The organism is Catenulispora sp. MAP12-49 (assembly GCF_041262705.1).
Lineage (GTDB): Bacteria > Actinomycetota > Actinomycetes > Streptomycetales > Catenulisporaceae > Catenulispora.
This window is the reverse complement of sequence record NZ_JBGCCP010000017.1, coordinates 1-57671: the sequence shown is the minus strand read 5'-3', so window position 1 is coordinate 57671 and position 57671 is coordinate 1. Positions and strand designations below refer to the sequence as shown.

Here is a 57671-nt window from a genome sequence, read left to right as displayed (position 1 = left end):
GGCCGACTGGTTCGCCGTCACCGCGCTGTTCAAGCACCCGCTGGGCCTGCCGATCCCGCACACCGCGATCATCCCCAAGCGCAAGGACCAGTTCGGCGAGGGCCTCGGGGAGTTCGTCGGCGAGAACTTCCTGTCCGAGGAGGTCATCCGCGGCCGGCTGTCCGCGCTGGGCATCTCCCGCCGGACCGGCCAGTGGCTCTCGCAGCCGGAGAACGCCGCGCGCGTCACCAAGGAGCTGGCCACCGCGGTCCGCGGCGTGCTGACCGTCCTGCGCGACGAGGACATCCAGAAGATCCTCGGCGAGGCCGTCACCACCCGGCTGGCCAAGGCCGACGTCGCCACCCCGCTCGGCGGCCTGCTCCAGCGCCTCACCGAGTCCGGCAGCCACCACCAGCTGGTCGACATCCTCGCCGCGCGCGCCCACGACTGGCTGGAGGAGCACCCTGAGGCCATCGAGAACGCGGTGTCGAACGAGGCCCCGCTGTGGTCCCCGCGCTTCCTGGACGACGCCGTCGCCCGGCGCCTCCAGCGCGAGCTGGTGAAGCTGGCCGGCAGCGTCCGCGACGACCAGCACCACCCGGTGCGCGGCGCGCTGGACCGCTTCCTGGCCGACTACGCCGAGGAACTGAAGTCCGATTCCGAGACTCGCGGCCGCGTCGAAAAGGTAAAGGCCAACCTGCTCCAGCACCCCGAGCTCCAGGGCCTGGTCGCCTCCGGCTGGACCGCGATGCGCTCGGCGGTGATAAACGCCGCCGAGGACCCGGACAGCGACCTGCAGGCGCGGGCCCGGCAGGGGCTGCAGAGCCTGGGCCACCGCCTGGAGACCGACACGGCCATGCAGGAGAAGGCCGACGGCTGGGTCCGCGAGGTCGCGGTGCACCTGGTGACCACCTACCGCCAGGAGATCACGTCCCTGATCACCGACACCGTCGCGGCCTGGGACGGCCCGGCCACCTCCCGCAAGATCGAGCTCCAGGTCGGCCGCGACCTGCAGTTCATCCGGATCAACGGCACCGTGGTCGGCGCGCTGGCCGGGTTGCTGATCTACACCATCACGCAGCTCACGCTCTGAGGCACCCCGCGTGCTCCGGGCCGGTCCGTCCGCCCTCAGCAGAATGATCTGGCCTTCGCACTCCGCGTCCTGCGAGGGTGGGGCAATGCGACTTCTCATACTCGGCGGCAGCGCGTTCCTCGGCCGGGCCGTCGCGGCCGGGGCCCTGGCGGCCGGCCACGAGGTGACCGTGTTCAACCGCGGCCGTACCGCCCCGGACGTCCCCGGCGTCCGGGCCGTGCGCGGCGACCGCGAGTCCCAGGAGGACCTGGCGCGCCTGGCCGGCCACGGTCCCTGGGACGCGATCGTCGACACCTCCGGCTACGTCCCGCGGGTCGTCGGCGACGCGGTCCGCGCGCTGGCGGACAGCGCTGCGACGTACGTGTTCATGTCGACCATCAACGTCTTCCCCGACTGGCCGGCGCAGCCCGTCACCGACGACTCCCCGCTCCACGACTGCTTCCCGGACGCCGGCCCCGACGACGGCGACTACGGCACCCTCAAGGCCGGCTGCGAGCGCGTCGTGGCCCGCGACTTCCCCGGCCGCGCCCTGTCCCTGCGGCTGGGCCTGCTGCTCGGCCCGCACGAGGACATCGGCCGCCTCCCGGCTCTGCTGCTCCGCATGGCCGACGCCGGCACCACCCGCACCCTGCGCACCCTGGCTCCCGGCGACCCCTCGTCCCCGGTGAACCCGATCGACGTCCGCGACATCGCAGACTTCGTCCTCACCGCTGTCGACCAGGGCCTGACCGGCGGCTACATGGTCGCCGGCACCCCCGCCAACGCCTCCACCTACGGCGAACTCCTCGAAGCCTGCATCGAGGCCACCGGCTCGGCGGCCGAGCTGGACTGGGTCGCGAGCGACTTCCTCCAGACGCAGGACGTCGAAGTCTGGAGCGAGCTGACCATCTGGATCCCGCCGGGCGAGGTGCCCTGGGAGACGGACACCTCCCGCGCCGAAGCGGCCGGGCTCCGCTGCCGCCCGCTGCGCGAGACCGTCCGGGACACCTGGGCCTGGCTGGCCGCCGACGACGGTGCCGTCCGGCGCTCCTACCAGCCGCGCAGGCCGCACGGGCTCACCGCCGAGAAGGAGCGCGCGCTACTGGCGGCCTGGGACGCGCGAGCTTAGCGCTAGTGACCGCGCGACCCTAGCGCTAGTGACCGCGGGGTAGGCGGGGAAAAAGGCCGTCATCGGTGTCGTCGCAGACTTCGTACGCTCGCGGCGTGGCGGAAAAGATCGAGCGAACCATCCGGTTGCTGCGCGACCTCGGGCGCACCGCCGACGCCGAGCCGGGGAAGGTCATCCGCTGGGTGCGTGCCGAGTCGGAGCGGCGTTGCGCCGACGGCGACAGCGCGTACCTCGGGGATCTCGGCGTCGAATTGCTCCAGTGCCATCGGGCCGAACCCCGGGCCTGGCAGTACCTGCATACCTTCGACCACTTGTTCAAACTGCTCGCCGGGGTCTGCGGCAACGGCGACCTGTCCCAGGCGCTCCGGCTGATCGCGGCCGGCCGGGACGCCGGGCACGACATCGACCGGCTCGCCGCGGCCCTGCTGGTCGCCGAGGGCCCGCGCACCGGCCTGGCGGCGGCGGTCGAGGGCTCCGGGGACGACGGCGACACCTTCCGCGCCTGCCTGGTGCACGAGCTCGTCCTGCGGGAGGGCACGCTCGCGCGGCGGCCGCGGATCGCCGAGTGGGCGTCCTCGGCGGCGATGCGGCGCCATCCGCTCGGCTGGCTGCCGCTGGAGCTGGCCGGGTTCGAAGCCGGCTGGGACCAGGGGCCGCCCGCCATCGGCGAGGCGGACCGCGAGATCAGGGTCGCGCCGGGCGAGCGGCCGGCGTGGCCGGCGACCGACGTGAGCACCCAGGCGGTGGCGGACGCGGTGTCGGCGGCCGTCCTGAACTGGGCCGAGGACTCCAACGGCGAGATCGAGGCGAGGGTGTTCGACCTCGGCGAAGCCGTGACGCCGGAGAACATCCTCGAAGCCCTGGCCGGGCTCGGCCTGCAGTGCCTGGAGGCCGGGAGCGTCCCGTTCCGGCTGGCCGTGTTCGGCGTGGAGGCGTACGTGGCGTGGTGGATCCTGTTCCACGCCGCCTTGGACGGCAGCGCCTACGGCCGGGGCCGCCACGGCGCCCACAGCCGGCTGTTCGCCTGGCGCTCGCTGGCCGCGCTCGCCGGGGCGGCGGAGGGCGCCAGTCCTCAGGAAGTGTGGGAGCGGGCTCAGCAGTGCACCTGGTTCGGCTTCGACGCGGAATCTCCCTGGTACACCCACGTCTTCTGGGACATCGGTCTGGTCGCGGTCCGTCCCGGCGGGGAGAGCCTGGCCGTGCTCGCCGCGACCGACACCGATTGAGAGCCGTTCTCCGGAAGATATCGACCACACGATCGAGTTAGAGCCTGCGGAGGGGAGAACCGCGGTGGTGATGGAACGCCCACCGCCGCGGTTCCCCTGCTCTAGATCGGCAGCAGCGACGCCGGGGTCGTGACCGCGTAAGGCGTCCCGACCGGCGTCAGCCGCCCGCTCTCGGCGTCGACCCGGAACACCGTGATCGAATCCGAGTGCTGGTTCGCGCAGAACAGCAGCGTGCCGTCCGGGGACAGCACGATGTCGCGCGGCCACGAGCCGCCGGCCGGCACGACCTCGATCTGCTCCAGGCGGGCGCCGTCGTCGACCACCGCGAAGACCGCGATCGTGTCGTCGATGCGGTTGGAGGCGTACACGAAGCGGTCGTCGGCCGACACCCGGATCGCCGCGCACCAGGCGCGGTCGGACGCCGCACGGTCGACCGCGGCCCGGCTCGGGACCTCCGGACCGGCCTCGCCGACGCCGGTGGACTCGTCCCACGAGCACACCGCCACGGTCCAGGAGATCTCGTTCAGCAGGTAGAAGTAGTTCCCCGAGCCGTGGAAGGCCAGGTGGCGCGGGCCCGAGCCGCCGGGCAGCTGCACGTGGCTCTGTGCCGACAGCCGGCCGGACTCGGATTCGTAGGAGTACACGTACACCGCGTCCGTCCCGAGGTCCACGGCCAGCACCCAGCGTCCCGAGGGGGAGACCACCACCTGGTGCGCGTGCGGGCCCTCCTGCCGGTCGGTCCGCGGACCCGAGCCGGAGTGCTGGATCACCTGCGCGGGCTCGCTGCCGGCGACCCGGCCCTCGGCGTCCAGGGCGAAGACCGCGACCGTCCCCGACACGTAGTTGGCGACGAACAAGGTGGTGCCGTCGGGGTGCAGCGCCAGGTGGCAGGGGGCCGCGCCGCCGCTGTCGGTCTGGTCGCGGACGGCGCCGCCCCCGTCGGCGACGGTGAAGCGCGCGGAGGCCACGCGGCCGGCCGGCTCCTGCTCGACCACCGCTGTCAGGACGCCGCGCGTGCTGTCATAGGCGACGTAGGAGGGGTCGGCGATGTCCACCGACGACACCGGGGACAGGGCGCCGTCGGCGTCGTAGCGCAGGCAGTGCACGCCCGTGCCGTAGCCGCCGACGAGGAGATACGAGTTCGCAGAGTCGACCATGGTCGGTATTCTCGCCCAAACGCCGGTGACGTGCTTCTAGTGTCCGCTGTGTTCCATGGATTCATGATCCGTGGGCCCGCCGCCCATCATCCGCAGCATCGCCCGGCCGCCAGTGCGCAGGAACCGCACCACGAGCACGAGCGCCAGCACCAGGAACACGATGTTCAGCCAGGTGGTGTAGTTCCACGTCACGCCCTCGGTCATCACCGTCGTCCCGCCGCGCTCCGGGACCCACCCGAAGGCGTTGAACAGCAGCTCCACGACGTATCCCGCGCCGGCCATCGCGATGAAGAACGTCCACAGCATGAACCAGGCCATCCGCTTGCCGTAGTACTTCTTGTAGATGTTCAGGATCGGCAGGATCAGCAGGTCCGCGAAGATGAACGCGGTCACGCCGCCGAAGCTGATCCCGCCCTTCCACAGCACCAGGGCCAGCGGCACGTTCCCGATCGAGCACACGAAGCTGATCACCGCCACCACCGGGCCGATCAGCGGCCCCCACAGCCCGCTCAACACCGGGTGCCCGGACAAGAAGAAGTGCTCCCAGAACGAGTCCGGAACCCAGGCCGCGATCGCCCCGGCGATGAACAGCCCGATCACCAGGTCCCGCAGGATCGCGGCCCACTCCATCACGAACACGTGCGACACCGAGGTGAACCCGGCGCGCGAGAGCAGCCGCCGCCAGAACGAGCCGTCCCCGGCCACCGCCATGTCCATCGCCGCGTGCCCCTCCATGGAGCCCGCGACCCCGCGGTCGGCCTGCTCCCGCGCCTCGCGCAGCAGGGCCGGCTTCATGAAGCGCCGGAACAGCAGCGCCAGCACCACGATCATCACCGGGCCGCCGACGAACTCCGCCGCCGTGAACTGCCAGCCCATCAGCAGCCACAGGATCACGCCGAGTTCCAGCACCAGGTTGGTGGAACCGAAGGCGAACGCGGTCGCGGCGGTGAAGTTCGCGCCCTTGCGGAACAACGAGCGCGCCAGCGCCACCGCGGCGTAGGAGCACGAGGACGACGCCGCCCCCAGCAACGAGGCGACCGCCAGCGTCCGCGGCCGGTCGTCGCCGAGCAGCCGCCCGATCGTCGACTTGTGCACCACCGCCTGGATGATCGCCGAGAGGGTGAAGCCCAGGATCAGCGCCCAGGTGATCTGCCAAGTCATGGATCCCGTGATTCTCAACGCATGTGTGATCGCACCCATCGCTTCCGCCTCCCGGCCGCTACCCTATACCGGTAAGTGGTATTCAGCGCGGGAGGGATCATGGCCCAGGGGCCCGGACGGCGGCGCGTTGCTGCTGCTGTTCGCGGTGCTCGCCGGCCTGTTCCTGATGCACGGCCTCAGCGCTCCGTCGATGCACTGCATGCCGATGCCGATGTCCTCGCACGCGGAGTCCGCGATGCCGGCGGCCATGCCGTCGCAAGCCGATATGCCGGCGCAGGCCGATATGGCGACCACCGTCGGCGACCAGCAGCCGACAGCCGACCACATGCAGTCCGGTGAGACCTGCGTCCCGCTGCGCCCGGAAGGCCTGACCGGCCTGTTTCTGGCGCTGTTCCTCGTCGTCATTGCGCTGTGGCGGCCAGGGCAGCCGTATGTGCCGCATCTGATTCACCCGCGCTGGCCGCACGGCCCACCCCGGACCGGTGTCGACCTCCTGCGAACGCTGAGCATCTCCCGGACGTGACAGACGGCCTCATCCGCCGTCAGTTCACGTATTCCACCGGAAGGTTCTCATTCTCATGCGTTCGATCAACCGTGTCCGCTTCCTGCTGCTCGTCCCCACCCTCGTCGGGGTGATGGCGCTCGCGGCGTGCGGCAGCTCCAGTTCCTCGCACTCCCACTCCTCGATGACCGGCATCTCCGGCATGACCGGCATGACCGGCACAGACGACGGCGGCGAGCCCATGTACATGGGCGACGGCCTGGCCGCCAATGCCCAGGGCTACACCTTCGCGCCGACCGGGGACTCGGTCGCGGCGGCCGGATTCGCGTTCCGGATCCTCGGCCCCGACGGCAAGCCGGTCACCGCCTTCGAGCCCGAGCAGACCAAGCTGATGCACTTCTACCTGGTCCGGTCGGACCTGTCGGGCTTCCAGCACGTGCACCCGACGATGGCCGCGGACGGCACGTGGACCGCGCCGACCCGGGCCGCCGGGCCCGGCGCGTACCGGGTCTACGCGCAGTTCATCGCCAAGGGCGCGGACGGCAAGGCGGTGCCGCTGGTGCTGTCCGAGCAGGTGACCTCCGCGGGCTCGGCCCCGGACCAGCCGCTGCCGGCCGTGTCCTCGACGGCCACCGTCGACGGCTACACCCTCACGGTCGACTCCATGCACCTGATGGCCGGGATGGAGATGCCGCTGAAGGTCTCGATCGCCAAGGACGGCAAGCCGGTGACGGACCTGGAGCCGTACCTGGCGACCTACGCCCACCTGTCCGGCTTCCACGCCGGGGACCTGGCGATGGCCCACCTGCACCCGCGGGGCGGCATCGCGACCACCCCGACCGGCGGTCCGGACCTGACCTTCGACGCGACGCTGCCGAAGGCCGGGCAGTGGCGGATGTACCTCCAGTTCCAGACGGCCGGCGTGCTGCACACGGCGGCCGTGACACTGGATGTCCGCTGAGGGGGATTCACCCGCGAATGATCAGGTTCGGAAGGATCTTGTGATTTGAGGTAGCCGGCCTGTGATCGAGATCACAGGCCGGCCCTCCGGGGTAGATACCCTAGGGGGGTATAGTAGCCGGCATGACCGAGCTGACCGTGATCCAGGACGAGGCGCCCGCCGCCTCGGGCTGTTCCTGTTGCGCCGCCCCTGTTTCCGAAGCCGTTGCGACCACGCCGAAGGAGAGCCTCGTGTCCGAGACCCTGACCACCGCCGTCTACACCGTATCGGGCATGACCTGCGGTCACTGCGTCAAGTCCGTGACGGAGGAGGTGGGCGCGATCGACGGCGTGCAGAAGGTGGACGTGGTGCTGGAGACCGGCCAGGTCACCGTCACCAGCGCCGCCCCGCTGCCGGCCGAGGCCGTCCAGGCCGCCGTCGACGAGGCCGGCTACACGCTGGTCCACTGACCCCCCGATCACCCTCCGGGGTGTCCGAGAGACCCCTGACACGCGCCTCGCGTGTCAGGGGTCTTCTCCATTGGTCATCAGGCCTCTACACTCCCGCAGCAGTTGCGAGGTGTGGGATGAAGATCGTCGTTTTGACCAAGCACGTCCCGCAAGCGATGGCGGAGGTGACGTTCGGGCGGGATCTGACCGTGGACCGGTCGGCGGTGCGCTGCCGGCTGCAGGACGCCGACGAATACGCGGTCGAGCAGGCCGCGCGCATCGCCTGCCGTCGTCTCGACGTGCAGGTCACCGCCCTGACCATGGGCCCGTCCGGAGCTTCCGGCGCGCTGCGCTCCGCGCTGGCCCGCGGCGCCGACGAGGGCGTGCACGTCCTGGACGACGCCCTGCACGGCAGCGACGCCCCGGCCACCTCCCTGGTCCTGGCCGCCGCCTGCCGCCGCCTGGGCTTCGACCTGGTCCTGTGCGGCACCGCCTCCACGGACTCCGCGATGTCGGTGATCCCGGCGATGCTCGCCGAACGCCTCGGCGTGCCGGCCCTGTGCTGCTGCGACTCCGTGCGCACCGACGAGGACATGCTCTTCGCCACCCGCGAGGACGGCGCCGGCACTGAGGACCTGGCCGCCGCGATGCCCGCCGTGGTCTCGGTCACCGACCGCAGCGGCGAACCCCGCTACCCCCGCTTCGAGGCCGTCGCCGACGCCCGCCAGAAGCTGGTCCGCACCTGGTCCCTGGCGGATCTGGGCATCGGGGCCGACGAGGTCGGCCTGGCCGCCGCCGCGACGAAGGTCACCGGCGTCACCCGCGCCGAGGAGCGCACCACGACCGTGACCGGGGACCCCGCCACGGCGGCCGCCCGGATCGCCGACTTCCTGACCCTCCGACAGTTCCTCTGACCCGCACGACCGACCGCACAACCGACCGCACGACCGACATCACGGCAAGGAGGCCGGATGGCGAAAGTGGTGGCGCTCGTCGACCGCGACGCGCGCGCGGGCACGGTGGCGCGCTCGGCGTGCGCGCTGCTGACGCTGGCCCGGCGGCTGGGGGAGCCGGTCGCGGTGTGCGCGGACGCGCCCGATGAGGAGGAGATCAGGGTTCTGGGGCGCTATGGCGCTACGGAGATCTGGTGCCCGGACAGTTCTGCGCTGCCTGAGCAGCGGGGCATGAGCGAATCCAAACGAGGCACCGACACCGACCTCCTGGCAGCAGTGGCGCAGCATCTCCATCCCGCCGCGATCCTCATAGCCGCGACCCGCCGAGGCCAGGAAACCGCCGCCCGCCTGGCGATCCGCCTCGACTCCGGCATCATCACCGACGCCGTCGACGTCCGCTCCGGCCCGGTCGCCGTCCAGCGCTGCCTCGCGGATTCGCACCTCGTCGAGTCGACCGTCGTCCGCGGCACCCCGATCATCACCGTCCGTCCCGAGGCCGCCGTTCCCGAGCCGAGTCCCGCGGCCCCGATTCTCCACACCATCGCCGTCGAGCCCTCCAAAGTCCGCGCTCCGCGCATAGCCGCGACCCCCAAGCCCCGCGCCGCATGCCCCGCCCTGGACCACGCCGACATCGTCGTCGCCGGCGGCCGCGGCATCGGCTCGCAGTCCACCTTTGCCGTCCTCGCCGACGTCGCCGAAGCGCTCGGCGGCGCCTTGGCCGGCTCGCACACCGCCGCCGAGCTCGGCTGGATCCCGGCCGAGGCGCGCGTCGGCATCACCGGCAAGGTCGTCAACCCTCGCCTCTACCTGGCCTGCGGTGTCTCCGGCTCGGTCCGGCACCGCGCCGGGATGCAGGGCGCGAAGACCGTCGTCGCGATCGGCGACGATCCCGCGGCGCCGATCTTCAAGCTCGCCGCACTCGGTGTCGTCGGCGACGCCCGCGAAATCCTGCCCGCGCTGCTCGCAGAAATCGAAAGGCGTTCCACCTTCCCCTCGCAATGAACGGAGGCCCCTGTGGCTGTACGACTCATCATCGGCGCGGCGATCACGCTCACGGCGTTCGCATTGGCCGGACGCCGTGTGCTGATGCTCTATCGCTTGGGCCGCACGATGCAGCCGGCAGAGCCGGGGCGCATAGACCAGCCGGGACGGCGGCTGTGGGCCGTCGTGACCGAGGTCTTCGGGCAGCGCAAGCTGCTGAAGTGGTCCGGTCCCGGCGCCGCGCACTTCGCGGTGTTCTGGGGCTTCGTCATCCTCGGCGCGACCATCGTGGAGGGCTTCGGCGCGCTGTTCGACCGGGACTTCCACATCCCGCTCATCGGCACCGACGCCTGGCTGGGCTTCCTGGAGGACTTCTTCATCGTCGCGGTCCTGGCCGGGTTGCTGGCCTTCGCCGTGATCCGGCTGCGGCAGAACCCCGACAAGGCCGGCCGCGGGTCCCGCTTCTTCGGCTCGCACACCACCGCCGCGTGGGTCGTGCTCTTCATGATCTTCAACGTCATGTGGACCCTGCTGCTCTACCGGGGCGCGCAGATCAACACCGGGAACTTCCCCTTCCCGCACGGCGCGTTCGCCAGCCAGGCCGCCGGCCACCTGCTGCACGGCGCCGGCAAGACCGGCAACGACGTCCTCGAGACCGCCGGCCTGCTGCTCTCGCTCGGCGTGGTCCTGAGCTTCCTGGTGCTGGTCGTGCACTCCAAGCACCTGCACATCTTCCTGGCCCCGTTCAACATCGCCTTCTCCCGCCGCCCCCGCGCCCTGGGCCCGCTGCTGCCGGTCTACTCGGCCGGCAAGGCCGTGGACTTCGAGGACCCGGGCGAGGACGACAAGATCGGCCGCGGCGCGATCGAGGACTTCACCTGGAAGGGCCTGCTGGACCTGGCCACCTGCACCGAGTGCGGCCGCTGCCAGTCGCAGTGCCCGGCCTGGAACACCGAGAAGCCGCTGAGTCCGAAGCTGCTCATCATGAGCCTGCGCGACCACGCGCTGGCCAAGGCTCCGTACCTGCTGGCCGAGGGCGAGGAGGCCAAGGCCGCCCTGGAGACGACCGCCGTCGACGTCTTCGCCGAGGCCCAGCGCCCGCTGGTCGGCGGCGCGGACGTCAACGGCGTCATCGACCCGGACATCCTGTGGTCCTGCGTCACCTGCGGGGCCTGTGTCGAGCAGTGCCCCGTGGACATCGAGCACGTCGACCACATCGTCGACATGCGCCGCTACCAGGTCCTCATCGAGGCGGAGTTCCCGCGCGAGGCCGGCACGATGCTGCGCAACCTGGAGAAGAACGGCGACCCGTGGGGCCGCGGCGCCAAGGCCCGCCTGGAGTGGACGGCCGGCCTGCCCTTCGAGGTCCGGGTCCTGGGCGCGGGAGGCGAGGAGCGCATCCCCGACGACGTCGAGTACCTCTTCTGGGTCGGCTGCGCCGGCTCCCTGGACGACAACGCGAAAAAGACCTCCCGCAACGTCGCCGAGCTCCTGCACGAGGCCGGCGTCGAGTTCATGATCCTGGGCTCGGGGGAGACCTGCACCGGCGACGCGGCTCGCCGCCTGGGCCAGGAGTTCCTGTTCCACGAACTGGCCTCGCAGAACGTGGAGACGCTCAACGCCGCCGGCGCCAAGAAGGTCGTCGTCACCTGCGCGCACTGCTTCAACACCCTGGCCAACGAGTATCCGCAGCTCGGCGGCCACTACGAGGTCGTGCACCACACCGAGCTGCTGGCCAAGCTCATCAAGGAGGGCGCGATCATGCCGGCCGGCGAGGTGGACGTCGCGGTCACCTACCACGACCCCTGCTACCTGGGCCGCCACAACCGCGTTTTCGACGCCCCGCGCGACATCCTGGGCACCATCCCCGGCGTGAAGCTGACCGAGATGCCGCGCAACCGCGAGAAGTCGTTCTGCTGCGGGGCCGGCGGCGCGCGGATGTGGATGGAGGAGACGATCGGCTCGCGGATCAACGAGACCCGGACCGACGAGGCCCTGGGCACCTCGCCGGACCTGGTGACCGCCGCCTGCCCCTACTGCATCGTGATGCTCACCGACGGCGTGGCCACCCGCAAGCAGCAGGGCAAGGCCGACGAGGCGGTGCGGGTCGCGGACGTCTCCGAGGTGCTGCTGCGCTCGGTGCGCAAGCCCGGCGAGGCTTCAGCGGGCACTGGCACGAGCACGGGCACGGCCGGCCAGGAACCGGCTACGAAGCCGTGACCTCTCGCAGCACGTTGATCAACGAGTCCGGCCGCTGCTCGACCGGCACCAGATCGACGAAGTAGGTGCGCACGCCGAGCGTGGACCCGCCGTCGTCGGCCGCGTTGTCGCCGACCATGACGGCCGACGCCGGGTCCACGCCCAGTGTGTCGCAGGCCAGCTGGAAGATCTTCGGGTCCGGCTTCACCATGCCGACCTCGTAGCTCAGCACGACCGCGTCCAGCAGGTCCAGCAGCCCGGCGTGCTTCAGGTGCGGCCGGATGTCGAAGGAGATGTTGCTGATCAGCGCGGTCGCCAGGCCCCGGTCCTTGGCCTCGCTCACGGCCTCCAGCGCGTCCGGATACGGCACCCACGCTTCGGGAGAGTTGCTGCGCTCGTACAGCGCCTCGACCAACTCCTCCCACGGCCAACCGGACTCGCGGATCAGGCCGATGTAGCAGGCGCGGTGGTGCGGCGCGTCCAGGTCGCGGGTCTCATACAGCGCCGCGAGATGGTCCGGGACATACGTCGGATAGGCGCCGTACCAGGCTCCGGACTCCTTCAGGCGCGTGGCCCAGTGCTCCACCTCGCCCTCGTCCAGGGCGAGCCCGGCCTGGTCGGTGACGGCGCGGACCCAGTTCTCCGCCGATTCGAAGTGCATCAGGGTGCCGGAGAAATCGAAGAGCATCGCGCGGGGCTGGTCCATACCCAAGACTCTAGAGGACTCCTTACCGCAGCAGCGTTTCGATCCACTCCGTGACCGCGGCCACCACCGCGTCCAGCACCGGCGGGTCGGTCTTCTTCACCTTGAACGCGTGGTCGCCGGCCGGCAGCCCGACGAGCCGGTGCGTCGGCGGGAGCTCGGGGAACTCCGCCGGGGTCCCGAAGGTGTCGGCGCCGGCCTGGACGATCAGCGTCGGCAGCCCGGAGCCGAGCAGTTCCTCGGCGCGCGACTTCTCCGGCTTGCCCGGCGGGTGCAGCGGAAAGGAGAGGGCGACCACACCGGCGGCGCCGGTCTCGAGCCCGGTCCGGCACGCCACCCGCGCCCCGGCACTGCGCCCGCCGACCAGGAACGGCGTCGTGCGAGCGCGCTTGCGCAGGGTCTCGGCCACCGGCACCCACCCCAGGTCGAGCGTCTTCGGCGCCGCCGCGATCTTCTTGCCCGCGACCCGCCAGGGCTGCTCGACGAGCACCACCTCGATGCCGGACGCCGGGAGCGCCGCCGCCAGCGCCTGCAGGTCGGCGGCCTCGACCCCGCCGCCCGCGCCGTGCCCGAGCGCCAGGACCGCGCGGCGCTTGGTGCGCGCCGGTGTCGGGAAGCGGGTGAGCCGGGCGTCGCCGGCCGGGGTGGTGATCAGTTCTGACACGGTGCCCAAGGTATCCGCCCCGGGCAGGGCGGGGATGGCAGACACTCACTGGTCGGCAGACACCTCACTGGTCGGCCCAAGGCCGCAGCTTCTCCGGGTTCAGCACTGCCCACACCTGCGAGATCCGGCCGTCGTCGACCGCGAATGCCAGCACTGACACCGTCACTCCGTCGACCTGCGCCGCCAGGCCGGGCTGTCCGTTGACCGCGACCTCGGTCAGCGCCAGGCCCGGAGTCCCGGAGCGTTCGGCGAAGAACCGCGCCACCGCCTCGCAGCCGACCACCGGCTCCGGCGCAGCGTGCACGACACCGACGCCGTCGCCGGTCGCGACCGCGTCGGGGGCCAGCACGGCCAGGAGCGCTTCGATGTCCCCGGCGGACCAGGCGCGCTTGAACGCTCGCACCACGTTCGCATCCGATGCCGTCGTCAATGCCCTGCTTGCCGTGCTTGCCGCGCTTGGCGCGCTCGCCGCCTCCACCCGCCGCCGCGCCGACGTCGCCAGCTGTCGGCAGGCCGCCGCCGACCGCCCGACGATCTCCGCGACCTCGGCGAACGGGTAGCGGAACACGTCGTGCAGCACGAAGGCCACCCGCTCGGCCGGCGTCATGGCCTCCAGCACCACCAGGAACGCCATCGTCACCGACTCGTCCAGGGTGATCCGGTCCGCCGGGTCGACGGCGGCCGCGCCCACGCTCACCCACTCCGACCGGCCCGGCAGCGGCTCCGGGAGCCACTGCCCGACGTACCGCTCGCGCCGGGCGCGCGCCGAGCCGAGCTGGTCCAGACAGATCCGGCCGGCGACCGTGGTCAGCCAGGCACCGGGCGCGGCGATCTCCTCCTGCTGCGCACGCGAGAGCGCGTACCAGCGGACGTACGTCTCCTGCACCACGTCCTCGGCGTCGGCCAGCGAACCGAGCAGCCGGTAGGCGAGGTTGAGCAGGTGCCGCCGTTCGCTGACGACCGCGCCCAGCGGGGCTTGCGATGACATCGATGGCTCCTTCCGCCACTGCTCCGACGACGCAGCCCACCGGAATGTGAGGCCGGACCCGCCGCCTCACATTCTCGGCCGCCGCTTCGTCGAACGGGCATGGAACCCATCAACGTCGCGATCGTCTACTACAGCGCCACCGGCACCATCCGCACCCTGGCCGAGGCCGCCGCCGAGGGGGCCGAGAAGGCCGGTGCCACGGTCCGGCTGGCCAAGGTCGCCGAGACCGCGCCGCGGGCCGCGATCGACGCCAGACCGGACTGGGCCGGGCACCTGGCGGCCACCGCGTCCACCCCGCACGTCACCCACGAGGACCTGACCTGGGCCGACGTCCTCCTGTTCGGCGCCCCGACGCGCTTCGGCAACCCCGCCAGCCAGCTGCGGGCCTTCCTGGAGACCACCGGGCCGCTGTGGTTCCAGGGCCTGCTCGCGGACAAGGTCTACTCGGCCTTCACGGCCTCCAACACCGCCCACGGCGGCCAGGAATCGACCCTGCTGGCCCTGGCGAACACCTTCTACCACTGGGGCGGCATCCTGGTGCCGCCCGGCTACACCGACCCGATCCAGTTCAAGTCCGGCAACCCCTACGGCACCTCCCACGTCGCCGGCGAAGGCGCACCCGGCGAGGTGGCGCTGGAGGCCGCGCGGTACCAGGCCCGGCGGTGCGTCACGGTCGCGGCCGCGTTGAAGGCCGGACGGGCGTCGGTCAGCCCAGCCGCCTGACCGGCGCCGCGACCGCTGACAACTCCTGGACCAGCGGGTTTTCAATTCCGTAAGTCCCACAGCTCCACCGGCCACCGGGCGTGCCATACGTCCCGGCGGTTAGAGTCGGAGCCATGAGCACGCATTTCGATGTCGTCGTCCTGGGCGCGGGGCCCGGCGGGTACACAGCGGCGGTCCGAGCGACCCAGCTGGGCAAGAAAGTCGCCGTTGTGGAGGAGCGCTACTGGGGCGGGGTGTGCCTCAACGTCGGGTGCATCCCCTCCAAGGCGCTGTTGCGCAACGCTGAGCTGGCGCACATCGTCCAGCACGAGGCGAAGACCTTCGGGATCTCCTCGAACGGCCCGATCACCTTCGACTACGGCGCCGCCTTCGAGCGCAGCCGGCAGGTCGCCGACGGCCGGGTCAAGGGCGTCCACTACCTGATGCGCAAGAACAAGATCGAGGAGTACGACGGCCGCGGCACGTTCCTGGACCAGCACACGCTCAGCGTCGCCAAGTCCGACGGGACCACCGAGACCCTCACCTTCGACCACTGCATCATCGCCACCGGCGCGCGCACCCGGCTGCTGCCGGGGACGCAGCTCTCCGAGCGCGTGGTGACCTACGAAGAGCAGATCCTGTCCGCCACGCTGCCGGAGAGCATCGTGATCGCCGGCGCCGGGGCGATCGGCGTGGAGTTCGGCTACGTGCTGAACAGCTACGGCGTGAAGGTCACGATCGTGGAGTTCCTGGAGCGGATGGTCCCGCTGGAGGACATCGAGGTCTCCAAGGAGCTCGCCCGGCAGTACCGCAAGCTGGGCATCGACGTCCTCACCGGCACCCGGGTCGACGCCATCGACGACTCCGGCCCGAAGGTGCGCGTCACCGTCACCGGCAAGGACGGCGCCCAGCAGGTGCTGGAGGCCGACAAGGTGCTGCAGGCGATCGGCTTCGCGCCGAACGTCGACGGCTACGGCCTGGACAAGACCGGCGTGGCGCTCACCGAGCGCGGCGCGATCGCGGTCGACGGCCGCGGCCGCACCAACGTCCCGCACATCTTCGCCATCGGCGACGTCACGGCCAAGGTGATGCTCGCGCACGTGGCCGAGACGCAGGCCATGGTGGCCGCCGAGACCATCGCCGGGGCCGAGACGATGGAGATCGACTTCGTCATGGTGCCGCGCGCCACCTACTGCCAGCCGCAGATCGCCAGCTTCGGCTGGACCGAGGAGCAGGCGCGGCTGGAGGGTTTCGAGGTCAAGGTCGCCAAGTTCCCGTTCAGCGCCAACGGCAAGGCCGCGGGCCTGGGCGACGCGGTCGGCTTCGTCAAGGTGATCAGCGACGCCAAGTACGGCGAGCTGCTCGGCGCGCACCTCATCGGCCCTGAGGTGACCGAGCTCCTGCCCGAGCTCACGCTGGCCCAGCAGTGGGACCTGACGGTCCACGAAGTGGGCCGCAACATCCACGCCCACCCGACGCTCGGCGAGGCGGTGAAGGAAGCTGTCCACGGGCTTGCCGGACATATGATTAACATGTAGATCAGCGTCTTGACGTGGTGCCCGGCCGAGCGGCCCGGCCCGGCCGCGACCGTCCGGGCACCACCGAGAGCACCCGCCCCCACCCGCGGGACCCCCACCCCCCGGAAGGTTCCAGACATGAGCGACAGCAGACCGGAATGGGCGCCGGCCTCCATCAACCTGGACCAGCCCAGCTCGGCCCGGGTCTGGGACTACTTCCTGGGCGGATCGCACAACTTCGAGGTGGACCGCCGGGTGGCCGAGCAGGCCATCTCCTTCAAGCCGGACATGCCCGACCTGGCCCGCCAGGTGCGCATGTTCCTGCAGGGCGCCGTCCGCACCGCCGCGGCGGCCGGCATCGACCAGTACCTGGACATCGGCGCCGGCGTGCCCACGATGGGCCCGGTCCACGAGACCGCCCGCGAGACGGTCCCCGGCGCGCGCGTGGTCTACGTCGACCACGACCCGGTCGCCGTCGCCCACGGCCGGGCCCTGCTGGCCGCCGACCCGGACGCGGCCTTCATCCAGGCCGACGCCCGCTCCCCGCGCGCCATCCTGGACCACCCCGAGGTCCGCGCCCTGATCGACTTCGACCGCCCGGTCGCGGTCCTGCTGTGCTCCCTGCTGCACTTCGTCTCCGACGCCGACGACCCCGCCGCCCTGGTCGCGACCCTGCGCGACGCCGTCGCCCCGGGCAGCTTCCTGGTCGTCCAGCACGCCTCCCACGACGGCCAGGCCGGCGAGATCATCGAGATGCTCCAGATGTGGAACACCAAGTCCCCCGAGCCCATGTACTGGCGCACCCGCGAGGAGATCGAGAACCTCTTCGCCGGCTTCACGATCCTGGAGCCGGGTGTCGTGCAGGTGCAGCAGTGGCGCCCGGACCCCGAGGAGAGCCGCCGCACCGACCTGGACCACGTCCGCTACGCCTCCTACGCCGCCGTGGGCACCAAGCCCGCGGCCGGCTGACGGCCCGCGGCGAGAGGCGGGAAGGCCGTGGCACGGTACGCGGAGTCCGGGGTCGGAGGGTCCGACCCGGGATCCGGCCTGGCCGGGACGCATGACGCCGAGGTGTGGGAGCGCGGGAGCGCCGGCTCGGGCGGGGCACAGGGGGCGGCCGCGCCGCGCGCCTCAGCCTCTTCAGCGGATGATGATCCCGTGGAAACCGGCCCGGCCGCAGCAACTCCGGACATGGCCGCCGACGACCCCGACTCCCACCCGGACCGCCCCCTCATCGCCGGCCTGGTGGACGTCCGCTTCGCCACCACGACCGACCCGGCCGCCCGCGAGACCGCCGACTTGTCCAGCTTGGCGCCCCCGTCGCCGGCCGCCGTGCCCTCGGCCGCCGACTCCGACATCGGCCCCACCGAGACCTTCGCCCGCGCCTGGGCCGTGGCCCTGTCCGCCGCCGCGGCCACGCCTCTGGGCTTCGAGCACTCCCTGCGCGTGGTCACTCCGCTGGCCGAGCAGGTCGTCGCCGTGCCCGACGATCCCGAGCTGGCCCGCAAGATCGGCGTGCAGGCCGCCGGCGCCCTCATCGACGCGCACTGCTTCCAGGGCGCCTGCGTCGCCACCTCCATCGAGGTGATCGACCGCCACCTGCCGCCCTATCTGCGTCCGGAGACGCGTTCGGCGCTGCGGGCCGGCCTGGCCTCGGCCTTCGCCGAGGGCCTGCGCGAGCGTACCCGGGCCGAGCAGGCCTCCATCCACGAGGCGGTGCTCACCGCCTACCGGGCCGGCGAGGCGCGGTTCCGCACCGTGTTCCGCAACGCGGCGCTGGGCATCGTCATCACCGACAAGCACGGCCAGGTGCTGGAGGTGAACCCGGCGCTGGCCGAGATGCTCGGCGTCGACGCCTACGCCGCGCGCGGCCGCACCATCAGGAACCTGATCGACCCGACCGAGCCGGGGGAGTACTGGCGCGGCTACAACGCCCTGCTGGCCGGGGAGCAGACCGAGGCCGAGGCCGACACCCGCATCCGGCGGCTGGACGGGGGCGTGGTGTGGACCCACGTGCGCACCACCGCCGTGCGCGACGACAGCGGCGACGTGGCGCTGGTGATCGCGCTGCACGAGGACGTCACCGAGCGCCGGCGCGCCACCGACCAGCTCCGGCACCAGGCCACCCACGACGCCCTGACCGGTCTGCCGAACCGGGTCCGGCTGCTGGACGCGGTCGAGGAGCTGCTGTGCAGCGCCGGCCCCGAGGACCGCCTGGGCCTGTGCTTCCTGGACCTGGACGGCTTCAAGGGCGTCAACGACACCCTCGGCCACCAGGCGGGCGACGAGCTCCTGACCGAGATAGCGCACCGCCTGTCGGCCGCCACCGACCCCCGCCGCCACGTCGTGGCCCGCATGGGGGGCGACGAGTTCGTGATCCTCTTCCGGCGCACCCAGGGCCCGCAGTCGGTGTTCCCGGTCATCGAGAACGTCCTGGAAGCGGTCCGCCAGCCGGTCCTGCTCGACGGCCACACCGTCACCGTCACCGCCAGCGCCGGCCTGGTCGAGCGGCCCGCCGCCGGGGCCGAGGCCACCGAGCTGCTGCGCGCCGCCGACATCACGCTGTACTGGGCCAAGTCCGCCGGCAAGGCCGATTTCGCCCTGTTCGACGAGGACCGCAACGCCCGCGAGGTCCACCGCTACGCCCTGGCCCAGGCGCTGCCGGCGGCCCTGGAATCCGGCGAGATGTTCCTGGACTACCAGCCGATCGTGGCCCTGGCCGGCGGCCGCCCGCCGGCCGTCGAGGCCCTGGTCCGCTGGCGCCACCCGGAACGCGGCCTGCTCAAGCCGGAGGAGTTCATCCCGGTCGCCGAGGAGACCGGCGCCATCGTCGAGCTCGGCCGCTGGGTCCTGGACCGCGCGGTCCACGACGCCGCGTCCTGGCCGGACGGCCCGGCGGTCGCGGTGAACGTCGCGGTCCGCCAGGTGCACGACTACAGCCTGGTCCACGAGGTCGCCGCCGCCCTGGAAGCCTCCGGCCTCCCGCCGCGGCGCCTGTGCCTGGAGATCACCGAGACCGCGCTGATGGACACCGAGGAGCGCGACGCCCTCGACGGCCTGCCCGGCCCCGGCACCCTGCACACCCTGGCCGACATGGGCATCGGCATAGCGGTCGACGACTTCGGCACCGGCTACTCCAACCTGGCCCGCCTGCGCGACCTGCCCGCCACCTCGCTGAAGATCGACGCATCCTTCGTCGCCGACCTCGGCAGCGAGGCCGGCGGCTTCGCCGAGTCCGTGATCACCAGCCTGGTGGCCATGGCCCACGCCGCCGGCATGACCGTCACCGCCGAGGGCATCGAGACCCCGGACCAGGCCCGCCGGCTGACCGCCCTCGGCGTCGACTACGGCCAGGGCTTCTACTACTCCAGGCCGGTGCCGGCCGCGCGGATCGAGGCGGTGCTGGAGCGGTTGGCCGCCGGGGCGCCGTAACCCCGCCTGCCGTGGCCATACTGGTCGCCATGGCCGATGGACTCCTCTACCGCGAGCCGCAACGCTACCCCGCGGTCGTCACCGACAGGTGGGGCCGATTCGAGACGACACTGGTCAACGACGGTCAGGACTTTGTGCTCCTGCTCCGTGGCAATCGCTTCGAATCACGCTCGAGTGGAGAATGCCGGTGCGTGTCGCGTTCCCGAATGCCGGACCGGCCGAGATGGATCTCGACGCGCGGTTGGCGCTGGGCGATCCGCTGCCGCGCCGCGGGTTCAGGGTGGACGTGGTGCTGACCCTGCGCCTGCCGACCGGCGACGTGGAAAACGCAAAGCCTCATGAAGGCCATGAAGGCCATGAAGACATGGAGCAGGCGCTGCTGGACCTCCAGCGCCAACTTCCCGCCGGCGTTCGCATCCTGGCGTGCATTTCCTGCGCATTCTCCGACTACCACCCCGCCGGCTGGGGCTTCATCGGCACGATGGCCTGTTTCCGCGGCGCGAAGGACGCATACCGTCCGGTGGAAACCAAGCGTGCCCTGTTCCAGGTGTGGGATCAGCGCAGCGGATTCGTGCAGGAGACGTTCTTCTGTGCCGACTACGAGCCCCGTCGACCAGGCGCCGGCTATCGCGGTTGGCCGTCGTTTCCCTGAGCGCTGCCCCGAATCAGTGCTTGGCGAGGAACTCCAGCACCACAGGACCGGCGACCTCGCGGAACTCGTCGAAGTAGGCGTGCCGCGCCCCCTCGATCAGCGCCAGCCGCGCGTTCGGGATCCGCTCGGCGATCAGCGGGGCGTTGGCCGCCGGGTTGAACACGTCGTCGGTGCCGTGCACCACCAGCGTCGGGGCGGTGATCGACGGCAGCACGTCCCAGGCGTCGTGCTTGCCGCTGGCCGTCAGATGCCGGCCCTTGGCGTAGACGGGCATGTCCGGATCGCCGGCCACGTAGTAAGGCCCCTGATGTGCCGCCAGCCAGCCCGGCGTGTACATCAGCTCCAGCAGGTACCGTTCGGCCGCACCGCGATCGGCCTGCGCCAGCGCCTGCCGAACCGGACGGTCCCGCTCGATCGCGTGCGCCCCGCCCGGCGACGTGCAGCCCAGCACCAGCGCGCCGACGCGCTCCGGGTGGTCGGCGGCCAGCCACTGCGCGACCCGGCCGCCCATCGAGGTGCCGTAGACCTGCGCCCGCTCGATCCCCGCCTCGTCGAGGACCGCCACGACGTCCGCCGCGAAACCCCTGGTGCTGTAAGGCTCGTCGGGCTTGTCACTGGCTCCGGTGCCACGCCAGTCCAGGGTGATGGTGCGATAGCCGGCGGTCTCGAAATCGGCGCGCGCCGAGTCCCACCAGCGGTGGGTGTTGGACTGCCCGGCCAGCAGGACCAGCGGGATGCCGCTGCCGGCGCCGGCGTTGGCGCAGGCGCTCTGGTAGGCGATCACGGTCCCGTCCGCCGCGACCGCTTTGCCCGCCTGGAATGTCATGCCGGCCATCCTCGCACCGATGGCGTTTTCGATGCTCGGCGCCTGATCGGTGGCCGCCGTGACCACGGTCGCGGGCGGTCTGCCAGGCTGGGGCCATGACCAAGATCCCTCCCGCGGTGATCACCGATCTGCGGGCCCTGCTGGGTGAGCGCGTGCTCACCGAGACCGGCGCGCTCGCTGCTTATGGGCGCGACGCCACGCCGCTGTTCCGGCACGCGCCGGACGTGGTGGTGCAGCCGCTGACCACCGAGGAGGTCGCCGGGGTGATGCGGATCGCGACCCGGCACCGGGTCCCGGTCACCACCCGCGGCGCCGGGACCAACCTGTGCGCCGCCACCGTGCCGCTGTCCGGCGGGATCGTGCTGTCCACGACGCGGATGACCGCCCTGACGGAGGTCAGCCGCGACGAGATGCTGGCGGTGTGCCAGCCCGGCGTCACCGCGGGCGCCCTGAACCGCGCGGCGGCGGCCGTCGGGCTGGTCTACGTCCCCGACCCGGGCAGCAAGGAGGCCTCCACCGTCGGCGGGAACGTGGCCACCTGCGCCGGGGGACTGCGCGGCCTGAAGTACGGCGTCACCCGCCAGTACGTGCTCGGCCTGGAGGCGGTCCTGCCCGACGGCGAGGTCATCCGCACCGGCGGCCGGCTGGTCAAGGACGTCGCCGGCTACGACCTCACCCGCCTGCTGGTCGGCTCCGAGGGCACCCTGGCGGTGATCACCGAGATCACCATGGCGCTGGTCCCGAACCCCGCCGCCGCCCGCTACGGCGTGGCCTACTTCGAGTCCATGGCCGACGCCTCCGAGGCGGTCCGCGACATCGTCGCCTCCGGCCCCGCCCCGGCCACCCTGGAGTTCATGGACGCGGTCTGCATCGCGGCCGTCGAGGACTTCGCCCACCTGGGCCTGCGCCTTGACGCCGGAGCGCTGCTGCTGTTCGGCGACGACGGCGAGCCCGACGCGGTCGACCGCTCCGTGGCCCGCATGGCCGAGGTCTGCGGCAAGCGCGCGACCCACATCGAACTCGCCGAGTCCGTAGCCGCCGCCGAGGACCTCCTGGCGGCTCGCCGCTGCAACCTGCCGGCCCTGGCGCGCAGCGGCAGCATGACGATCCTGGAGGACGTCACGGTGCCCCGCCCGAAGCTGGCCGAGATGGTCGCCTTCGTCGCGGCCACCGCGGACAAGCACGGCGTCCGCATCGGCACCTTCGGCCACGCCGGCGACGGCAACCTGCACCCCACCGCGGTCGTCGACGGGGACGACCAGGCTGCCACCGAGGCGGCGATGGCCGCCTTCGACGAGATCTTCCACCACGCAGTGGATCTCGGCGGTACGATCACCGGCGAGCACGGCGTGGGCGCGGCGAAGCTGCCCTACCTGGAACACCGATTGGGGCCCGAGCAGATGGCGCTGCTGCGGCGGATCAAGGGCGCGTTCGACCCGCTCGGCCTGCTCAACCCCGGGAAGCTGGGATCGTGAGCGAGCAGACCGGCCCCGAGCAGAGCAGCCCCGAACTGACCAGCCCCGAGCAGACCAGCCCCGGCGACGGCGGCCCCAAGGGCATCTTCAGCAAGGACCTGCTGGATGCCTGCATCTCGTGCGGCTTCTGCCTTCCGGCGTGCCCGACCTACGCGATGACCGGCCAGGAGCAGTCGTCCCCGCGCGGCCGCATCACCTTGATGCGCCTGCTGGAAACCGGCGATCTGGCCCCCGACGACGCCACCCTCGCCGAGGAGTCCTCCCTCTGCCTGGGCTGCCGCGCCTGTGAGACGGTGTGCCCGGCCGGCGTCCAGTACGGCCACCTGCTCGAGGAGTGGCGCGACGAGCAGTGGAGCGGCCTGAAGCGGCCGTGGATCGTGCGGCCGCTGCTGCTGGTCGCGAACCGCAAGTGGGTCCTGCGGACTCTCGGCCTCGTGCGCCGCAGCGCCCGCAGGCGAAGCGGCGCGGCCGACCAGCCGACCCTCATGCTCGGCTGCTTCGAACGCGGCCTGTTCCCCTCGGTCAGCCGCGGCATCGCCGCCCTGGACCCGGATCTCGCCGTCGACCCGGACCAGGGCTGCTGCGGCGCGCTGCACGCCCACAACGGCGAGCTCGAACAAGGCCGCGACCTGGCCCGCAAGCTCGGTGAACGCCTTCCCGGCACCATCGTCACCACCAGCGGCGGCTGCGCGGCACACCTGGCCGACGTGATCGGGCGCGAGCGCGTGGTCGAGGCCTCCGAGTGGCTGCTTAAGCAGAACCTTGATGTCAGTGAACGTCCTTTGCGTGTCGGCCTGCAGGACAGCTGCCACCTGCGCAACGGCCTCGGCGTCTGGAAGGAACCCCGCGAACTCCTCGGCCGCACCGCCACCTACGTCGAGCTCCCCTCCGCCGGCTCCTGCTGCGGCGCCGCCGGCACCTACGCCCTGGTGCGCAAGAAGGAGAGCAAAGCCATCCTGGCCAAGAAGATCGCCGAGATCGAGGCCGCGGACCTCGACCTGGTGATCGCGGTCAACCCCGGCTGCCTGCGCCAACTCCAGACCGGCTTGCGCAAATCCCAAAGCCGGACCAAGGCCGTGCACATCGTCGACTACCTGCGAGGGCACAAGGCATGACCGCACCGGAAGTCCTCGACGCCTCCTTCAAAGGCCTGCCCCTGCACGCGAACGGCCTGGTCCTGCTGAACGCCGGCCGCCGCGACGTCTCCCACGACGCGGGCCTCCCGGTCCCCCTGGCCGCCTGGCGCGCCGCCACCGACACCCCGGTCGAGCTCGACGCCGCCGCCCACATCAGCGCCCTGAGCGATCAGCACGCCTTCCTGCGCGTCGACCCCGCCAGCCCGCTGGCCGTCGGCGACCTGGTGGCCCTCGGCGTCTCGCACCCCTGCATGACGCTGGACCGCTGGCGCCTGTTCCTGCTCGTGGACGAGGACTACGACGTCATCGGCGGCGCACGCACCTACTTCTGAACCACGGGAGCCCCAGGAGCCACGGGCCCCAAGGGATAGCCCATCTGGTACGCCAACCGCTCATCGGCCCCGTCGCCGATCTCCGTGAGCAGCGTGTCCAACTCCAGGAACTCGTCCCAGACCTCGCGTCCGGTCTCCGCCGCCAGCCGCGCCACCACCAGATCCTCCAGATCGGTGCGCCGCTTGCCCTTCCACACGGTGTCGGCGAGGCTCACCAGCAGCTCGTCGAGGGTGGAGTCGGTGCTCAGCGTCGAGTGGTTCGCCGCGTACTTGGCCAGTTCCGGTGCGATTCCGTTGGCCAGCAACAGATCGCGGCCCGCGGGTTCGTGCTGTGATCCGGGGCCGGACAGCTCGCCCGGGTGCAGTGCCTTGCCGATATCGTGCGTTGCCGCCCCGAACAGGACGGCGTCCGCGTCTATCGGCAGCTCCCGCTTCGCGGTCCAGGCGACCAACTGCGCTGCGACATCGTGCACCGCCCGCAGATGCGCGACGAGCCGTGGCGGAGCCTGGACGTCGCGCAACAGCTCTGCCGCGCGCACCGGCAGCGGACGCAGTACCGGCCGCGTCGTCTCATCCAGCGCGATCGGCAGAACCCAGGGAGCGGCAGCGGAAGCGGCATCGGCGGCGGCAGCGGCGGAAGCAGCGGCATCGGTCACCGAGTCAGGCTAGCTGCGCCAGCCCCGAAGGCACATCCGGCAGCCCCACCGGACCCGTCGGCAGCACGTCGGCCAGGTAGGCGTCCATGTCAGGCTTCTCATTCATCAGCATGTGCCGGATCCACGCCGACCGCTCGTGGACCAGCACCGCGAGCTCGTACACGCAGCCGATCACCGGCGGCGTGACCGGGGCCAGCTTTCCGGGATCCTCGTCCGGGCTGCCCAGGAACGGCACCCCGCCGGTCGCGAACTGTCCGTAGATCACGTTGTCCCAGTACCAGCTGTAGACGTTCAGGTGCAGTCCCGCGCCGCTGCGGAACAGCACGGTGAAGGCCGCCGGCGGCGTCTCGTCGCGCGGGGCGAGCATGCCGGGGATCAGTGCGGCCGCGGCCTGCTCCCAGTCCTCGCGGATCGGGTTCGCGTCGCGGGCGATGTGGTAGCGCTTGACCTGGCGGCCGTCGATGACGTCGGTGCCGGCGTGCCAGGCGATGGGGGTCGGGTAGCTCATGGACCGACCGTAAGAGGGCCTCACTGACATCTTCTGTCAGTGAGGCCCTGCCAATCTTCAGTCGCGGTGCTCAGCCGGTGTACTGCACCAGGATCTTGGTGAAGTCCCAGGGGTTCTGCGTCACGCTGGAGCACGCGCCGTCGGCCCAGTTGTGCGGCACGCTCGGGTCGCAGGCCCGGTCCCGGTTGGCCGACCAGTACGAGAACCACGCCGGGTGGTTCGCCTTGGCGAAGCCCAGCAGCGCGGTGAAGTCGCTCTGCTGGAACAGCTCCGAGGGCTGGTCGGTGTGGCCGTTCATGATCTGCAGGCCCAGGTGCGACCAGGCCTGAGCGCTGCTCCAGCCGTAGATCGACTGCAGCTGCGAGATCGCGTCGTTCGCGATCGCCTCGGTCTGGGCGACCTCGGTGCCGGAGGTCAGGCCGGTGTCGAAGTCCATGATGTTGACGACGTCCAGCCGCGCGCCGGCCGCCACCGCCTGCTTGATCTCATCGGTGCCCGAGCCCGGGAAGCCGACCGTGGTCATCGGGATCGTGAGCGAGACCACCAGGTTGGGGTTGTTCTGCTCCAGGATCTTGATGGCGCCGAAGCGCACGGCCGTGTTGCTGTCCAGCGCGGTGTTCTCGTAGTCGAAGTCGACGTGCTTGAGCTGGTACTTGGTGATCACCTGCTGGTAGGCCGCGGCCAGGGCGCTCGCGCTGCCGCACGAGGACCCGAGCTCGGTGCCGTTGTAGCCGCCGAAGGACACCGCGGCGTCGCCGCCGGCCGCCCGCAGCGCGCTGATGTCGGCCAGCACGGCGGTGTCGGAGGAGACCGGCGTCGAGGCGTTGCCGCCCCAGGCCGGCGTGCAGCCTCCGGAGTCCAGGACGAAGGCCAGGTTCAGCTGCTTCTCGCCGGCGTTGACGATGTCCGAGATCGCCTGCGGGCTGTTGTCCAGCGGCATGAAGTACGCCGGGTGGTTGAACCCGGTGTTCGGCGGGGGCGGGGGAGTGGAACTGGTCGACGAGGTCGGGGTGGTGGGTGTGGTCGGCGGCGTCGACGGTGTCGTGCTCGGCGTCGTCGAGGGCGTCGTGCTCGGGGTGGTCGGCGGGGTGCTCGAGGAGCCCGAGCCGGCCGGGCCCAGCAGGCTGACGTCGTCGCCGTAGTACGTGCCCTGGCCGTACCAGCCGTGCAGGTAGACCGTGACGCTCGTGGTCGAGGCCCCGGTGGTGAACGACGTGGTGAGCTGGTTCCAGGAACCGTTGCTGCTCCACGTGCTGGGATCGGTGCCGCCGGTCCCGCTGGCGCCGAGGTACACGTAGCTGCCCTGCACCCACGCCGACAGCGAGTACTGCGAGTTCGGCTGCACGCTGATGGTCTGCGTGCACTGCGCGTCGTCCGAACCGGCCGGCGTCGCGCTGAGCGCGTGCGACCCGGAGTGCACCGGGCTGGACACCACCGATCCGCTGTTGGCACTGCACGTCCACCCGGACAGCGTCCCGGTCTCGAACCCCGGGTTCGCCACCAGGTTCGCGGCGGCGGCGTTCGCCCCGCTCGCCGCCAGCGCCACGCCCGCGGCAGCCAGAGCCCCTGCCGCGACCACACTCACCACACCAGCGGTCCGCCGCGAACCCGCCGGCGGCCGGCCTCTGCTTCCTGCTGTACTGAGCTCCCTGTCCATCAGGTCTCCTCGTTGCTGCGTCTCCTGAGCGACCCCGCCAGGTGGAGCGTGGACTAGACCATTCCCAGCGTCAAGGGTCTACACCAATTCATTGCCTGGCCAAGGGGGTTGTGGGCCGGAACGAGGCGGTTTGGCTCAGGGTCCTGCTCATGCGCGCGGCGTTTGCGTTGGGCCGCGGTGCGCGCGTAACGCGTGAGCACGACGGCCCGCCGACGCCTGAGGCCCTTTGCTGTGGGCATGACCGTCGTTGCGCCACCGCCGACCTCGCAGGACACCACGCAGCCCGCGCCCCGCCCCGTGGGGCATCAGGCATCGCATTCGGCACCGCACTCGGCACCGCACCCGGCACCGCGTCCGGCCACGTGGTGGCGGCGCCCCACGCCGTGGCTCATGAAGGCGTTCACCGCCGCGGCCGTCGCGGCCTCCGTGCTCTTCGCCGTGATCGCCGCCCTCGCCGCGTCGAACGTCCGCTCCGGCTTCGACGCCATCGGCACCACCGAGGAACCGCAGGTCTCCGCCGGCAACGACCTGATCTACGCGCTCAACGACATGGACGCCAACCTCGCCAACATCCTCATGGTCGGGGGCAGGACCCTCGGGCCCGGCGTCGATCGCGCCGCCTTCACCAAGCTCTTCGAAGCCGACCGTGCCGAGGCCGACCACGACCTGCAACTCGCCGCCCTGCACGCCGGCGCCGGGGGCACTGGCGCGCAGCAGGTCGGGAACGCCCTCAACGCGCTCGGCGACTATGAAGCCCTGGCCGCGCAGGTGATGTACGTCGACACCGGCTCCGCCGCCCGCCCCGCCGGAGAGCTCCCGCAGGCCGAGTCGGCCCAGTTCGCCCAGGCCACCGACCTGATGCGCAGCGCGGTCCTGCCCGCGGCGCAGGCCGTCGCGCAGACCAACGGCGCCGCGCTGGAATCCTCCTACCAGAACCGGCACGGCCTGGCGCAGCAAGCCGTCTGGTGGATCGTGCTCACCGGCGTCGTCGCGCTGGCCGCCCTCGTCGGCTTCGAACTCTGGCTCACCCGCCGCACCCGCCGCACGCTGAACCCGGCGCTGATCGGCGCCACGTTCCTCACGCTCGTCGTGATGGTCTGGGGCGCCGTCTCCATGAGCTCGGCCGCCGAACACCTGCGCGCGGCCAAGAAGGACGCCTACGACTCCGTCGCGGCCCTGTCCGCGGCCAAAGCCGAGAGCACCGACGCCAACGCCGACGAGAGCCGCCTGGTCGTCGATCCCTCGCACGGCCCGCAGTATCAGGCCTCGTTCCTGGCCAAGAGCCGCGCGCTCCTGGACCCCGGCCCGAACGTCACCCTGGACACCTACGACGCCGCCGTCCGCACCGATCTGGACGCGTACTTCAACGACCCCGCCCACCCGGTCGGCTTCGGCGGCTACTTCGGCACGGAGATGAAGAACATCACGTTCCCCGGCGAACGCGCCGCCGCCGAACAGATGCTGCGCACGTATCAGACCTACGAACTCGACGACCGCGTCTTCCGCCAGAAGCTCGCCACCGACGTGCCCGAAGCGGTCCGCTTCGACACCAGTCCCGCCGCGTCCGACTCCGACGGTGCGTTCACCGCCTACGCCGCGGCGGTCCAGAACGTCATCGACATCAACGCGAAGGCCTTCACCACCAACATCGACGCCGGCCAGGAGGAGCTGGCGCTGTGGCGGTGGCTGCCGCTGGCGGCGTGTCTGCTGGCGATCGGGTGCGCGGTCGGCGGGGTTCGTCCGCGACTGGCTGAATACCGCTGACATGGCTGGGTAATGGGCCGCAACCGCAGGTGACGGCGTTGAACGTTCCGTGACGGCGCCGTTCGGTTGGTGTGAGGATTCCGACCCGGAGCATTTGGGGTTCGTTTGCGCAGATCTGGCTTTGTCATCCCCTGGGTATTGTGTACCCGATAAACACGAGTCATGCGCGAAAGCGCGGGGAGAGTGCATCGGGATGCGGAACACCGCAGACGTCCGTTACACGTACACCAGTTGGCAGACCGCTTACCCCGGACACGCCGTCGACTTGACCGAGCTGGAGTTTCCACCGGTCCGCTACGACGACGGCGTGGACGCCGCCCTCCAACTGCTGGACCTCGGCCCCAGCCCTCGCACCGAGGTCGTCGCCGAGCTCCGCGACGACCTGCGCGGCGGGCTGTACGCCGCGGAGGATTTGGAGTGCGCGTACTCGGCCGTCCTGTACCCGGAGCCGAACCGGACCGCCGAGCACGTATGGGTCGGCTTCTCCGTCTTCGACAACCGCGACGAGCCGGTCACCCCGGCCGAGGCGCTCGCCGAGGAGATCCTGGACCCGGCCAAGCACGACGTCGTCTCCGAACGGATCAAGGACATCGACCTGCTGGACGGCCCCGCCGCGCGGGTGTTCCAGACCACGGTCACCCGGGACGTGCCCAGCGAGACGTTCCACTTCCAGCCCAGGCTGACGGTGTGCGGGACGGCCTGCGCGGCCGGCGCCCGGTACGTGATCCGCGGCAACGCGACCAGCGCCGCGCTGGTGGACACCCTGGACAGGGTGGTCATGGCCTGGGCCCGCGGGGTGTCCTTCGGGGTGCCGATCGGGGGTGTCGCGCGCGGCGCTGCGGAGCTGGTGACCACTGGGCCGGCCATCTCCTTCCAGCCGGGTTCCGCGCCGCTTCCGCCGCTGGGGTGAACGCGGTGCTCGCGCGGTAAGCGTCGCGAGTGACACAAGTGGCGGCTGCGGCCGTCGTGGCCGCCGTGGCCCCCTCGGAACCCTCCGAGGGGGCCACAGGCGTGTGCGTCGCGCCACATCGGCAGGCCCGGGCTACTTCGGTCTCCGATAGTTCTGGCGGGCCCGTGGCGGGTGCTGTGCGGCGGGGTACCCGATCGCAGGAAATCCGTGCAGGTGGGAAGGGGTCGCTCAACGTGTCCCCTTGACCGCTACAGCAGGTCCGCCCTACAGTTCCCGCGATGTTACATCGATGAACGATGCAAGAATGGCGGACGGCGTGACGCAGCTCCGGTTCACCCAGAAGGGGACCAAGAGTTCCCTTCGTGCGCGCAACGACGTGCTGGTGCTCCAGTGCGTCGCCGCGGGTGAGGGCCGGTTCTCGCGCACCGACGTGATCCGGGAGACCGGGCTGCCGACCGCCACCGTGTCGGAGATCGTCAGCGATCTGATCGAGCGCCGGCTGGTTCGCGAGGCCGGCCGCGAGGCGCAGCCGGTCGGCAAGCCCCGGGTGCTCCTCGATCTGGACGACGCGCACCACCGCTTCATCGGCGTGCAGGTGGCCAACGAGCGCATCACCGCCAGCAGGTTCACCCTCAACGGCCACATGGAGCAGACCGAGACGGTCTCGCGCCCGCTCGACGCGCCGGCGCTGACCGCCGTCCCGGACATGGTGCGCCGCATGGCGGCGCCCACGCCGGGCCGCATCACCGGGGTCGGCGTCGCGGTGCCCGGCATCGTCGGCGACGACGGCGTGATCCGCGAGGCGGTGAACTACGACTGGCACATGGTCTCCATGGGCCACGAACTCTCAGAGCTCTGCGGCGGCCTGCCGGTCCACGTGGTCAACGACGCCAACGCCGTCGCCCTGTCGGAGGTCGCGCTGGTCGCAGACCGCGACAAGACGGTCGCGGTGCTGTGGATCGGCACCGGAATCGGCGCCGGCATCGTCCTGGACGGCCGCCTCTACCACGGCGGCAACTTCCGCAGCGGCGAGATCGGCCACATCGACATCGGCACCTCGCTGCGCTGCCGCTGCGGCCTGATCGGCTGCCTGGAGACGGTCGCGGTCCAGCCGGTCATCCTCGGCGACGCCTCCGAGGAGACGGTGGCCGGCTACCTGTCCGGCGGCGACGGCCAGGACGCCCGCGCCCTCGGCGAGCGCGTGAACCGGGCCGCCCGCGAGGTGGCCCGCCTGCTGTCCACCCTGGCCGGCACCCTGGACGTCACCGAGTTCATCCTCGGCGGCCCCATCGCCGGCGACCCCCTCGGACCCGCGCTGATGCGCGAGATCAACGACCTGCTGGCGCTGCGCGTCATGTCAGGCTTCGAACAACTGGTCCTGCGCGCCTCGACCCTGGGCACCCACAGCCTGGTGTTCGGAGCCGCGGCCCACGCCATCCGCCAGGAGCTCGGGGTCGTCATCACGATGCCCGCGGGCGCCGACGAGGCCGGTGATAGCGCGGCCTAGCCACGAGCCACCTTCCGCACCCCAGACGGTGCCGTCCCGAATTCCTGAGCCGGGACGACGCCACCCGGTGCCGCCCCGAATTCCTGAGCCGGGGCGACTCCGCGGAAGCCGTCCCGCATTCCTGAGCCGGGGCGGCGTCCGGACAGCGCCGCCCCGAATTCCTGAGCCGGGGCGGCGCTGTTGGTGTTTTTTGGGGTTGGTTGAGGCACTTGTTTCGCGCTGGCGGGCGGCGGCTGGCGGCTGGCGGTTTGCGTGTTCACGGGCGCGCGTGGGTCCGAGTCACTGCGCATGCGTTGGTCTGGCGGGTGTCTGCCGCGTTTGGTGGGTGCCTAAGATCAAAGGCAGGTGCCTCCGGCGGGTGCTCTACAGCGGGGGGCGCCCCCTGCGGACCTCCTGAAGGCGGCGGCCCGCGACTGTTCGGCTTTGTTTTCGTGCGTGGGCGCGCCGCGTTGTTCGGTGGCGGTGCTGCTTGTGGTCACCGTGTTCGGGGGACCCGGAACAACCCCCCCTCTATGGGATGCGGGACCCACGTGTCACACGGTGGTCGGCTGTCGCGGGCCTCTCAAGCCGCCTTCTCGTCTCGCCGATACCGGCCCGGTGCGATTCCGAACTCGCGCTTGAACGCCTTCGCGAATGCGAACTCCGACGCGTACCCGACCCGTTGCGCCACCGTGCTCAGCGGGGCGTCGGACTCGCGGAGGAGGCGGCCGGCGATCGTCATGCGCCACCATGTCAGGTAGGTCAGTGGTGGTTCGCCGACCAGGGCTGTGAATCGTTGGGCGAAGGCTGAGCGGCTCAGGCCTGCGCGGTCGCCGAGTTCTGCGACGGTCCAGGTGCGGGCCGGGTCGTCGTGCAGGTCTGTCAGGGCGGTGCCGATTGCGGGATCGGTGAGGGCGCCGGGCCAGCCCAATGCGGTGTCGGCGCGGGATGAGCGTTCGATCCAGCCTCGCAGGATCAGGAGCAGCAGGGCGTCTACCAGTGCCGGGACCACGCCGTCCTGGCCCGGGTGTGCCTGTTCCAGTTCCTGGCCGAGTAGGGCGACTGTCGCGGCCAGGCCTGGTGTCTCCTCGGCGCGTAGCAGCAGGAGGTCGGGCAGTTGTGCCAGCAGCGGGTGGGGGCGTGCGCGTCCCAGTTGGTAGGCGCCGCAGATCAGTAGCGATCGTTCTCCGGGTCCTTCGACGTCCACCCGTCCGATCGTCTGGCCCGGGCGCCATGCTGCCGGGCGGAAGTCGCGCAGGGGGGTTGCCGGGTCGTCGGCGAGGGCGACCGAGTTTCCGTGGCGTACCAGGGTCACGTCTCCGACGGTCATCGGGACCGGTTCGCCGTCGGGCGGCAGTAGCCAGCACTGGCCGCGTAGCAGCACGTGGAAGGTCGTGCCGCCGACGGCCGCGAATCGCAGGCCCCATGGTGCGCGCACCTCGGTGCGGGCCGAGCGGGCCTGGCCGGTGCGCATCGCCGTGAGGGCGTCGGTGAGTACGTCCATGCCTCGATGCTAGCGCTGGGGCGGACGATCGGACATGTTTTGCGGACTCGACGACATTCATCATCCGGCGTTGTCGACCTACCGTTGGAGACGTCACCGAGAGAACGAACTCAGGGAGCTGATGAAGATGACGATCCTGGTGATCGGGGCCACCGGTAAGACCGGCCGTCCCGTGGTGGAGGCGCTTGCCGCCCGGGGCGCGAAGGTCGCCGCCGCCAGTCGCAACCCCGAGACCGGCTTCGGCGGCTCCCGGGAGGACGGCGTGGTGCCGGTGCGCTTCGACTGGGACGACCGCGACACCTGGGCGCCGGCGCTGGAGGGCGCCGAAGCTCTTTATATCGTCGGCCCCTATGCCCACCCCACCGGCGAGCGCCTGGTCGCCGACCTCTTGGCCGAGGCCCGCGACACCCGCCGTGTGGTCCTGCTGTCGGTGATCGGTGCCGAGTTGCTGCCGCAGGAGGCGATGATGGCGCACTGGGAGCGTGCGGTGCGGGCCTCTGGCAAGGAGTGGACGATCCTGCATCCCAACTGGTTCTTCCAGAACTTTGGTTCCGGGTTCCTGCCGGCTCTGCGTGACCGGGGTGTGCTCGCGCTGCCGGCCGGGCAGGGTGCGGTGAGCTTCGTCGACACTCGTGACATCGGCGAGGTGGCGGCTGCGGCGCTTACCGAGGACGGTTATGGCGGCCAGGTCCTGACCATTACCGGGCCCGATGCTCTGACCTATGCCGAGGCCGTCGCAATGCTCGGCGACGTTGCGGGGCGGCAGATGGCCTATCAAACCGTCGAGCCGGAGCAGGCCGAGGCGAATTCGCGCGCGGCCGGGGCTGGGGAGCGCACCATCATCGCTCAGCGCGGCCTGTTCCAGGTCATCCGTGACGGCGGCAACGCGCCGGTGACCGATGTCGTCCGGCGCGTCACCGGTCACGCGCCGCGCAGCTTCGCGCAGTACGCCGCCGAGTATGCCGAGCTGTGGCGGCATTAATGCGCTAGTACAAAATGGATTGCCACTAGTTCAATAACGGGATACCCTCACGATCATGACAGCGAAGACGCCCGCGCCGATCACCCTGACCGGATCCCACATCCGCCTGGAGCCCCTGACCCGAGGTCACCTCTCGGATCTGTTCGAGGCCGGCGGCAACGACGACGCGGTCTGGCAGTGGCAGGGCGGGCCGACGCCCCGGAGCGAGGAAGAGCTCGGGGCGAAGCTGGACACGCTGCTTGGTGACAGCTCTTTTGTTGCTTTCGCTGTCATCCTGCTCGCTACTGGGAAGGCTGTCGGTTGGACCACCTACCTCGACATCAGTCCGGTCGACGAGAGGCTGGAGATCGGCTGGACCTGGTACGGCAGCGCGTACTGGCGCAGCCCGGTGAACACCGAGGCCAAGCTCCTGCTCCTCACCCACGCTTTCGAGGACCTGGGCATGGGGCGTGTGCAGTGGAAGACCGACCACCTGAATCAGCGGTCGCAGAACGCGATCGCGCGGCTTGGGGCGCAGCGTGAGGGTGTCTTGCGCAGGCACCGGTTGCGGCCCGACGGGACGTTCCGGGACAGCGTCTACTTCTCGATGCTCGCTGACGAGTGGCCGCCGGCCAAGGCGCGCCTGAGCGAGCGGCTCGCGCGGGGCTGAACCAATGACCGCGGCCCGCTGTCCACGGGGGATGGCGGGCCGCTCACTTGTTCTCCCCCATGGTTAGGGTGAGGGCCATGACCGCCACGCCGGCTCCCGTCGCGAGCGACCGCCCCGCCGCCGACGAGAAGGCCGCTCCGCGCCGGGTGAGCACGCTGGAGTTGTTCTTCGACCTGGTCTTCGTGTTCACCATTACTCAGCTGACCGTGCTGTTGGCCGACGACTTGTCCTTCGCGCAGGCCGGTCGGGTGCTGCTGATCTTCGCGGTGCTGTACTGGATGTACGGGGCCTACGCCTATCTGACCAACCAGGTGCCGCCGGAGAACCTGAAGCGCCGCGTCATCCTGATGGTCGGCATGTTCGGGTTCCTCACCTGTGCGCTGGCGATCCCGAAGGTCTTCAGTGTCGACGGGGTCGCCTTCGGTCTGGCCTTCCTGTTGGTGACCGGGGTTCACAGCGTCCTGTACGCGCTGATCCACCGCAAGTACGTGCTCAGCTTCGCCCTGCCGAACCTGGCCGCTGCCGGGTGCGTCACCGCCGCCGGGGCCGCGAAGGGCAACGCCTCGGACCTGCTGTGGCTGGCCGCGGTGCTGCTGCAGCAGCTTGCGCCGGTGGTCTCCGGCCGGGTCGTCGGCGAGTACGGGGACGGGCGCGCGTTGGTCACCGACACCGTCGGGGACCTGGATCCCGCGCACTTCGTCGAGCGGCACGGCCTGCTGCTGATCATCGTGTTCGGCGAGTCGGTGGTGGCCATCGGGGCCGGGGCCGCCGGGACCCGGCTGGACTGGGGCCTGGCCGCCGGGATCGCGCTCGCATTGGCTCTGGCCGTCACGCTGTGGTGGACCTACTTCGGGCACGACGAGTCCGCCGCCGAGCACGCGCTCGGCGCCGTCTCCGGGATCCGGCGCTTCCGGCTGGGGATGCGCGCCTACTACTACAGCTTCGCCCACCCGTCTCCCACCGCCGCCCGTTAAGGAGACGCTACGCGTCGCAGTTTCGATTCGATGCTGCTGGGCATCGCGATCCTGGCCGCCGGTCTGAAGAAGGCGATCGGCCATCTCGGCGACGCGCTGCCGGCCTCCGCCGCGGTCGCGCTCGCCGGCGGGGTCGCGGTCTACCTCCTGGGCGATCTGTGTTTCCGGCTGAGCCTGCGCATTTCTCCCATGTTCTTCAGGGCCCTCGGCGCGGCCGCCGTGCTCGCCACGATTCCGCTGGCAGGCGCTTCGGCGGCGGCGGAACTTCTGGGACTCACTCTTGTCATGGTTCTGATGCTGGTGGCGGAGGAGAACGCCCGGCGCCGTCAGCTGCCGGGCCCGACTTCACACGGAGAGTCGATCACCCATTGACGCCCGCGCCGAGGGCGGTTAGACAGGGCAGAGTCCGAGCATCGGACGCCTCTGCGAAGGAGTGCGAGGGATGAACGAACTGCTCGAGTTGGAGCCACGCGAGACCGATGCCGACGAGCTCGACGTGGACACCGCCTTCAGCGGGATCGCTGACGCCTCTCGGGACCACAGCCAGTGTCTGCACTGCTGTGGGGACGACGTCAGCCACTGGTTCTTCGCGACCAGCTTCCCCTGGTAGTCCCTGACCGATCAGCGCTGGGGGCGACCCGCGTCAGGACTGACGGCGACACGGCAACACAGCACCACGAAAGAAGGACGTTCGACATGAACGGCGGGTTGTCGCCTGAGGATGTGGAGCGGCTGATCCGAAAACACGCCGCCGAGGCCGGCGTCGAGATCGGGCTCAAGGAAGGAACCACCTGGCTGGGCGTCCGCCCGCCGGGCGCGCATGTGGTGGAACAAGGATGGAAGCTGCACGTCTCCAGCCGGACCGTCGCCCTGGCCGAGACCGCGGACGTGATCGTGCCGGCCCTGCTGGCCGAGGGTTGCGCCTTCAAGATGGCCGCCTCCACGGGGGTCCTGGCCTGGCTCAACGACGGCACCACCACGCCGTCCTCTATCGGTAAAGCGTTCACCGTGTACCCAGAACAAGACCGCGTACGCGACGTGGGGCTGATGCTCGCCCGCCTCTTACGCGGCCGGGCGGCGCCGCGCGTGCTCAGCGACCGCCGCGTGGCCGCCGACGCCCCGGTCTACTACCGCTACGGACCCATCGACAAGCCCTGGGGCGCCGACGCCCAGGGCAAGCTCGTGATGACCCTGACCGGTCCGGACGGCGAGGAGTTCCCGGCGCTGGCGACCCTGCGCTACCGCCAGCCGACCTGGGCCGTGGACCCGTTCACCGGCGAGCCGGGAGCCCGGGACTGGGAGCGCTCGCCGAGCCCCTCGACCCGGCTCGGGGACTACTACGAGATCGACTCCGGCATCGTGCACGCCGGCCGCGGCGACGTGATGCGCGCCGTGGACGTGCGCGACGGCGCCCGGGTCATCGTCAAGCAGTCGCGGGCCCTGGTCGACGAAGGAGAGGACGGCGTCGACACCCGCCTGCGCGTGCGCAACGAGCGCCGGGTGCTGGCCGTGCTGGAAGGCGTGGACGGCGTCGCCGGATACGTCGACCACTTCCGGGCCGGCACCGACGAGTTCCTGGTCACCCGCGACGTGGGCCGGTACAACCTCGCCGACGACGTCATGGAGAACGGCCGTTATGCCGCCGCCGCGGACCCCCACGCCGTCGCCGGCCGCACGCTGGAACAGCTCGCGCAGCAACTGGCCGCCATCATCCTGGCCGTGCACGAACGCGGCGTCCTGATACGCGATCTGAACCCGCGCAACGTGGTCGTCGCCCCGGACGGCAGCGCCAAGCTGATCGACCTGGGACTGGCCGGCCACAACGGGCTGTACCTGCCCGGCGGCACCTCCGGCTACTCCAGCGCCCGGCAGTTCCGGCACCAGGAACCGACCACCGGCGACGACCTGCACGCCCTGGGCGCCACGCTGTGCTACGCCTGGTCGGCCCTGCCGGCCGTGGTGATCAGCAGCGATATGGACGAGCCCCGGCGGATCGCCTTACGCATGATCCGGACGCGCTGCGGTGAAGCCCCGGGCGGAGTCCTGGGGCTGATCTGTGACCTGCTGGGCACCGACGACACCCGGGTCCAGGACGCGGCCCGGCGCATGGCCGCCGGCGACTTCTCCGCCGGCCGGCGCACCCGCACCGCCCTGGCGCCCTGCCCGCCGGTCACCGACGCCCTCATCGACGAGATCGCCGCGAACCTGCTGGCCGACCTCACGCATCAGGCCCGCAGAGTCCTGACCGAGGTGCCGCGCACCGAACAGGTCGGCGTGGACGGCTGCGTCTACCGGGGCGGCGCCGGCATCGGCCTGGAACTGCTGGAACACCTGGACACCCCGGGCGTCCCCGGCCTGGTCGCCGACCTGGTGCCGTTCAGCCGGCGCGGAGCCGGCGTGGTCCGCCTGGGACCGGGCCTGTGGACCGGACACACCGGACTCGACGTCTTCCGGCTCACCGCGGCACAGCGCCTGGCGCCCGGGGCCGTTTCGAGGGCGGACATCAACATCTGCGCGGTGGAGACCGTCAGCGCGGACTGGAAACCCGAATACTCCGACCTCATCAGCGGCGCCTCCGGCATCGGCCTCGGTCACCTGCTGCTGCACGACCTCGACGGGAGCCCGGAACACCTGGACATCGCCCGGCGCTGCGCAGAGCACGTCCTGGCCAACACCATGCCCGACGCCGAATCCCAGCCCGGCCTGCTCGGCGACTCCGCCGGCGTCGAACCCTCGACCGCGCGCGGCCACGGCCTGGCCGGCACCGTCGACGCGCTCGCCGTCATCGGCACCCGCCTGGCCGACGACACCATCCTGGCCGGCGCCGACGAACGCGCCCGCGAACTGCTGCGGCGGGCCGACCGCCTGTCCGCCCAGTCCGCCCGGCCCACCACCGCGCCGCTGGCCGCCTCCTGGTGCCAGGGCCTGGCCGGCATCGCCATCAGCCTGCTCACGGCCGGGGAGTACCTGAACGACTCCGCCTACACCGACGCCGCACGGCGCGCCGCGGACGCCTGCATCGCCCTCATCCCGCGCATGGACAAGGCGACCCAGTGCTGCGGCCTGTCCGGGATCGGCAACATGCTCATCGACCTCGCCACCCGCGACGGCGACGAGCGGTACTGGCAGGCTTCGCGCGCCGTCGTGGCGCAGCTGCTGGTGCGCAGCGCCGGACCGGCCGGCCACCCGGTCTTCGTGCGGGACACCCCCGGCGAGTACAGCGCGTCCTGGGCCTACGGCCTGGCCGGCATCCTGAGCTTCTTCCGGCGCCTCTCCCGCGGCGGCGGCCCGACGGCTCTGACGGTCAGCTCGTCGCTGTCCTGCGTCCGCTGACCACCGCGTCCACCCCCAGGTGCTCCTTGATCAGGGCCCTGAGGCGGGCGCCGTCGACCAGGGTGATCCGCCCGACCTCGGCGGCGAAGGCGTGGCTGGCCGGTCCGAAGGACGAGGTGGTGACGACCAGGCCGGTGTAGGCCTTGTGCTCCTGCATCGTGCCGTAGAGGGCGCGCACCGCCTCGACCGGCACGGTGTGGGTGTAACGCTTGGCCTGGATGACACAGACGCCGCCGATGGCGATGTCGTCGCGGACCGCCACCGCGTCGACACCGCCGTCGCGGCTGTCCGGGGTCTTCCAGGCTCGGAAACCCATGGCCAGGAACAGGTCCCGGATGAGGCGCTCGAAGTCGTAGGGGTCCATGGCGGTCAGGTCCAGGACAGTCGCCGCCCCGGCCTCGGTGGACGGACGGCGCTCCAGGCCGGGATCGACGAACGGGATCACCGACTGGAGGCCGAGGGGGTCGTCGGACAACAGAGCCCTGAGATGTGCCAGACAGCGCACCGGATCCAGGCTCGGCTCGTCCAGTGCGACCAGCTCGAAGGCATCGCGCTCCACCAGGAGGCTGACCAGACACGGCCGCACCGGCCGACCGGTCGCCGGATCGGTGGCGCGCACGTGGCCGTTGACGGCGATGACCTCGACGGCCTCCGGCGCGGTGATCGCGGCGGCATAGTCGGCGACACACAAGGCCAGGCGCGCCACGGCGTCCCGGTAGACGCGCTGCGTCTCCGCCTCACGCCTCGGTATCGCGACAACGGCTTCTTGCGCCGCGACGTAGCGGAACGCCTTATCGGACGGGACGCCTTCCGGACGCGGCAGATCGACCGCGACGGTCAGCCGCCGCGCGTCGGGGGAGTAGGCCACCTCCGGATGCGCACGCCTGAGGAACGCGCGCTCGGCGAGGATCTGCGAGACACAGTCGGCGAAACCGTCCGCACCGCCGCTTTCAAGAGCCGCGCCGGTGTCCGCACGCAGCGGCTCCAAGCCACGGTCACGACCCGTCAGGACGCCGCCGATCGCCGCGACCCGCCGCTCGATCTCCCGGGTGCGCTCGGCCGCCTCGTCCTTGAGCCGCTGCACAGCCCGCGCCTTCTCATCGCGGGCGGCATCGCGCTCACGAACCAGGGCCTGGCGTGCTTCGGCCTGCTGGCGCAGCGTCTCCCGCTTCTCCAACTCCCGAAGCACCTGCTGCACCTGGCGCGCGTCGGAAGCCTGCTGCCGCTTGGCCGACTCCTCCGCGGCCCGCTGGGCTTGCCGCGCGGCAGCCTCCTCCCGACGCGCCGCAGCCCGTTTCTCCTTCTCCTGCGCCGCCCGAGCGGCCTTCTCCAATGCCGCCTTGTGCGCCGCTCTGCGCTGCTGCGCCTCGAAGAGCTGTTGCGCGACACCCTTCGGCTTCGACCCCGCCACGAAGTCTTCCTCCCCGTCTTCCTCCCCGCTGAAGAACCCTCGATCACCAGTCTGCCCGCGCAAGCCCTCTACAATTACGGCGATCGGCGCGGCGACATCAGGGGTGGAGACATGTACGCGGAAGAGCGTCAGCAGGCCATCCTGGCGAAGGCCCGGGCCGCCGGGCGGGTCGACGTGGTCGGACTGGCCGAGGACCTGTCGGTCACCACCGAGACCATCCGGCGTGACCTGACCGTGCTGGAACGCGCCGGGGTCGTCCGGCGCGTGCACGGCGGCGCGATCCCCGTCGAGCGCCTCGGGTTCGAGCCCGGCGTCGCGGCCCGGGACGCGGTGATGACCGGCGAGAAGGAGCGGATCGCCAAGGCCGCCCTGGCGGAGCTGCCGCAGGAGGGCTCGATCATCATCGACGCCGGCACCACCACCGGCCGCCTGATCGAGATCCTGCCGGTGGACCGCGAGCTGACCGTCGTGGTGAACGCCCCGGCCTTCGCCGCGCAGCTGGCCACCCGCCCCAATCTCACGGTCCTGATGCTCGGCGGCCGCATCCGGGGCCGGACCATGGCGGCGGTCGACGACTGGGCGCTGGCCCCGCTGTCCCAGCTGTGCGTGGACGTGGCCTTCATGGCGACCAACGGGGTCTCGCTGGCGCGCGGCCTGACCACCCCCGACATCACCGAGGCCGCGGTGAAGCGCGCGATGATCGGCGCCGCCCGGCGCACCGTGCTGCTGGCCGACCACGGCAAGGTCGGCAACGACTGCATGGCCCGCTTCGGGGGTCTGGGCGACGTCGACCTGTTCATCACCGACTCGGGCCTGGACGAGGAGACCGCCGGCGAGTTCGGGGGCGCCGGGGTGCGAGTGGTGCGCGCCTGACCTACCAGGGCTGCCGCTGCCAAGGACTGTCCGCCTTGCCCAGCAACGACTTCCCGGCGCTTGTGTACCTCCGGTGGTCGGTGCTGATCTCCTGCGCGTCGAACCCGGCATTGCTCTGCCAGAAGACCTGCCCGGCCAGGAATCCCAGCTGGAACTCCTCCCAGGACGGATACTCCGGCCGCACCATCCGCACCGCCGCGTCGATCGCCGCCCACGCCTCCTCAGGCGGCAGGTACCCTGCGTCCACGATGAACCGGCTCACGTGCACCACCCGCGCTGCGTCCCACGCGGCGATGCCGCCGATGATCCGCCGCGGGCGGTACCACTGCATCATCGCCCGAAGCGGCCACGCCGACTGGAAGTAGGTCAACGCCAGATCCGGGCGCTCGCCGCGCTGCATCGCGATCGCCGGGATCTCCCGCGCCGCCTGCTCGACCCGGGCCCGCTCCTCGGCCCGGCTCAGGTCCCAGCCGGCGTTCAGGTAGCCGCGCACGCACGCGTAGACGGCGCGGTGGCCGCCGCCGTCCAGCAGGAAGCGGTAGGTGGCGCGGGCCGACTGCGGGTCGTGGACGTCCCAGGACTGCTCGAGGATCTTGGCCGCGACGTGCGGCTCGGCGGCGGCGGTCAGGGCGTTGATCGGCAGGTCGTCGCCGGCCGCGTACACGGCGCCCAGTGCCAGGCCGCGTTCCTGGTGCGGGGTCAGCGCCGGCGCGTCGGGCAGCACCTTGAAGCCGAAGTCGACGATGCTCTTCAATCTGCCCAAGATGCCCACGGTTGTTCCCCTCGCCATTCCCGGATGGACACGGGACCCTAACCCGGGGCGAAGAAGGGGCACACCGGTAGAACTACCCGCAGACCACTGCGCGATCGGGTATTTCTACCGGTGCCGTGCTGCGCTCAGTGCCCTCTGCCGGCTTCACCGGTGGCGCGTCGCCTGCTCCACGATCGCGTCCAGGCTGGCCGAGTGGGCGCCGCGCCAGTAGGCGTGGCCGCAGGACTCGCATTCGGCGAACGCGTCGTAGGACTTGGCGGTGCCGCTCTCCAGCCGGTCCTGCATCTCTTCCTTGGTGACCGGCCGCAGCACGCCGTTGCACGCGGTGCAGCGCGTCCACGGCGCCAGCTCGGGCTGGAAACGGTCCAGGATCTCGTCGAGCTGGACCGCGGGCTTGTGGCTGTAGACGTAGGCCCCGGCGAACAGCTCGCGCCGGTGCAGCAGCCCGCGATCGCGCGAGAGCATCACGCGCTGCTCTTGCGCGGAACGCGTCGCCAACGCCGCGTCGCCGATGTCAGGGGTCTCATACGCGGCGTCGATGCCGAGCACGCGCAGGCGGCGCGCGAGCGTCCCGAGGTGGATGTCCAGCAGGAAGCGCAGCGGCCCCGGGACACGCTGCGGATAGGCGAGCTTGCGGACCTCGATGTGCTCACCGGTCACCGGCACATGCCCGGCCGCCGCCGGACGCCCGTCCACCAGCAACTCGCCGACCTCGACCAACGGAACGCCGAGCGCCTCCACGACGTGCCCGAGACTGGACGTGGCATCGGTCTCCACGGCCGCCCCGGCCCGCCGGTTCGCCGCCGCGAGGAAGATGTGCAACCCGGCATCGAAGGTGATGGTGATATCCGCTTTCGCCACGGCCCCAGCATGCCAGCGCACGTGATCTCCCGACCACCGCTTTCCCGCGGCCCCCGCCGATCACCCGATCGGCCGCCACCCCCGAGCCTTCCCGGATGCGCCCCCGACCCCGCGGCACCAGCCTGGACCGCAGAACCATCCTGGACCGCAGAACCACCCTGGACCACAGAAGCAGTCTGGACGCAGAACCAGCCGCCGACCCGGGAGACACACCATGAGCGAGCACACCTACCGCGTCACCGAGATCGTCGGCTCCTCCCACGAGGGCATCGACGCCGCCATCCGCAACGCCATCAAGCGCGCCGGCACCACCTTGCACAAGCTGGACTGGTTCGAGGTGACCCAGATCCGCGGCCACCTGAAGGACGGCGAGGTGGCGCACTTCCAGGTCGGGCTGAAGGTCGGCTTCCAGATCGACGAGGCCGGGTGAGCCGAACCAGGCCGAACCAAGCCGAACCAAGCCGAACCAGGCCGAACCAAGCCGAACCAAGCCGAACCAGGCCGAACCCGCGATCGAGCTGAGCTGCCGCCCAAGCTGAGCTGCCGCCCGAGCTCGAGCCGGGCATTCCCGCCCGGCCCGAGCTCGTCCCTCAGCTCACCCTGACTGCCACAGGTGGTCCAACAACTCCCCCAACTGCGCCCTGGCCAGCGCCACCACCGAATCCCCGGCCCCGTAGTACAGCCGCAGCTCGCCGCTGGCCTTGTCGTGCACCAGCCCCGTCGGGAACACCACGTTCGGCACGTCCCCGCGCGTCTCGTACTCCGCGGCCGGGCCCATCACCCACGCCGGGGAGCGCCTGATGACCCGGGCCGGGTTGTCCAGGTCGAACAGGACCAGGCCCACCCGGTACAGCGGGCCGGCCGGCATCTGCTTCACGCCGTGGTAGATGCCCAGCCAGCCGTGCTCGGTTTCGATCGGGGCCGGGCCCAGGCCGATGCGCGCCGCGTCCCACCAGGGCCCTTCGCGGCTGGCCATCACCGGTTCCGGGGCTGTCCAGTGGTGCAGGTCGGAGGAGCGGGACAGCCAGACGTTGCCCCGGTTGCCGTCCCGGGAGCTGACCGGGCGGTGGTACAGGATGAAGTCGCCGTTCACGCGGCGGGGCAGCAGGGCCGCGTCCTTGTCGTCCGGCGGCATCACCGCCCCGAGTTTCTCCACCGACTGGAAGTCCTCGGTGGTGGCCAGGGCGACGCAGGGCCCTGATGGGCCGTACGCCGTGTACGCGATCACGTACTTTCCCAGCTCCGGTACCCAGGTCACCCGGCAGTCCTCCACGCCCCACATCGACGTGTGGTCGCCCGGGTCCTCGGCCAGCAGCGGCTTGGGCTCCACCCGCCAGCCGTGCACGCCGTCGGGCGAGCGGGCGACCGTCAGGTGGGAGATGCCGCGCTGGTCCTCGACCCGGCACAGCAGCACGGTCTCGCCGCCGTGGGTGGCGGCGCCCGGGTTGAACACCGTGTTCACCCGGTAGGGCCAGTCCTCGGCGGTCAGAATCGGATTGGCGGGCTCCCGTGTGAACAGGTCCCGGATGGCGTCGTCTTTAGTGGGCAAGGCCGCTTCCCCTCGTCGTGAAATGGCGTCGTCCTTGTCGTCCTTGTCGTCCCCATTGTCGCGGTCCAGGCGGTTCGTACGCCACAAAAGCGTGGTCCCGGCGCGGCGTGAGCCGAACCGGGACCTCGCTTCGTCGGGGAGGCCCTCTCTCCCCGAAGCTTTTATGAACTTTGTGAGCCGAGCCCCGTCAAAGAGCCTTCACTCGCCCCCGAACATCGGGTACGTCCACGACGGGTCCGGCTTCACCGGCGGCGGCGAGGTCACCTGGTTGTAGTGGCCGGTGGCGATCTGGCCGAAGTTCGCCATGGCCGGCGAGGACGGGTCGAAGTAGTAGTCGTGCGCGGCCACCAGGCCGCTGGGGCCGACGCCGCCGTTGAAGACGTGCGCGCCGAAGGCCGGGGTCACCGGATCGGTGTCGTGGAAGCCCTCGGCCCAGACGATCGGGTCGTTGTCGTCGCGGGTGGCCCACACGTGCGCGGCGCCGCCGGGGACGTGCATCGCCGCGGCGTTGTCGACGTCGATGCCGGGGCTGGCCGCCAGCACCACGTCGTCGGCGCGCAGGCCGCCGGGGGCCTGGGTGGCCTCGCCGACCACCGTGGTGCCGTAGCTGTGGCCGATCACCGTGGTGTGCAGCGGGTCGCTCGGGTCGTGGGTGGCGTAAAGGCCCTGCTGGAAGCTGTCCAGGACCGGGCCGCCGGCCTTGGCCGGGGCGTCGAACAGCGCGGCCGGCACCGATCCGGGGGCGTTGTAGTTCATCCACGCGACCGCCGACGTGGACTGCGTCGGGTCGGCGGTGTGCGCGGAGTTGACGATGGTGTCGGCGGCGGTCGTGTACTGGTCCACGTGGCCCGCCGACAGGTCGGTGCTCACGCCGGGGACCACGGTCACCACGTTGTCGGAGGTGTCCGGGTTGCCGCTGGCCACGATCGCGTGGCCGATGCCGTTGGTGTCGACGCCCAGCAGGTACTTCTGCGGCGCGCCGTTGGTCCCGCCGTTGTCGAGCACCTTCTGCAGTTCGTTCATCCCGTCGAGCTTGGTCTGCAGGGCGCCGATCTGGCTCGACTGCGCCGCGGCCGCCATCGGGTAGTCGTCGTACGGCGAGGTCGGGGTGTTCTTCAGGTCGGTGATCTGCTGCTGGGTCTGGGTCTGCAGGTTCGACAGGACCGTGCGGTTCGCGCCGTCGCGCACCGTGTCGGGCACCCCGTCCATGGCCCCGATCTTCGCCGGGTCACTGGCCACCAGTGCCGCCTGCTGGTCGCTGCTCAGCCCGCTCCACCACTTGTTGACGTCGGCGGGGCTGGTCCCGGCGGTCGGTGTCGAGGGCAGCGTCCCGCCCAGGCCCAGGCTCGCGAAGCTGTCCGAGACCATCGTGTCCAGCGAGGAGTAGTCGCTGGCGCAGGTCTGCAGCGCGCCGTTGAGCGTGCCGAACAGGTTCATGCCCGATGACAGGGAGCTGATGAGGTTGTCGTGCAGCTCCCCGTTGACCGAGCCGACCACCGACCCGATCTGGCCGAAGGCCTCGCCCTGCAGGACCAGCGACCCCAGCTCGCCCAGCGCACTGGTACCGGTGCCGAACAGGCCCCCCAGGTCCGAAGTGACCGTGCTCATCAGCGGCAGGTCGACGCTGAAGGCACCTGCTGTGTCGGCCACGCTGTCTCCTCGTCCCGATTCCGGTCGTGTCCGGCACAGCATGGCCGGTGCCGCGAGGGCGGTGCGAGGGGAGAAGTACCCACTGCGGGGCGATCGGCGTGATCGCCCACGCCCTGAGATTTCCAGAACGTTACCCCGCCGTTATTGCCCAGCCGCCCCGCCGGGTGTTGACTGCTCCCCGGAACCGGTTTCGGAACCGGTGCCGTAAGCGGTCGCGAGACCGGTTCCGGTACCGCCCCGGCCGATCTCGTTCCTGGCACCAACGCATCAGGCACCTCTGCTACAGCGCACTCGAATACAGATTCAGCGCACCGAAGCACAGTCACAGGGCACCGAAGCACAGCCACAGCGCACCAAGGCCGTTCCAAAGCCGCACCAAAGCCGCACCAAAGCACTGACACTTCCTGTCGGTACAAAGCCATCCGAAAGGCGCCGTTCATGCCGATCACCATCGCCGACGTCGCGGCCCGGGCCGGGGTCAGCAAGACCACGGTCTCCCGCGTGCTCAACGGCAAGGGCGAGCTCGACGCCTCCACCGTGGCGCGGGTGCGGCACGTCATCGACGAGCTCGGATACGTGCCCAGCGCGCGGGCCGTCTCCCTGGCGCGCGGGCGCACCGGCGTCATCGGGATGCTGGTCCCCTCGCTCACCTGGCCGTGGATCGGCGAGGTGATCCAGGGCGCGGTGGACGTGGTGGAGAGCGGCGAGCTCGGGGTCATGCTGTTCACCTGCAACCAGGGCGACGAGTCGATGCGGCGCTTCGCCAGCCAGGTCAACGCCAAGGCCTTCGACGGACTGCTGGTCATCGAGCCCGAGGGGACCCTGGACTACATCACCGAGCTGCACACCGGGGGACTGCCGGTGGTGCTCATCGACGACCGGGAGAGCCGGCCGCAGTTCGCCTCCGTCGCGACCACCAACCGCGCCGGAGGGCGGCAGGCCGCCAAACACCTGCTGGAGATCGGCCGCCGCCATCCGGTGGTCGTCACCGGCAAGCCGGGTTTCGGCTGCGTTTCCGAACGGCTCGAGGGCTTCGCCGAGGTCTTCGAGGAGGCCGGGCATCCGCTGCCGGCCGAAGCCGTGCTGGAGGGCGACTTCAGCATCGCCTCGGGTCACGCCGCTGTGGCGCGGGCCTTGGCTGACGGGGTCCGGTTCGACTCCGTGTTCGCGCACAACGACCTCTCCGCTGCGGGCGCCTTGCAGGCGCTGAGAGAGGCCGGAAAGGCAATACCGGGGGACGTCGCCGTCGTCGGGTTCGACGACGTCGAGTTCACCGCGTTGACCGAGCCGCCGCTGACCACGGTCCGCCAGCCCCTGCGCGAGCTGGGGGCCACCGCGGCCCGGCTGCTGACGGCCCACCTCGGGGGCTCGCCCCTGCCGGCCGAACCGGTCGTCATCCCGACCGACTTCGTGGTCCGGAGCTCCACCGCACCACAGGACTAGATCCCATTCCGATCCACCGGGCACGGGCCTGAAGCAGGCCGCGCCGCGATACCGCACACCCCCGCACAGGGTGCGCGGCAATGGATCCCCGCACTTGGAGGAGAAGCAATGACCCTCGCGACATCCGGCACCGCAGCCCGGCGTCCGCTCGCCGCACTGCTGGCGGCGGGCCTGGCCCTCACCCTGGCCGCGGGCTGCGGCAGCGGCAAGAGCGGCGGCGCGTCCGCCGGCAGCGGCAAGACGGTGCTGAACGTCGGCATGCCCGACGGCGCGACCCTGCCCGCCAACAACAACCCCTACCTGGACTCCTCGTTCGCCAAGAAGCTCGGCTACACCTGGCTGATCTGGGAGCCGCTGGCCATGCAGGACGAGGCCAAGCCGGACCAGGACCCGGCGCCGTGGCTGGCCACCAAGTGGCAGTGGGCTCCGGACTACAGCAGCGTGACCCTGACCGTCCGCGACGGTGTGAAGTGGTCCGACGGCAGTGCCCTGACCCCCGACGACGTCGCCTACTCCTTCCAGATCATGAAGGACCACAAGGACGTCAACTACTACTCGCTGCCCATCACCAACGTGGCGACCAGCGGCGACCAGGTCACCGTCTCCTTCAGCGGCTCGCAGTACGTGAACCGCACGAAGATCCTGTCCACCCAGGTGATCAACAAGAAGCAGTGGTCGGCGATGGCCGACCCGTCCAAGGACACGGTCGCCAACCCGGTCGGCACCGGCCCCTACACCATCAAGACCACGACGCCCTCGACGGTCACCGTCGCGGCGCGCGGTGACTACTGGGGCTCGGCGCCGAAGGTGAAGACGATCAACTTCACCACCTACAGCTCCAACGACACCATGGGCGCGGCGCTGACCTCCGGCGCGGCCGAGTGGAGCTACTACTTCATGTCGGACGCCAAGAGCACCTTCGTGGCCAAGGACCAGGCGCACTACAAGCTCTACTTCCCGGCCCAGCTCTCGGCCGACGGCCTGTGGTTCAACACCACCAAGAAGCCGTGGGACAACCCGCACCTGCGCCGCGCGATCAGCATGGTGATCAACCGCGCCGACATCTTCAACCAGGGTGAGGCCGGCTACTTCAAGCCGGAGATCTCCAACATCACCGGCATCCCGACGCCGCAGGGCGAGCCGTACATCGCCGACCAGTACAAGAACGTCACGCCGACCACCGGCGTGGACGCGGCGAAGAAGGAGCTCACCGACAACGGCTTCACCTATCAGGGCAGCACCCTGATGGACCCGACCGGCAAGCCGGTGACGCTGACGATGACCGACCCGGCGGACTGGAACGACTACCAGACCGACCTGGAGATCATCAAGGACAACCTGGCGACCATCGGCATCAACGCCACGGTCGACAAGGCCAACGACGACGCCTGGTTCGACAACATCGCCAAGGGCAACTTCGACGCGGCGCTGCACTGGACCAACTCCGGCACCACGCCGTACGACATGTACGACCAGATCATGGACTCCTCCGGCCTGGAGCCGATCGGCACCGCGGCCACCGGGGACTTCGGCCGGTACCAGAACCCCGCCGCGGACGCCGCGCTGAAGGCGTACTCCAACGCCACCGACGACGCCAGCCGCAAGACGGCGATGGACAACCTGGAGCAGCTGTTCGTCCAGGAGATGCCGATGATCCCGACCTCGGCCGGCAACCTCGGCGCGGAGTACTCCACGAAGAACTGGAGCGGCTGGCCCACCGCGGACAACGCCTACGAGGCCCCGCAGCCGACCCGCTGGGGCATGGAGGACATCGTCCTGCACCTGACCCCGTCCTCCTCCTGACCGGTAGCGAACCACCACAGCCACAGTGAACAAGGCCGGGCGGCGGCGTTGAGGGGCGCTGCCGCCCGGCCCATGGAAGGAAGAGCCAAGCCCGTGGAAGGAATGCACTGATGACGGCGCTTGACCACGAGGTGGTCCTGGAAGCCGAGGCGCTGACCAAGCACTTCCCGGTGCGGGCCCGCGGCCGGGCGGCCCTGTCGCGCGTGCCGCGGGTCGTGCACGCCGTGGACGACGTCACCCTGAGCCTGCGCCGCGGCCGGGTCACCGCGCTGGTCGGCGAGTCCGGCTCGGGCAAGTCGACCGTCGCCCGGCTGCTGGCGCAGCTCTACCCGCGCACCGGCGGCGACATCCGCATCGGCGGGGTCTCCACCGCGGTGAAGGGCGGACGGCAGTTCAAGGCCTACGCCCGCCGGGTGCAGCTGATCTTCCAGGACCCGTTCGCGTCGCTGAACCCGGTGCACACCGTGCGCCACCACCTGACCCGCGCACTGAAGATCCACGGCCGCTACACCGGCGAGGAGTCGCTGGTCGAGCTGCTGGGCCGGGTGCAGCTGACGCCGGCCAACCTGTACCTGGACAAGTACCCGCACGAACTGTCCGGCGGCCAGCGCCAGCGCGTCTCCATAGCCCGGGCGCTCGCGGCCGACCCGGAGGCGCTGCTGGCCGACGAGCCGGTCTCGATGCTCGACGTGTCGATCCGCCTGGGCGTGCTGAACCTGCTGGCCGACCTGAAGTCGCGCCTGGACCTGGCAGTGCTCTACATCACCCACGACATCGCCTCGGCGCGCTACTTCGCCGACGAGACGCTGGTGATGTACGCCGGCCGCATGGTCGAGGGCGGCGACTCCGAGACCGTGACGCAGAACCCCGCGCACCCGTACACGCACCTGCTGATCCACTCGGCGCCGGACCCCGAACGCGTCCGCGGCGGACCGGTGCTCGACGACGAGGACACCGGCGAGCCGCCGAGCCTGATCGACCCGCCGGCCGGCTGCCGGTTCCACCCGCGCTGCCCGAAGGCGATGGAAGTGTGCCGGTCCAAGGTGCCGGAGCGGACGCTGGTCGGCGACGCGCCGGACCACTGGGTCGCCTGCTGGCTGTTCGAGGACGGGCAGGGCGAGGGCGCGAAGACCGCCGAGGTCGCGGGCGCCGAAAACGCATCCGGGATCGAGCTTGCGAGCGCGACTGAGCCCGTGACTGAGTCCGAGCCCGAGCCCGCGACCGAGCCGGCAACCGAGCCCGAGTCCGAGCCCGCGACCGCGCTCGTGTCCGCCCCCGCCACCGAACCCGATCCCGAAGCGCCCGACCTGGAAGGAGCCGAGCCGTGAAGTTCTTCGCCCGCCGCCTCGGCTTCTACCTGTTCACCCTCTGGGCCGCCATCACCATCAACTTCTTCATCCCGCGCATGATCCCCGGCAACGCCGTGGACTCGCTGATCGAGCAGCGCCGCGGCGAGGTCGACAGCAAGGCCGTGGAGTCCCTGAACATCCTGTTCGGCCTGGACAAGCACCAGAGCCTGGCCTCCCAGTACTGGCACTACCTGGTCCAGCTCTCGCACGGCGACCTGGGCATCAGCTTCGGCAACTTCCCCGAGCCGGTGACCTCGGTCCTGAGCTCGGCGCTGCCCTGGACGCTCGGGCTGATCGGCACCACCACGATCCTGGCGTTCCTGATCGGCACCGGCCTCGGCGTGCTCGCCGGCTGGAAGCGCGGCACGTGGGTGGACGGCCTGCTGCCGGCGACCTCGTTCCTGTCATCGATCCCGTACTTCTGGCTCGGCCTGATCACCGTGGCCTGGCTCGCCGGCCCCCTGGGGCTGCCCACGTCCGGCGGCTACACGGTCGGCAACACGCCGGGCTGGTCCATCGCCGGCGACATCCTCAACCACATGATCCTGCCCGCCCTGACGATCATCGTCACCTCGGTCGGCGGCTGGCTGCTGTCGATGCGGAACATGATGGTCACGGTCACCGCCGAGGACTACATCACGGTGGCGCACGCCAAGGGCCTGTCCGGGACGCGCGTGATGACCAAGTACGCGGCCCGCAACGCGCTGCTGCCCTCGGTCTCCGGCTTCGGCATGGCCCTGGGCCTGGTGGTCGGCGGCACGTTCCTGGTGGAGCAGGTGTTCTCGCTGCCGGGCGTCGGCCTGCAGCTGATCAACGCCATCTCAGGGCACGACTACCCGCTGATCCAGGGTGTCTTCCTCGTCGTGACGGTCGCGGTGCTGGCCGCGAACTTCCTGGCCGACCTCGCCTACATGGTGCTCGACCCGCGTACGCGAAAGGAGGGGTGACCAATGAATCAGCGACGCGAAGCGTCTCCTCAACGGGCGGTGGTGGGTGACGGGAGGGCGAGTCAGCCAGTCGTGGTGTCCGCGCAGCCGGCGGCGGCGGCGAAGGCCGGGAGGCCGAGGTTCCGCTTCCGTATGCCGAGCGCCAAGGTCTCGATCGGCCTGGGCATGCTGCTCGTGTTCACCTTCGTCGCGTTCTTCGGCGCCTCGTTGGCTCCCTTCGATCCTTCGAAGCGCAGCAACGACATCCTGCAGAGCCCGTCGGCCAAGCACCTGTTCGGCACCACCCACCTGGGCCAGGACATCTTCAGCCAGATCCTGGTCGGTACCCGCTCGGTGATGTTCGTCGGCTTCTTCGCCGGCTTCCTGGCCACGGCGATCGCCGTGCTCGTGGGCGTCACCTCCGGCTACCTGGTCGGGTTCTGGGGCGACTCGGTGTCCACGCTGTCCAACGTCTTCATCGTGATCCCGGCGCTGCCGCTGATCGTGATCGTCACCAACGTCATCCCGAACTCCGGGGACTGGGCGATCGCGCTGGTCATCGGCTGCACCTCCTGGGCCTGGGGCGCACGGCTGCTCAGAGCCCAGACGCTGTCGCTGCGCAACCGCGACTTCGTGCAGGCCGCGAAGGCCAACGGCGAGTCCACCTGGCGCATCGTGGTGGCCGAGATCCTGCCCAACCTCACCGCGATCATCGCCTCCTCGTTCATCGGCACCGTGATGTTCGCCGTGATGACCGAGATCGCGCTGGCCTACGTCGGCGTCTCCGGCATCTCCGAATGGAACTGGGGCGAGGTGCTCTTCTGGGCGCAGGGCCAGCAGGCGCTGGCGATCGGCGCGTGGTGGTGGTTCGTGCCGGCCGGGCTGTGCATCGCCCTGCTGGGCACGGCGCTGGCACTGGTCAACTTCGGGATCGACGAGATCGTCAACCCGCGGCTGCGCGGCGGGGCCAAGGCCGTGGTCCGCACCGCCGACGGCCGCAAGGCCCGGATGCGGATCGGTTTCACCCCGGTGCTCTCGCCGCGGACGGACAGTGGAGAAGGGGGCGGCGGCCGATGAGCCCGGTCCTGGAGATCAAGGGACTGTCGATCGACTACGGAGTCGGCGAGCAGTCGGTGCGCGCGGTCAACACCGTGGACCTGACGCTCAACCGCGGCGAGGTCCTGGGCCTGGCCGGGGAGTCCGGCTCCGGCAAGTCGACCCTGGCCTACGGCGCCACCCGGCTGCTGCCGCCGCCGGGGGTGGTGGCCGGGGGGTCGGTGCTCTACCACCCGGAGCAAGGCGACCCGGTCGACCTGCTGCGGATGACGGACAACGAGCTGCGCGCGTTCCGCTGGAGCGAGCTGTCGATCGTCTTCCAGGGCGCGATGAACTCGCTGAACCCGGTGGCCAGCGTGGCCGCGCAGCTCACCGACGTCATCGCCGAGCACCGGCCGAAGTCCACCAAGCTCGAACGGATCACGCGCGCCGCCGAGCTGCTGACCCTGGTCGGCATCGCCAAGGACCGGCTGGACAGCTACCCGCACCAGCTCTCCGGCGGTATGCGCCAGCGCGTGATGATCGCGATGGCGCTGGCCCTGGAGCCGCGGGTGGTCATCATGGACGAGCCGACCACCGCGCTGGACGTGGTGATGCAGCGGCAGATCATGCGGCAGCTGTCCAAGCTCAAGGAGCAGCTGGGCTTCTCCGTCATCTTCATCACGCACGACCTGTCGCTGCTGGTGGAGTTCAGCGACCGCATCGCCATCATGTACGGCGGCCGAATCGTCGAGCAGGCCCCGGCCATGGAGCTCTACGACAAGTCCCTGCACCCCTACAGCGACGGTCTTCTGCATTCCTTCCCCGCCCTGCGCGGCCCGCGCCGGGAGCTGGCCGGCATCCCCGGCTCGCCCCCGGACCTGCGGGCCATGCCGGCCGGCTGCGCGTTCCAGCCGCGCTGCCCGAAAGCCTTCGACCCCTGCGGCGCCTCGCCGCCGCCGCTGGTCCGGCCGGTCACCGATCCGGAACGGTCCGTGGCCTGCTACTTGCACCCTTCTGCGTGAGCTGACTTAGTCAGTTTGTTAAGGATCATTGAGGAGAACCATGTCTTTGGAGCTTCCCCGCGACTTCCGGTGGGGCGTCGCGACCTCGGCGTACCAGATCGAGGGGGCGGTGAATGAGGACGGCAGGACCGCGTCGATCTGGGACACCTTCTGCCGCGTTCCGGGCGCGATCGACAACGGCGAGGACGGCGACGTCGCCTGCGACCACTACCACCGGATGCCGGAGGACGTGGGGCTGATCAAGTCGCTCGGCGTCGACACCTACCGCTTCTCGGTCTCCTGGCCGCGCGTGCAGCCCGGGGGACAGGGACCTGCGAACCCCGCCGGCCTGGCCTTCTACGACCGGCTGGTGGACGAGCTGCTGGGCGCCGGGATCACTCCGTGGCTCACGCTGTACCACTGGGACCTGCCGCAGGAGCTGGAGGACGCCGGCGGCTGGCCGAACCGCGACACCGCCTTCCGCTTCGCCGACTACGCCGAGCTGGTCTACGAGCGCCTCGGCGACCGCGTCGAGCACTGGACGACCCTGAACGAGGCGTGGTGCTCGGCGTGGCTGGGCTACGTCGAGGGCGTGCACGCCCCGGGCCGCAAGGACTTCGCCGACGGCATCGCGGCGATCCACCACCTGCTGCTCGGCCACGGCCTGGCCACCCGCCGGCTGCGCGCCGCGGCGGCTGCCGCCGACCGCCCGATCGACCTGGCGATCACCCACATCCTGGGCAACTCGGTCCCGGCCTCGGCCGACCCGGTGGACGTCGAGGCCGCGCGCCGCGGCGACGCCCTGCACTTCCGGATGTACACGGACCCGCTGTTCAAGGGCACCTACCCGCAGGACCTGCTCGCCGACCTGGAAGCGGTCGACGTCGCCATCCCGATCGAGGAGGGCGACCTGGAGATCATGGCCGCGCCCCTGGACACCTTCGGCGTGAACTACTACCGCTCGATGAAGACCACCGGCTACGCCGAGGACGGCTCCACCACCGACGCCGCCGGCCGCCCGGTGACCCGCACCGTCGACTTCGGCGACAAGCCGAAGACCTACATCGACTGGGAGGTCATGCCGGAGGACTTCGCCGACCTCCTGGTCCGCATCAGCCAGGACTACCCCGGCATCCCGCTGGTCATCACCGAGAACGGCGCGGCCTACAACGACGTCCCCGACGACGACGGCTTCGTCGACGACCAGGACCGCACCGAGTACATAGCCACCCACCTGGCCGCCGTGGCCCAGGCCCGCCAGCGCGGCGCGGACATCCGCGGCTACTTCGCCTGGTCCCTGATGGACAACTTCGAGTGGGCCTACGGCTACGACAAGCGCTTCGGCATCGTCCGCTGCGACTACGAAACCCAGGCCCGCACCCCCAAGCGCAGCGCCCTGTGGCTGCGCGACACGATCGCCCGCGCTCGGAGCCCTCGCGGCGACGACTGACGCGGGACGCGCCTGGAGCCGATCGCAGCCGGCTGCGGGTGCTGGGGCGGGGACCGTGTGCGCCGGTTCCCGCCTCTTTTTCTTTTTTGGCGCTTCTGGCTTGTTCGCTGGTGGCGCCGTTCGGGTGAGCGGCGCGGGTCGCGCTGGCGGCCGGCGGTTGTGGCTGGGCAAGGGGGCGCGTGGGTCCGAGTCACTGCGCATGCGTTGGGGCGGCGGCCGTCTGCCGCGTTTGGTGGGTGCCTGAAGTCAAGGTCAAGGGCAGGGCCTCCGGCGGGCCTCTACAGCGGGGGGGGTGGGGCTGCGGGCCTGCTGTTTGCCGTCGGTCCGGGAGTGGTCGCCCTGCTTTTCGTACGTGGTGCGCTGCGTTGCCTGCTGGCGGTGCTGCTTGTGGTCGCCAGTGTTCCGGGTCCCCCGCCGCGTCGTCGCCTGACGGAAGCAGGCCGGTCCGGTGGTGTAAAGCCGGATCGCACGCTGCTGTGGGGCCTTCCCCCGTGAAGGTGGACACATTTTTCATGGGGTTATGCAGCTAATGCGAGTGTATATGAGTGTTCGTAGGCGATGGGGCTGAGTTGGCCGTTGGCGGAGTGTCGTCGGCGTGAGTTGTATCGCATGAGCCAGTCGGCGACTTCGGCGCGGGCCTGGTCTGCGGTGTCCCATCGGCTGCGGCGCTGCAGGGTCTCGCGTTTGAGGCTGGCGTGGAACGATTCGCAGGCGGCGTTGTCGGCGGAGGTGCCGATGGCGCCCATGGAGCGGGTGACACCCAGCGTTTGGCACAGCTGGGCGTAGTGGGCTGATCCGTATTGCGCGCCGTGGTCGGAGTGGAAGATCACGCCGTCGAGGCTGCCGCGCAGTGCCGCGGCGCCTTTGAGCGCATCCTCGACCAGGTCGGTGCGCATGTGCTCGGCGATCGACCAGCCGGCAACGCGGCGGCTGTGACAGTCGATCACCGAGGCCAGGTAGAGGAACTGCCCGTCGCCGTAGGGCAGGTAGGTGATGTCGCCCATGTACTTGGTGTTCGGCGCGTCCGCGGTGAAGTCCCGGTTGAACAGGTCAGGGATCTTCGATGCCTCCGGGTCCGGGATCGTGGTGGTGGCCCGCCGGCGCAGCCGCAGCCCCACGATGCCGAAGGCGCGCATCACCCGCGCGACCTTCTTCTCGTTGATCACCATGCCGTGCTGCTCACGCAGTTCAGCGGTGATCCGCGGGGAGCCCCAAGTCCCCGACCATTCCTGGTGAATACCCCTGATCGTCTCGGCCAAGGCGGCGTCCGCCGCGGCCCGCGCGACGCGGCCGGCCCGGCCGAGACGCCACTTGTAGAAGGAGGATCGTGGCACGTTCAGCACGTGGCACAGCCGCTTGATGCTCCAGGCATCCGAGTGGTCCTCGATGAACTGGCAGCGGCCTACCAGATCATCTCTTGTGCGAAAAACTGGGCTGCCGCACGAAGGATGTCACGCTCGGTCGCGAGCTTCCGGTTCTCCTTGCGGGCCTGTGCCAGCTCGCGCTGCAACGCCGCCAACTGCGCCTGCAACTGGTCAGGGCCGGGGTCAGTAGTACTGTCGTCCACGGTCTTCCGGTCGGTACTGGCCGTGCTGGTCACACGGCCGTCGATGTCCGCAAGGTCGACCCCGGCGGCTCCGTTCACCCACTGATGGAGCAACTGCCGGGAGATCCCCAGCTCACGGGCCACACTGCCGAGAGTATGAGCTGGATCCGACCAGTACAGCGCCACCACATCCGCACGGAACTCCGGCGAATAGTGCTTGAACACCATAGACGATCACCCTTCCAAGGCCCCATCCAGGGCCGATCAAGGTGTGTCCACCACCCGGGGGGAAGCCCCGGGGTTGCGAAACGCTCGGCTTGACACCACCGGCCCGGCCCAATGCCGCGTAGTTAAGGTTTGGTAGGGCTCTGTCAAGGCTGGTTATGTGATGGTGTAGGTGGCTGGGGCGGTTTTGGTGAAGTGGCCGTGGCTTGCCCATTCGGAGAGTTGGACGCAGAAGCTGTTGTGGCGTTCGGTGATGCCCAGGGCGTGGGCTATGTGTCGGGCGGGCCAGGCGCGGTCGGGGTTGGCGGCCAGGAAGGCTTTCACTTGGTCGCGGCGGGTGGTGCGGTGCGGGTTCGGCTGGTCGGCGGCCTGTGGCAGGGTCGGCGGTGGTGGTGGCTGGTGGATGGCGATGGCGATGGCGGTGATCGGGGTGCTGGCCGCCGGTCGCCATTCGCCTGGTGGCAGGGAGGCGTAGCGGGAGCGGCCGGATTTGACTTTGCGGGCGCAGGTCCGCGGGCGGCGCGGCGGGTTCAGCTCGGCCAGTACCGCGGCTCCGATCTCTCCGACCAGGTCCAGGCGTCCGTCGGCACCGGTGGTGGGCTTGATTCCGGCGGCCAGGATGATCTGGTCGCGGGCGGCTTGGACGGCGCAGGTGAAGCTGGCCCGGTCCGGGTCGGCCTGTTTGACGGTGTCGGTGGCGTTCACCATCGCGGTGCGCAGCAGCTGGTAGAGGCACAGCAGTGCCCACATCTCCTGCTCGATGCCGACGGGGTCCATCGAGCGCAGGTTCCGGCCGCCCAGCAGGCCCTGACGCAGTCCGTGCAGCGCCACCTCCACCTCCCAGCGTTCGTGGTAGAGCCCGACCAGCACCGCAGCGGGGTCGGTGCGGGCATCGGTCAGCGTGGTGAGCAGAAGGTAGCGCTCGGCATGGCGGGTGCCGTCGGCCAAGGTCACGACCACATCCACGTCGATGACGCGCACCTGGAGCGCGCCCAGCCGGGACAGGAAGGAGCCGTCAGGCAGCCGGGCCAGCACCGGCGGGTTGCGGGCGGCGGTGGCACGAATGAGGAACTGCGCGCCGGTGCCGGCCACCTCGGCGGCGAAGTCATCGGCGTCGAATCCCCGATCGGCCAGCAGCAGCATCCGCGCATCCAGCAGCGGCAGCAGCCTTCGGGC

General features: G+C 70.7%; 50 protein-coding genes and 1 pseudogene (1 of these 51 running past the window's edge). 34 read left to right on the top strand and 17 right to left on the bottom strand.

Annotated features, from left to right (window positions below):
* The 3 genes from ABIA35_RS27770 to ABIA35_RS27760 all read left to right on the top strand — a co-directional run.
* A protein-coding gene (locus ABIA35_RS27770; protein ID WP_370341860.1) for a DUF445 domain-containing protein crosses the window boundary here: on the top strand, nt 1–1072 show its 3' portion. The gene continues 215 nt to the left of window position 1, outside the view; 1072 of the gene's 1287 nt are visible here — the last part of the coding sequence; its start codon lies beyond the left edge, outside the window; it ends in the stop codon at nt 1070–1072.
* A gap of 85 nt (nt 1073–1157) precedes the next feature.
* Nucleotides 1158–2180, top strand: coding sequence for an NAD-dependent epimerase/dehydratase family protein (locus tag ABIA35_RS27765; protein ID WP_370359858.1), 1023 nt, complete (start codon nt 1158–1160; stop codon nt 2178–2180).
* A gap of 95 nt (nt 2181–2275) precedes the next feature.
* Nucleotides 2276–3406 (top strand): DUF6183 family protein, encoded by a 1131-nt coding sequence (locus tag ABIA35_RS27760; RefSeq protein ID WP_370359857.1) that lies wholly within the window; start codon nt 2276–2278, stop codon nt 3404–3406.
* A gap of 101 nt (nt 3407–3507) precedes the next feature.
* Here the strand turns inward: ABIA35_RS27760 and ABIA35_RS27755 are convergent, their stop codons facing one another.
* Both ABIA35_RS27755 and ABIA35_RS27750 read right to left on the bottom strand, forming a co-directional pair.
* Nucleotides 3508–4563: a lactonase family protein gene (locus ABIA35_RS27755; protein ID WP_370359856.1), complete on the bottom strand. Its 1056-nt coding sequence runs from the start codon at nt 4561–4563 to the stop codon at nt 3508–3510.
* Between the two features lie 36 nt (nt 4564–4599).
* Nucleotides 4600–5763 (bottom strand): permease, encoded by a 1164-nt coding sequence (locus ABIA35_RS27750; protein WP_370359855.1) that lies wholly within the window; start codon nt 5761–5763, stop codon nt 4600–4602.
* An 88-nt stretch (nt 5764–5851) separates the two neighbouring features.
* On the opposite strand from ABIA35_RS27750, the gene ABIA35_RS27745 reads away from it, so the two are divergent.
* From ABIA35_RS27745 to ABIA35_RS27720, 6 genes are all read left to right on the top strand, one after another.
* Entirely contained in the window at nt 5852–6247 is a 396-nt protein-coding gene (locus ABIA35_RS27745; RefSeq protein ID WP_370359854.1) for a DUF6153 family protein, read from the top strand.
* A 55-nt stretch (nt 6248–6302) separates the two neighbouring features.
* Entirely contained in the window at nt 6303–7187 is an 885-nt protein-coding gene (locus ABIA35_RS27740) for a hypothetical protein (RefSeq protein ID WP_370359853.1), read from the top strand.
* Between the two features lie 122 nt (nt 7188–7309).
* The gene (locus ABIA35_RS27735; protein ID WP_370359852.1) at nt 7310–7636 is read left to right on the top strand and encodes a heavy-metal-associated domain-containing protein; all 327 of its coding nucleotides are present in this window, start codon (nt 7310–7312) and stop codon (nt 7634–7636) included.
* A gap of 116 nt (nt 7637–7752) precedes the next feature.
* Nucleotides 7753–8529 (top strand): electron transfer flavoprotein subunit beta, encoded by a 777-nt coding sequence (locus tag ABIA35_RS27730; RefSeq protein ID WP_370359851.1) that lies wholly within the window; start codon nt 7753–7755, stop codon nt 8527–8529.
* Nucleotides 8530–8586: 57 nt separating this feature from the next.
* Entirely contained in the window at nt 8587–9570 is a 984-nt protein-coding gene (locus ABIA35_RS27725; protein ID WP_370359850.1) for an electron transfer flavoprotein subunit alpha/FixB family protein, read from the top strand.
* Between the two features lie 12 nt (nt 9571–9582).
* Complete coding sequence (locus tag ABIA35_RS27720; protein ID WP_370359849.1) at nt 9583–11769, top strand: (Fe-S)-binding protein; 2187 nt, start codon at nt 9583–9585, stop codon at nt 11767–11769.
* Here the strand turns inward: ABIA35_RS27720 and ABIA35_RS27715 are convergent.
* The 3 genes from ABIA35_RS27715 to sigJ form a co-directional block, all read right to left on the bottom strand.
* Complete coding sequence (locus tag ABIA35_RS27715; protein WP_370341647.1) at nt 11756–12454, bottom strand: HAD family hydrolase; 699 nt, start codon at nt 12452–12454, stop codon at nt 11756–11758. The two genes, ABIA35_RS27720 and ABIA35_RS27715, sit on opposite strands and share 14 nt — an antisense overlap.
* A gap of 22 nt (nt 12455–12476) precedes the next feature.
* Complete coding sequence (locus ABIA35_RS27710) at nt 12477–13115, bottom strand: alpha/beta family hydrolase (RefSeq protein WP_370341646.1); 639 nt, start codon at nt 13113–13115, stop codon at nt 12477–12479.
* Between the two features lie 64 nt (nt 13116–13179).
* Nucleotides 13180–14103, bottom strand: a complete 924-nt coding sequence (sigJ, locus tag ABIA35_RS27705) for an RNA polymerase sigma factor SigJ (RefSeq protein ID WP_370341645.1) — start codon at nt 14101–14103, stop codon at nt 13180–13182.
* Between the two features lie 99 nt (nt 14104–14202).
* On the opposite strand from sigJ, the gene wrbA reads away from it, so the two are divergent.
* The 5 genes from wrbA to ABIA35_RS27680 all read left to right on the top strand — a co-directional run bounded on the left by wrbA (nt 14203) and on the right by ABIA35_RS27680 (nt 20406).
* Nucleotides 14203–14826 carry an NAD(P)H:quinone oxidoreductase gene (gene wrbA, locus ABIA35_RS27700; protein ID WP_370341643.1) on the top strand — a complete coding sequence of 208 codons (624 nt, stop codon included), beginning with the start codon at nt 14203–14205 and terminating at the stop codon, nt 14824–14826.
* A gap of 113 nt (nt 14827–14939) precedes the next feature.
* Nucleotides 14940–16343, top strand: coding sequence for a dihydrolipoyl dehydrogenase (gene lpdA, locus ABIA35_RS27695; protein ID WP_370359848.1), 1404 nt, complete (start codon nt 14940–14942; stop codon nt 16341–16343).
* A 117-nt stretch (nt 16344–16460) separates the two neighbouring features.
* Nucleotides 16461–17291: an SAM-dependent methyltransferase gene (locus ABIA35_RS27690; protein ID WP_370359847.1), complete on the top strand. Its 831-nt coding sequence runs from the start codon at nt 16461–16463 to the stop codon at nt 17289–17291.
* Nucleotides 17292–17480: 189 nt separating this feature from the next.
* Nucleotides 17481–19754, top strand: a complete 2274-nt coding sequence (locus ABIA35_RS27685) for a putative bifunctional diguanylate cyclase/phosphodiesterase (protein WP_370341639.1) — start codon at nt 17481–17483, stop codon at nt 19752–19754.
* An 88-nt stretch (nt 19755–19842) separates the two neighbouring features.
* Entirely contained in the window at nt 19843–20406 is a 564-nt protein-coding gene (locus ABIA35_RS27680) for a DUF6304 family protein (RefSeq protein ID WP_370359846.1), read from the top strand.
* Between the two features lie 13 nt (nt 20407–20419).
* Here the strand turns inward: ABIA35_RS27680 and ABIA35_RS27675 are convergent, their stop codons facing one another.
* Entirely contained in the window at nt 20420–21232 is an 813-nt protein-coding gene (locus tag ABIA35_RS27675) for an alpha/beta fold hydrolase (RefSeq protein WP_370359845.1), read from the bottom strand.
* 95 nt (nt 21233–21327) lie between these two features.
* Here ABIA35_RS27675 and ABIA35_RS27670 point away from each other — a divergent pair, with 95 nt between their 5' ends.
* Genes ABIA35_RS27670 through ABIA35_RS27660 form a run of 3 tightly spaced genes read left to right on the top strand, consistent with a single transcriptional unit; the run spans nt 21328 to nt 24175 of the window.
* Nucleotides 21328–22707, top strand: coding sequence for an FAD-binding oxidoreductase (locus tag ABIA35_RS27670; protein WP_370359844.1), 1380 nt, complete (start codon nt 21328–21330; stop codon nt 22705–22707).
* Nucleotides 22704–23822: a (Fe-S)-binding protein gene (locus tag ABIA35_RS27665; RefSeq protein ID WP_370359843.1), complete on the top strand. Its 1119-nt coding sequence runs from the start codon at nt 22704–22706 to the stop codon at nt 23820–23822. The genes ABIA35_RS27670 and ABIA35_RS27665 overlap by 4 nt, the downstream gene beginning before the upstream one ends.
* Nucleotides 23819–24175, top strand: a complete 357-nt coding sequence (locus ABIA35_RS27660) for a hypothetical protein (RefSeq protein WP_370341633.1) — start codon at nt 23819–23821, stop codon at nt 24173–24175. The genes ABIA35_RS27665 and ABIA35_RS27660 overlap by 4 nt, the downstream gene beginning before the upstream one ends.
* On the opposite strand, the gene ABIA35_RS27655 is transcribed toward ABIA35_RS27660, so the two are convergent.
* The 3 genes from ABIA35_RS27655 to ABIA35_RS27645 all read right to left on the bottom strand — a co-directional run bounded on the left by ABIA35_RS27655 (nt 24166) and on the right by ABIA35_RS27645 (nt 26924).
* Nucleotides 24166–24765, bottom strand: coding sequence for an HD domain-containing protein (locus ABIA35_RS27655; RefSeq protein ID WP_370359916.1), 600 nt, complete (start codon nt 24763–24765; stop codon nt 24166–24168). The two genes, ABIA35_RS27660 and ABIA35_RS27655, sit on opposite strands and share 10 nt — an antisense overlap.
* Before the next feature lie 70 nt (nt 24766–24835).
* Nucleotides 24836–25339, bottom strand: a complete 504-nt coding sequence (locus ABIA35_RS27650; RefSeq protein ID WP_370341631.1) for a hypothetical protein — start codon at nt 25337–25339, stop codon at nt 24836–24838.
* A gap of 70 nt (nt 25340–25409) precedes the next feature.
* Complete coding sequence (locus tag ABIA35_RS27645; protein ID WP_370359842.1) at nt 25410–26924, bottom strand: carbohydrate binding domain-containing protein; 1515 nt, start codon at nt 26922–26924, stop codon at nt 25410–25412.
* Nucleotides 26925–27233: 309 nt separating this feature from the next.
* Between ABIA35_RS27645 and ABIA35_RS27640 the strand changes: the two genes are divergently transcribed.
* The 3 genes from ABIA35_RS27640 to ABIA35_RS27630 all read left to right on the top strand — a co-directional run bounded on the left by ABIA35_RS27640 (nt 27234) and on the right by ABIA35_RS27630 (nt 31177).
* Entirely contained in the window at nt 27234–28760 is a 1527-nt protein-coding gene (locus tag ABIA35_RS27640; protein WP_370359841.1) for a hypothetical protein, read from the top strand.
* Nucleotides 28761–28953: 193 nt separating this feature from the next.
* Nucleotides 28954–29670: a hypothetical protein gene (locus tag ABIA35_RS27635; protein WP_370341627.1), complete on the top strand. Its 717-nt coding sequence runs from the start codon at nt 28954–28956 to the stop codon at nt 29668–29670.
* Between the two features lie 289 nt (nt 29671–29959).
* Nucleotides 29960–31177: an ROK family protein gene (locus ABIA35_RS27630; RefSeq protein ID WP_370341626.1), complete on the top strand. Its 1218-nt coding sequence runs from the start codon at nt 29960–29962 to the stop codon at nt 31175–31177.
* Nucleotides 31178–31739: 562 nt separating this feature from the next.
* Here ABIA35_RS27630 and ABIA35_RS27625 read toward each other — a convergent pair.
* Nucleotides 31740–32660 (bottom strand): AraC family transcriptional regulator, encoded by a 921-nt coding sequence (locus ABIA35_RS27625; protein ID WP_370359839.1) that lies wholly within the window; start codon nt 32658–32660, stop codon nt 31740–31742.
* Nucleotides 32661–32781: 121 nt separating this feature from the next.
* Between ABIA35_RS27625 and ABIA35_RS27620 the strand changes: the two genes are divergently transcribed.
* The 5 genes and pseudogenes from ABIA35_RS27620 (at nt 32782) to ABIA35_RS27600 (ending at nt 38598) form a co-directional block, all read left to right on the top strand.
* Nucleotides 32782–33642 (top strand): NmrA family NAD(P)-binding protein, encoded by an 861-nt coding sequence (locus ABIA35_RS27620; protein ID WP_370359838.1) that lies wholly within the window; start codon nt 32782–32784, stop codon nt 33640–33642.
* A 55-nt stretch (nt 33643–33697) separates the two neighbouring features.
* Entirely contained in the window at nt 33698–34291 is a 594-nt protein-coding gene (locus tag ABIA35_RS27615) for a GNAT family N-acetyltransferase (protein ID WP_370359837.1), read from the top strand.
* 59 nt (nt 34292–34350) lie between these two features.
* Nucleotides 34351–35637 (top strand): annotated as a pseudogene (locus tag ABIA35_RS27610) (low temperature requirement protein A).
* Between the two features lie 70 nt (nt 35638–35707).
* Nucleotides 35708–35875 (top strand): hypothetical protein, encoded by a 168-nt coding sequence (locus ABIA35_RS27605; protein ID WP_370341618.1) that lies wholly within the window; start codon nt 35708–35710, stop codon nt 35873–35875.
* Nucleotides 35876–35961: 86 nt separating this feature from the next.
* The gene (locus ABIA35_RS27600; RefSeq protein ID WP_370359836.1) at nt 35962–38598 is read left to right on the top strand and encodes a lanthionine synthetase LanC family protein; all 2637 of its coding nucleotides are present in this window, start codon (nt 35962–35964) and stop codon (nt 38596–38598) included.
* Here the strand turns inward: ABIA35_RS27600 and ABIA35_RS27595 are convergent.
* Nucleotides 38570–40009: a restriction endonuclease gene (locus ABIA35_RS27595; RefSeq protein ID WP_370359835.1), complete on the bottom strand. Its 1440-nt coding sequence runs from the start codon at nt 40007–40009 to the stop codon at nt 38570–38572. The genes ABIA35_RS27600 and ABIA35_RS27595 overlap by 29 nt on opposite strands.
* Nucleotides 40010–40120: 111 nt before the next feature.
* Here ABIA35_RS27595 and ABIA35_RS27590 point away from each other — a divergent pair, with 111 nt between their 5' ends.
* Entirely contained in the window at nt 40121–40882 is a 762-nt protein-coding gene (locus ABIA35_RS27590; RefSeq protein ID WP_370359834.1) for a DeoR/GlpR family DNA-binding transcription regulator, read from the top strand.
* 1 nt (nt 40883) lies between these two features.
* Here ABIA35_RS27590 and ABIA35_RS27585 read toward each other — a convergent pair whose 3' ends face one another.
* Together ABIA35_RS27585 and ABIA35_RS27580 are read right to left on the bottom strand one after the other, a co-directional pair.
* Nucleotides 40884–41636 (bottom strand): DUF1266 domain-containing protein, encoded by a 753-nt coding sequence (locus ABIA35_RS27585; protein WP_370359833.1) that lies wholly within the window; start codon nt 41634–41636, stop codon nt 40884–40886.
* A 162-nt stretch (nt 41637–41798) separates the two neighbouring features.
* Nucleotides 41799–42515: a Mut7-C RNAse domain-containing protein gene (locus tag ABIA35_RS27580; protein ID WP_370359832.1), complete on the bottom strand. Its 717-nt coding sequence runs from the start codon at nt 42513–42515 to the stop codon at nt 41799–41801.
* A gap of 214 nt (nt 42516–42729) precedes the next feature.
* On the opposite strand from ABIA35_RS27580, the gene ABIA35_RS27575 reads away from it, so the two are divergent.
* The gene (locus ABIA35_RS27575; RefSeq protein WP_370341608.1) at nt 42730–42945 is read left to right on the top strand and encodes a dodecin; all 216 of its coding nucleotides are present in this window, start codon (nt 42730–42732) and stop codon (nt 42943–42945) included.
* Nucleotides 42946–43110: 165 nt separating this feature from the next.
* Here ABIA35_RS27575 and ABIA35_RS27570 read toward each other — a convergent pair whose 3' ends face one another.
* Together ABIA35_RS27570 and ABIA35_RS27565 are read right to left on the bottom strand one after the other, a co-directional pair.
* On the bottom strand, nt 43111–44064 hold the full coding sequence (locus ABIA35_RS27570) for a glycosidase (protein WP_370341606.1): 954 nt from the start codon (nt 44062–44064) through the stop codon (nt 43111–43113).
* A 198-nt stretch (nt 44065–44262) separates the two neighbouring features.
* Nucleotides 44263–45714, bottom strand: coding sequence for an alpha/beta hydrolase (locus ABIA35_RS27565; protein WP_370341605.1), 1452 nt, complete (start codon nt 45712–45714; stop codon nt 44263–44265).
* Between the two features lie 438 nt (nt 45715–46152).
* Between ABIA35_RS27565 and ABIA35_RS27560 the strand changes: the two genes are divergently transcribed.
* The 7 genes from ABIA35_RS27560 (at nt 46153) to ABIA35_RS27530 (ending at nt 54724) form a co-directional block, all read left to right on the top strand.
* Entirely contained in the window at nt 46153–47157 is a 1005-nt protein-coding gene (locus ABIA35_RS27560) for a LacI family DNA-binding transcriptional regulator (protein ID WP_370341603.1), read from the top strand.
* Between the two features lie 108 nt (nt 47158–47265).
* Nucleotides 47266–48960, top strand: a complete 1695-nt coding sequence (locus ABIA35_RS27555) for an ABC transporter substrate-binding protein (RefSeq protein WP_370359831.1) — start codon at nt 47266–47268, stop codon at nt 48958–48960.
* A gap of 110 nt (nt 48961–49070) precedes the next feature.
* Complete coding sequence (locus tag ABIA35_RS27550; protein WP_370359830.1) at nt 49071–50288, top strand: oligopeptide/dipeptide ABC transporter ATP-binding protein; 1218 nt, start codon at nt 49071–49073, stop codon at nt 50286–50288.
* Nucleotides 50285–51256 (top strand): ABC transporter permease, encoded by a 972-nt coding sequence (locus ABIA35_RS27545; protein ID WP_370341598.1) that lies wholly within the window; start codon nt 50285–50287, stop codon nt 51254–51256. Before ABIA35_RS27550 ends, ABIA35_RS27545 begins: the two co-directional genes overlap by 4 nt.
* A gap of 132 nt (nt 51257–51388) precedes the next feature.
* Nucleotides 51389–52312 (top strand): ABC transporter permease, encoded by a 924-nt coding sequence (locus tag ABIA35_RS27540; protein ID WP_370341597.1) that lies wholly within the window; start codon nt 51389–51391, stop codon nt 52310–52312.
* On the top strand, nt 52309–53295 hold the full coding sequence (locus ABIA35_RS27535; protein WP_370341596.1) for an ABC transporter ATP-binding protein: 987 nt from the start codon (nt 52309–52311) through the stop codon (nt 53293–53295). Before ABIA35_RS27540 ends, ABIA35_RS27535 begins: the two co-directional genes overlap by 4 nt.
* Before the next feature lie 40 nt (nt 53296–53335).
* Nucleotides 53336–54724 (top strand): GH1 family beta-glucosidase, encoded by a 1389-nt coding sequence (locus ABIA35_RS27530; protein ID WP_370359829.1) that lies wholly within the window; start codon nt 53336–53338, stop codon nt 54722–54724.
* 518 nt (nt 54725–55242) lie between these two features.
* Here the strand turns inward: ABIA35_RS27530 and ABIA35_RS27525 are convergent.
* Nucleotides 55243–56498, bottom strand: a protein-coding gene (locus ABIA35_RS27525; protein ID WP_370359827.1) for an IS3 family transposase whose coding sequence is annotated in 2 segments (ribosomal slippage) — nt 55243–56153 and nt 56153–56498 — 1257 coding nt in all. Because the reading frame shifts where the segments join, the coding sequence is not laid out codon by codon here.
* Nucleotides 56499–56651: 153 nt separating this feature from the next.
* The coding region (locus tag ABIA35_RS27520) for a transposase (RefSeq protein ID WP_370359826.1) at nt 56652–57671 on the bottom strand (1020 nt) is incomplete at its 5' end.

Bases quoted from the DNA above. Each gene is read 5' to 3' on its own strand.
- ABIA35_RS27675 (WP_370359845.1), bottom strand. From the start codon at position 21,232: ATGACATTCCAGGCGGGCAAAGCGGTCGCGGCGGACGGGACCGTGATC.
- ABIA35_RS27730 (WP_370359851.1), top strand. From the start codon at position 7,753: ATGAAGATCGTCGTTTTGACCAAGCACGTCCCGCAAGCGATGGCGGAG.
- ABIA35_RS27650 (WP_370341631.1), bottom strand. From the start codon at position 25,339: ATGAGCTACCCGACCCCCATCGCCTGGCACGCCGGCACCGACGTCATC.
- ABIA35_RS27590 (WP_370359834.1), top strand. From the start codon at position 40,121: ATGTACGCGGAAGAGCGTCAGCAGGCCATCCTGGCGAAGGCCCGGGCC.
- ABIA35_RS27670 (WP_370359844.1), top strand. From the start codon at position 21,328: ATGACCAAGATCCCTCCCGCGGTGATCACCGATCTGCGGGCCCTGCTG.
- wrbA (WP_370341643.1), top strand. From the start codon at position 14,203: ATGGAACCCATCAACGTCGCGATCGTCTACTACAGCGCCACCGGCACC.
- ABIA35_RS27600 (WP_370359836.1), top strand. From the start codon at position 35,962: ATGAACGGCGGGTTGTCGCCTGAGGATGTGGAGCGGCTGATCCGAAAA.
- ABIA35_RS27625 (WP_370359839.1), bottom strand. From the start codon at position 32,660: ATGGACGTACTCACCGACGCCCTCACGGCGATGCGCACCGGCCAGGCC.
- ABIA35_RS27690 (WP_370359847.1), top strand. From the start codon at position 16,461: ATGAGCGACAGCAGACCGGAATGGGCGCCGGCCTCCATCAACCTGGAC.
- ABIA35_RS27575 (WP_370341608.1), top strand. From the start codon at position 42,730: ATGAGCGAGCACACCTACCGCGTCACCGAGATCGTCGGCTCCTCCCAC.
- ABIA35_RS27630 (WP_370341626.1), top strand. From the start codon at position 29,960: ATGAACGATGCAAGAATGGCGGACGGCGTGACGCAGCTCCGGTTCACC.
- lpdA (WP_370359848.1), top strand. From the start codon at position 14,940: ATGAGCACGCATTTCGATGTCGTCGTCCTGGGCGCGGGGCCCGGCGGG.
- ABIA35_RS27605 (WP_370341618.1), top strand. From the start codon at position 35,708: ATGAACGAACTGCTCGAGTTGGAGCCACGCGAGACCGATGCCGACGAG.
- ABIA35_RS27560 (WP_370341603.1), top strand. From the start codon at position 46,153: ATGCCGATCACCATCGCCGACGTCGCGGCCCGGGCCGGGGTCAGCAAG.
- ABIA35_RS27555 (WP_370359831.1), top strand. From the start codon at position 47,266: ATGACCCTCGCGACATCCGGCACCGCAGCCCGGCGTCCGCTCGCCGCA.
- ABIA35_RS27540 (WP_370341597.1), top strand. From the start codon at position 51,389: ATGCCGAGCGCCAAGGTCTCGATCGGCCTGGGCATGCTGCTCGTGTTC.
- ABIA35_RS27535 (WP_370341596.1), top strand. From the start codon at position 52,309: ATGAGCCCGGTCCTGGAGATCAAGGGACTGTCGATCGACTACGGAGTC.
- ABIA35_RS27640 (WP_370359841.1), top strand. From the start codon at position 27,234: ATGACCGTCGTTGCGCCACCGCCGACCTCGCAGGACACCACGCAGCCC.
- ABIA35_RS27620 (WP_370359838.1), top strand. From the start codon at position 32,782: ATGAAGATGACGATCCTGGTGATCGGGGCCACCGGTAAGACCGGCCGT.
- ABIA35_RS27530 (WP_370359829.1), top strand. From the start codon at position 53,336: ATGTCTTTGGAGCTTCCCCGCGACTTCCGGTGGGGCGTCGCGACCTCG.
- ABIA35_RS27615 (WP_370359837.1), top strand. From the start codon at position 33,698: ATGACAGCGAAGACGCCCGCGCCGATCACCCTGACCGGATCCCACATC.
- ABIA35_RS27660 (WP_370341633.1), top strand. From the start codon at position 23,819: ATGACCGCACCGGAAGTCCTCGACGCCTCCTTCAAAGGCCTGCCCCTG.
- ABIA35_RS27740 (WP_370359853.1), top strand. From the start codon at position 6,303: ATGCGTTCGATCAACCGTGTCCGCTTCCTGCTGCTCGTCCCCACCCTC.
- sigJ (WP_370341645.1), bottom strand. From the start codon at position 14,103: ATGTCATCGCAAGCCCCGCTGGGCGCGGTCGTCAGCGAACGGCGGCAC.
- ABIA35_RS27725 (WP_370359850.1), top strand. From the start codon at position 8,587: ATGGCGAAAGTGGTGGCGCTCGTCGACCGCGACGCGCGCGCGGGCACG.
- ABIA35_RS27550 (WP_370359830.1), top strand. From the start codon at position 49,071: ATGACGGCGCTTGACCACGAGGTGGTCCTGGAAGCCGAGGCGCTGACC.
- ABIA35_RS27755 (WP_370359856.1), bottom strand. From the start codon at position 4,563: ATGGTCGACTCTGCGAACTCGTATCTCCTCGTCGGCGGCTACGGCACG.
- ABIA35_RS27765 (WP_370359858.1), top strand. From the start codon at position 1,158: ATGCGACTTCTCATACTCGGCGGCAGCGCGTTCCTCGGCCGGGCCGTC.
- ABIA35_RS27715 (WP_370341647.1), bottom strand. From the start codon at position 12,454: ATGGACCAGCCCCGCGCGATGCTCTTCGATTTCTCCGGCACCCTGATG.
- ABIA35_RS27635 (WP_370341627.1), top strand. From the start codon at position 28,954: ATGCGGAACACCGCAGACGTCCGTTACACGTACACCAGTTGGCAGACC.
- ABIA35_RS27735 (WP_370359852.1), top strand. From the start codon at position 7,310: ATGACCGAGCTGACCGTGATCCAGGACGAGGCGCCCGCCGCCTCGGGC.
- ABIA35_RS27750 (WP_370359855.1), bottom strand. From the start codon at position 5,763: ATGGGTGCGATCACACATGCGTTGAGAATCACGGGATCCATGACTTGG.